This window comes from Bacillus sp. 5w2 (genome assembly GCF_054353775.1).
In genome coordinates this window covers 346029-403699 of the sequence record NZ_JBTIWT010000002.1, presented here as the reverse complement: position 1 = coordinate 403699, position 57671 = coordinate 346029, and the positions used below count along the sequence as shown (strand labels likewise).

Below are 57671 nucleotides of genomic sequence, written 5' to 3'. Positions count from 1 at the left end.
TCTGTTTCCCTTAAACTTTCTACACTCATCGCAATGACTGGGATATCATATTCTTCAGATAAACTTTGGCGCAATTGCTCTGTATCTGGATGATACGGCTGTACAGTGTTGATGATCATAATGAAAGGTTTTCCGACTTCTTTTAACTCATTTACTACGCGTTCTTCTGCCTCTATATAATCTCTTCTTGGAATTTCACCAATCGTTCCATCTGTTGTAATGACAACACCAATTGTTGAATGTTCTTGAATTACTTTACGTGTTCCGATTTCTGCAGCTTCATGGAATGGAATAGGCTCTTCATACCAAGGAGTATTAATCATGCGCGGGCCATTCTCATCTTCATAACCTTTTGCTCCTGGAACCGTATATCCGACGCAATCTACCAATCGAATATTCACTTCAAGGCCTTCATCTACTTCGATAGAAACCGCTTGGTTTGGAACAAACTTCGGTTCCGTCGTCATGATTGTACGACCAGCAGCACTTTGAGGCAGTTCATCCTGCGCCCTTTGACGGTCAGACTCATTCTCAATATTAGGAATAACTACAAGTTCCATAAATTTTTTAATGAATGTTGATTTCCCTGTTCGAACAGCTCCTACAACTCCAAAATAAATATCACCGCCTGTGCGTTCCGCAATATCTTTAAAAATATCTACCTTTTCCAAGTGATTCCCTCCCTCAATATTTTTGGGAATAATTCCACATTTATAGTCAACTAATACCTTCTCTAACGTTGCCTATAATATCTGATATAATATAATGGTATTCTAGAAGTTCGGACAATATATCATATAATTTTGTCCAATTTCATATGACTATTAAAAAATATCTTTTGTTTGCATCGTAAGTTGTGTAACATAAAAAACCTTTCTTCTAGAACTTATTCACTAAAAGAAAGGTTCATGACTTATGATTTTAAAAAAATTGGTTCTCCATTCTTTACCGTATACGGTAAAGAATACGCAGGTACAAATGGAGAGTCTTTCGAAAGTATATTCCGAATATCTTCCCCCTCCTTAAATTGCCCTTCATTTTTTTTCAACGCTTCATATAAGTCGATTCTATAATCAACATAAATTTCTCCCTTTTCATTGATTACAAAAGGAAGTCCTTTACCAGAATACGGACTTGTCACTTGTGGTACCTCTTTATATCCTAGTTTTTTGAAATCTAATTCATACACACCATCTGAAATTACCTTTTTAAAAGGCGGATATTGATGTTCATCCCGATACATCCTAAGCTTTAATGATAATTCCTGAATTTGTTCAGCCATCCTAACATCAATTAACTTTACTGTCGGGTTTGTTTCAACGTCTATTAATACGTATTGATATACCCCTCCACTTTCATACGCATTCCCTGGCGCTTCTTGTATGTAACGCGGAGCAATCTTTTGAAAATCAATTGGATACTTTTGATAAATAGGTGTACTCATATCCCGCGTCTTAATTGGCAATATCCCATCATTTTGCTCCTTAAATGTCACAACAGCTTTTTGAACAACCTGCAGCTGATCTTCATAAGGAACCGCATTTTGCTTCATATTTTCTTTCGGGTACAGACATCCTGTTAAAAAGCTCATACAACAAAATATTAAAATAATATGTACTTTTTTCACTAGCAATCACCTTTTTCATACTAATATAACTTGCTCCGTATGTTACATTTTCGAGTCCATTCCCTTTACTGCTGTACAGGTCCACTAAATACAACAAGAAAAATAACAATTCCTGACACAATCATAAGGGTGTAGGCTACTAATGCTGTAATCCCTTTCAAAAATTTATTCTTTATTTTATATCTGCTTAGTAAAATAAAACTTACTGCAAAAAACATAAATCCAATTGCACCTAAAGCAAACCACATTTTTATAAGCCCTTCCGACATATACACACCCCTTTTTATTAATCTATTTTTATACTATTTTAACAAATTAAAATCTTTAAACAAATAAAAAAGAACATTTTACTACGAATTTGCGAATATGTAACTTTAATCAACAGGATTTCCACATTTTCCATTAATGTATATAAAAATAAAAACCGAAGCGAGTGTATCCCTCGCTTCGGTTGACCAAATATGCCCAAAACAGCTCTATTCCCATACTTTCATGGCTATCATATGCAATCTACAAACTCTTTGTTTCTCATATTTTATTTTTTAAACATTTTGCTTAACGAGCCAAAATCTGCTGGCATATTATTGTTAATAATCGCTTTTACAATTTGATCCTCTTGTTCTTTCGGCACTTCACGTCCTGCCATAAGAGCCACTTGATGAATCAATTGACGAAGTACAGTTTCATCACGTAAATTCGCATTTTGTACAGATGATGCTAATTTAAAAATATCTTCTTTATTCACTTTCGCTTCTTTTTCAATGTTATTAAAAATGTTATTATCCATTCTTTTCACCCTCTCCTCAAGTTACTCTTCATCCTATGCAAAAAATAAAAAAATGGTGAAAAGACCCAAAAAAATAAAAAGCGACAGAAGTACAAATGTACTTCTGTCGCTTTTCTTTAAAGCAAGTCAGGTATAGCTTCCACTTCATGTTTTCGAACACGTCCCATTAATGAGCCTACCGCATCTTTTACGTTATTCCCATTGAACAGTACGTCATATAAAGCAGCTGTAATCGGCATTTCAACTTCCATTTTCTCTGCTAATTCATGAGCAGCTTTCGTTGTTCTTACACCTTCTACAACCATACCCATACTTTCTAACACTTCTTCTAAAGAGTGTCCTTTTCCAAGCATATTTCCAGCGCGCCAATTGCGGCTATGAACACTTGTACAAGTTACAATTAAGTCTCCCATACCAGTTAAACCAGCAAACGTTAACGGATTTCCGCCCATTTTTCTTCCTAAACGAGCAATCTCCGTTAAGCCACGTGTCATTAATGCCGCTTTCGCATTATCACCTAATCCAAGTCCATCAGTTATTCCAGCAGCTAATGCGATAATATTTTTTAACGCACCGCCAAGCTCAACCCCAACGATATCTGGATTTGTGTATACACGGAAGTAGCTATTCATAAACAAGTCTTGTACGTCCTCAGCCGCTTCCATACGCTTCGCTGCAGACGTAACAGTTGTCGCTTGACGTAAACCAACTTCTTCAGCATGACTCGGTCCAGACAGTACAACAACATCTTTAATCAAGCTCTCTGGAATTTCTTCCTCAATCACTTCCGAAATACGTTTTGACGTACCAGGTTCAATTCCTTTACTTGCATGAATCCAAGTAGTTGGACCCGCTATATATTTCTTCATATCTTGCAATACTTCTCTATACGCTTTCGTTGGTACTACAAGAAGTACTACATTTACATCTACTAATGCTTCTTCTAAAGAAGAGTAGGCTACGATTGTGCTTGGCAATGTAATTCCTGGAAGGTATCGACTATTCTCATGTTTTGTATTAATCTCATCCATAAGTTCAGAACGATTTCCCCAAATACGTACATCATGTCCATTGTCAGCTAATACCATCGCTAACGCTGTTCCCCAGCTACCTGCTCCAACTACTGTGATTTTTGTCATAAAATCACATCCTCTCCATTAGTCTCTTGCTCTAGCGATAATGTGAATCGGCGTCCCTACAAAGCCAAATGATTCACGTAAACGATTCTTTAAGAAGCGCTCATATGAGAAGTGCAATAATTCTGGATCGTTTACAAACACAACAAATGTTGGTGGTTTTACTGCAACTTGTGTTGCATAGAAAATCTTCAGGCGGCTACCGTTATGCGTTGGCGTTGGATTCATCGCTACCGCATCCATAATTACATCATTTAATACATTCGTTTGAATACGGATACTATGGCTTTCATTTACTTCATCGATAACCGGTATTAACGTTTGTGTACGTTTTCTCGTTTTCGCAGATAAGAACACAATCGGTGCATACTCTAAAAATTGGAAGTGAGCACGGATATTTTCTTCAAATGCTTTCATTGTTTTCTCATCTTTTTTCACTGCGTCCCATTTGTTTACAACGATAACAACAGCTCGCCCTGAATCATGAGCATATCCAGCGATTTTTTTATCTTGTTCAATAATTCCTTCTTCACCGTCTAAAACGACTAAAACAACGTCAGAACGTTCAATAGCTCTTAGTGCACGAAGTACACTATACTTTTCTGTACTTTCATACACTTTCCCTTTTTTACGCATACCAGCTGTATCGATAATTACATAATCTTTTCCGTCTTTGCTATATGGTGTATCGACAGCATCACGAGTTGTTCCTGCTACATTACTAACAATTACACGCTCTTGCCCAAGAAGAGCATTTACAAGTGATGATTTCCCTACATTTGGACGTCCAATTAAAGAGAAACGAATTGTATCTTCATCATATCCGTCTTCTTCAATCTTTGGAAAATGCTGTGCAGCTTCGTCTAATAAATCACCTAATCCTAATCCGTGTGTACCTGAAATTGGGAATGGCTCGCCAAATCCTAATGCATAGAAGTCATAAATGTCACTGCGCATCTCTGGATTGTCTACTTTATTTACTGCAAGTACAACTGGTTTATTTGAACGATATAAAATTTTTGCAACTTCTTCATCCGCTGCTGTTACACCGTCACGACCATTTGTCATAAAAATGATAACATCTGCTTCATCAATCGCTACTTCAGCTTGTTGACGAATTTGTGTCAAAAATGGCTCGTCTCCAATATCAATTCCACCTGTATCAATAATGTTAAATTCATGATTTAACCAATCTCCAGCGCTATAAATACGATCGCGCGTTACACCTGGAATATCTTCTACGATTGAAACTCTCTCTCCAACAATTCTATTGAAAATAGTAGATTTCCCTACGTTCGGGCGGCCTACTATTGCTATTACTGGTTTCGGCATATACTTTCATCCTTTCAACTTACATCTGTTTATTATGTAAAAAACCCTTCTTTGTGCAAGAAGGGATTTGCATTCCAGAATATTTCTCAACGTATCAAAACACCTCACATTATAACACACGTTGCTAATGTTTCACAATAATATATACATTCTCTTGTAAGCGATGCGCAATACCATCTAAAATTGCCTCTAAATTATTTGCAACAAATTCTAATTCCTCTGTCGATTCACAAGTAAACAAAGGGGCACCCCCAGCAAATTTCTCCGGGGTCGTTGTAATAACTGCAAGAATGACACTTTCTAACATCATCTCTTATCTCCCCTTCCTTTCGGGGCTTCCGATGACATATGAACAGCACTTTCTAACGTCGGCACATTCCCTATGACACCTATCGCTTTCTCTGCATCTTGATCTTGTGGCAAGACAAAAATCCCAACCCTACCATCTTCTAAATCACGCTTTGCTAACGGTACAAGCGCCGGCGTACCAGAATCTCTATAAATCCCTAAAGCAACAGACACATCATGTAAAATAGCTTGCCTTTGTCCTAAGTTTGAGATTGTCACCATCGCATCAATTGATTTCGGCCTTAAAATAAAGCCCATCCCATATTTCATAATTTCCTCTTGTCTTGCTGGCAATCCAATATTCATAATATAAATATTATCAATGTACAGCCCCGCTCCCTCAAAACGAAGTGGAACATGCTCAATATCAACAAGATCATGTAACCTCTTACCAGACATTAATTTTTTCGCGATAAAAAATGAGATTATAGCCATAATTACTCCAGCAATCCATGAACGGAACCCTATATACGCAAACGTCGTTGCAAACGACGTTAACATCGACAAATAGTTACGACTTTCAAAAACTAATGCAATTCCTTCAATGTATGTATTTCCACGCGGTACGAGCTCATATCCATCTAATTGTTGAAGTGTATTTCTTTCCATATTTCGCACATCACGAAACTGTGTTGCTGCTAACGTAAGAAACGTAATGGCAGAAAAATCTTTTTTCAAAATAGACGGAATCGCAATCGCTCCTAAAGCCGCTGCAATTAATCCCATCGCAATGTGAATAATTTTCCCGTGGAGCCTCGTTGGATATTGCCGCGTATCTGTCCGGAGCATTAGCACTCTCGTTACTGTCCCCGCTATTACGCCGCATAAAATGGCCGGTGTATATTCAGTCATGTATTACCCTCGCCTTTCTTTTACGTGTTTTCCTCTTGAACTGTTCCATGTATATTGATGCTTTTGCAATCCAAAACAAAATTGCCATGAACAATGTAGAAACGGCGACGATATCAAAAAAAGATAAACTACCGTAATCGTAAGGAAAATGTAGCTTCCGAAAAATAAGTGTCACAAACAACTCTCCCTGTAACATTCCTATATAAAGAGAACATAATCGTAATATGCGATCCTCATGTAATAACACCGATGCATACACAAGAGCACTACTTAACAAAAACAACCTGTCCACCACAATCCAAATTGGATCATATACTTCTAACAAATGAAAACTTGTATATAACATTGCAATAATAAGTGCCGAGAGTAAGCTGTATAATTTTTTCCAAATAGAATATAGTGCGATTCCTATAAAAGCAACAACAGAAAGTAAAAGTGCATTTACTGATACCGTGAATGAAGCAACCGTTACATGTAACGGAGAGCAAATAATAAAAATCAATATACAAGCGCTTATCTTCCACCGGATAGAATCCTTTTTCATAAAAAAAGTTACGACAATCCACCCTATCCAAGCTACAAAATAAAAAGTACTCCCTTCCATCATTTCACCTCCTATGTTTTCCATTATGGGAACTTTTTATGAAAGTTAATCCTCTTTCTTCGCGCATAGTTTTTTCATATAACAGCAACACTTTTAATAAGGAGGTGCTATTCATTATGGGTAAAGATCGTCAAGAACGAAAACTAAGAGAATCACGCCGCGTTGAATCTGACCGTGATCAATCACTACAATATCCGGGTGCTACTGGGCTTGATACACCAGAGCAAGCTCGCAAGCAGAATCAGCACTAATGAATACAAAAGACGGTTTCGATATTGTACGAAACCGTCTTTTACATAATTATTTTAATGATTTTTATTTATATCAAAATAATATTTTATATACGAATCTTCCGTTGATTAATTTTTCCCTCCACTTATTTTCCTTGGCAAAATTAACCCCTATCCAATAATCCAGTAGCACATTATCTACATTTTCCAGTCGCAACTTTTACAAGGTAATATTTATACATCGCAATAATTTAATTTCATTTTTATTTTGATAGAATATTAATTTCATCCCTCACTTTATAGTACTAAAAAAGAACAGCAAATAAAAAAACCAACCAAACGGTTGATTTTTTATCTTCTACTATAATGAACCGTATCAATCCCACGCTGCATTAACCAATGATACGTTTCGCCCTTTACAACAAGAGGTACAGATTGTAACTCTTCTATCGTCTTCGCCCCAAGAGCGGTCATAATAAATTTCAAATCTTTATGTAACAGATCAATTTCATCCACTAACTTCTCGATACCATCTTGCATTAAAATGCGTAAAAAATATCCAGCAAAAGCAGTTGTATTCGCCCCTAATGCGATTGCCTTCGCTACGTCAAGCGCTGTTTGTATGCCCCCAGATGCAATAAAAGAGAGGTTATTATTTGTAGAGGTTGCTTCAATAATCGAGGTAGCTGTTTGTATGCCCCAGTTATTAAAATAAGAAAGCATTCGTTGTCTTCTTTCATTTTCAACTGCAGCAAAATTCGTACCACCTTGTCCACCAATATCAATTGCCGTTACACCTATACTCACTAACCGCTGTACAGTTTCCTTGCTCATCCCAAATCCAACTTCTTTTACAATGACAGGAACTTTACTATTTAAAACAATTTTCTCAATACGCTGAAGTACACCAGTAAAGTCACGGTCTCCTTCTGGCATCGTTAACTCTTGTATGACATTCAAATGAATTTGTAGCGCATTTGCTTCAATCATATCAACCGCACGCTCTGCCTGTTCGATAGTTGCCTCACTACCTAAATTAGCAAAGAAAATACCATTTGGGTTTACCTTTCTGATAATCTTATAAGAAGCAGCCTCACTTTCATCTTTTAACGCCGCCATTTGCGAACCTACAGCCATAGCAAGATTATGATGTTTCGCTACATATGCTAATTGCTCATTAATATGTAACGTTTTCTCTCCTCCACCACCAGTCATCGCATTGATAAAAATCGGCGAACTTAGTGAAAGTTCGCCGATTTTTGTTTCACATGTTATTGTGTCATAACTTGAATTTGGCAATCCTTGATGCACAAAATCAATATCATGAAAGCCATGCGTACGAGACTGACCTGTAGAAAGAGCGTATTCAATATGATCTAATTTACGTTTTGCCCTTGCCACTTGTACCCCTCTTTATTTCTTTAATTTTTTCAGTTGTTCACCAATAATATCACTTAATTGGAAAGTAGCAGAATCAGCATTTGGTTCATACTGACTGTAATCTTCAATTACATTATTTTCCTCAAGCGCTTCTTTTATACTTAAAGAAATACGTTTCTCTGCTACATGGACTTCCAGCACTTTCACTTTTACTTCTTGTCCCATTTCCAATACTTCATTTGGATTTTTCACATGACGATTTGCAATTTGAGATACATGCACAAGACCTTCAACGCCAGGTAAAATTTCAACGAATGCACCGAATGTAACAAGACGTTTTACTACTCCCTCACGAATATCTCCAGCTTTTACTTCGCCAGCAACATTTTCCCAAGGGCCCGGTTGAGCTGCTTTAATTGATAAAGAAATACGCTGTGTATCAGCATCAACAGATAATACCTTTACCTTTACCTTTTGACCTTGCTCTAATACTTCAGAAGGTTGTTCTACACGTTCGTGTGAAATTTGTGAAATATGAACTAAACCGTCCACACCACCAACGTTAACGAAAGCACCAAAGTTCGTTAATCGTTGTACTGTTCCTTCAACAACGTCGCCTTCTTTTAATGAAGAAATTGCTTCTTTCTTCTTAGAATCTAGTTCTAATTCTACTACTGCTTTATGCGAAAGAATTACACGATTTTTTTCGCGGTCTAATTCAACAATTTTCACGGCTAATGTTTTGCCTTTATAGTCAGTAAAATCTTCTACATAATGTACTTCCACAAGTGAAGCCGGGATAAAACCACGAACACCAAGGTCCACAACTAATCCACCATTCACGATATCTTTTACAGTAACATCAAATACATGACCAGAAGTAAATTTCTCTTGTAATTCTACCCATGCTTTTTCTGCATCAACAGCACGCTTAGATAAGACAAGATCATCTTCTTCTAATTTAATAATTTTTAATTCTAGTATTTGATCTAATTCTACAACATCGCTTGCTTTTTCAATATGAACGTTAGCTAATTCACTAATTGGAATTACGCCATCTGTTTTGTATCCAACATTTACAAGCACTTGTTTCTCTTCAACTTTCGTTACAGAACCTGTAACAACGTCACCAACTTGTAATTCTTTTGAATCCATAACTTCTTCATTCATTTTCTCTACCATGGAAATACCTCCCTACAGAATTGACAAAGCATTTTTTATGTATATACGAAATGAAAACAAATGTTTTCATTTGCATGTTTAAGAATTTATCATCACATACTCAGTTTTCATACATTTCACTAGAAAATATATTAAACCTATATAAATAGTATACAGCAAAATCATCTTGAAGAAAGTATGTTTTGAAATATAATAGCGAATATATTCTGAAAGTTTTATCCTTCTTTTACTAACTTCTTACAAATCCGATCATTTGTCAAGGAAAGAGACTCACAATTCACGTATCCTTTACATTTATATATAAACAAAAAAAAGAAAGAGGTTATCCCCTTTCTTTATTTCGCAAAAACTCCTGAAACAATACTCATAATTTTTTGGACAACTTCTTCAATTGATAAAGAAGTTGTATCTAATTCCAATGCATCATCAGCTTTTTTCAGAGGAGAAACTTCGCGTTCTGAATCTAATTTATCACGCTGAGCAATTTCTTCTTTTAACTGCTCTAAATTAGAATCGAAACCTTTATTTGTATTTTCTAAATGTCTTCTTTCTGCTCTTTCTTCAACAGAAGCAAGCATAAAGATCTTCACTTCAGCATCTGGTAACACATGTGTACCAATATCACGGCCATCCATTACAACGCCGCCTTTTTCCGCTAACTCTTGTTGACGACGTACCATTTCTTCACGAACAAGGCGATGTTTCGCCACAATAGATACTCGATTCGTCACCTCAGGTGTACGAATTACTTCAGAAACATCTTGTCCATTTAAAAATACAAGTTGTGTATTTTCTCCTTGTTGAAACTCAATATTCACATTCTTTACAACTTCCATTAACTTCTCTTCATTTTCAATGTCCACTTTTTGCTCAAGGGCTGCATATGTAATCGCACGATACATTGCGCCTGTATCAATATAAACGTAAGAAAGTTTCTTTGCCACAACTTTTGCAACCGTACTTTTTCCAGCAGCTGCTGGACCATCTATAGCAATTGAAATTCGTTTATCCATTGTAACACCTCATTTTTTCACTTATAAAACAAAACGAAAAGCAGGTATTCTCCTGCTTCTTCTCATTTGCTTCACGTCATTAAATCCTCAATTATTGTAGCATAATCCTTACTAGAAGAAAATGAAAACTACCTATTCACCTGTAAGATTTCTGTTTTGTTTTTTACCATGACACCTTCATAATAAACAATTTTAGATAAATATTTCACTGATGACTTATGTATAAATAACAATTGCACAACACAAAGACAAATGAATTGTATTATTAATATACGAATAAAAATTCTCTCCATCTTTTTCAACGTAAATGCTCCCTCCTATACTATATTTACACATTTCGTTTCATGATTTTATACATCGTACATATAGCAGTTAATTTTATTGTCATTTTCGAGGCATACTTTTATACATTTCCATTGTCGAATTTACTCAAAACATGTTATGTTCTAAATGTATTTTTTTACTTGAAAGGGGTATAAGCATTGAAAAGAATCCTAGTTTTACACACAGGTGGAACAATTGCAATGGAGGAAGATAAAGAAACTGGGGTCGTACAACCAGGTGAAAAAAATCCTCTTTTAAAATTCATTCCTGATTTAGAAGGCGATGTTGATTTAATCGTTGAAGATGTGTTCCATCTACCATCTCCTCATATGACACCGAGCGAAATGTTACAATTACAAGTCATCATTGATGAAAGAGTAAAACAAGACAACATTCATGGCGTAGTCATTACGCATGGTACGGATACATTAGAAGAAACAGCCTATTTCTTAGATTTAACAGTGCAAGCAACTATTCCGATCGTTGTGACTGGCGCAATGCGTTCTAGTAATGAATTAGGTGCTGATGGTCTATATAACTTCTTATCGGCTGTAAAAGTCGCTAGCTGTAGTGAAGCTGCAGAAAAAGGTGTTCTAGTCGTATTAAACGACGAAATTCATTGCGCTACAAATGTAACGAAAACACATACAAGTAATGTAGCAACATTCCAGAGTCCACAGTATGGACCAATTGGTATGGTAACAAAGCGCGGTGTTGTATTCCATCACGCTTTAGTACATCACGAAACATATTCAGTAAATAAAATTTCTAAAAACGTAGTTGTTCTAAAAGCATACGCTGGTATGGACGATACATTGTTAGCAGCAATTGAAAACCTTCCAGTAGACGGGATTGTCATTGAAGCACTCGGGCAAGGTAATTTACCTCCAAGAACACTTCCTAGTATAGAACGATTAATAAACAAAGGAATTCCTGTCGTATTAGTTTCTCGCTGTTTCAACGGCATCGTTCAAGATGTATATTCATATGAAGGTGGCGGCAAACAATTAAAAGATATGGGTATTGTATTCACATACGGTTTAAATGCCCAAAAAGCACGTATTAAATTATTAGTTGCATTAGAGAATACAAATTCTCATGAAACAATCCAAAATATGTTTATGCACGATTAAAAAAGAAGCTGTCGAAGTTTATTTCGACAGCTTCTTTTTACATTTCTCTTGTTGCAATGGTTTGCGCAATCGCATCTCCATGAAATCGACCGTTCTCAATAAATATTTCATTTGCATTATTTCCAGCAGCAATTACACCTGCAATAAAAATATTTTCAGCGTTCGTTTCCAATGTATCCTCAGCATAAATTGGACGTCCTGTTTCTTCATCAATCCGAACACCCATTTTCGTTAAGAAACTATGATCAGGATGGTAACCAGTCATCGCAAATACAAAATCATTTTGGATTGTATATACCTCGCCATCAACTGTATACGTTAATGTATGTTCAGTAATTTCTTTCACATGAGCCTGGAAATGCATTTGAATTGTGCCGTTTCGTACTAATGCCTCAAACTCCGGCAAAATCCACGGCTTTATGCTTGGTGAATACTCACTTCCGCGATATAAAACTGTTACACGCGCACCAGCTTTAACAAGTTCTAGTGCGGCATCTACACTCGAATTTTTCCCACCTATAACGACTACATCTCGATCAAAATAAGGATGTCCCTCTTTAAAATAGTGAGCTACTTTCTTCAATTCCTCACCTGGAACATTCATATAATTCGGATTGTCATAATATCCAGTTGCTACAACAATATATTTCGCTATATATACTTCTTTACTTCCGTCACGCTTTGTCGTCTCAACCTGAAAAACTTCTCCATCTTTTTGAACTTTTTCCACTCGTTCAAAAGCATTTACACGTACAGATTTACGCTTTACTACTTCACGATAATACGCAAGCGCTTGATTTCGAACTGGCTTACGATTTTCTGTAATAAAAGCTACTTCACCAATTTCTAATTTTTCACTAGAAGAGAAAAATGTTTGATGAGTTGGATAATTATAAATCGCATTTACAATGTTTCCTTTTTCAATTACTAACGGATTTACCCCTACCTTTTGCAACGAAATCGCCGCTGCTAATCCGCATGGACCGCCTCCGATAATAATAACTGCTTCTTTTTGCATACTCTGTTCACTCCTAGTCTTCTACCTCTGCACTATTTATAAAAACAAGAAAAAACCTACTTACAGCAGTAGGCACCTATCTATATTGTATTCATTTTTCATATATTTGTCATCTAAACGAAACGTACATCCGATAGACATCTGCTAAAAACTGCTGAAATCTAATACCTTGTTTCCCTAATACATTTTCAGGATCAATCTTTCTAGCTGGATCAAGTGTTTTATGTGATACGATATCCTTTTTCGGATTCAAGCCGAAGTTTTGACACAAGTACGCATGATACCACGTAAAACGAGTATACGCTTCCCAAAAGTTAACATCACCGCCATAACAAAGTTCCACTCCAATGGCAGCCTTATTGGCATCATAACCATATAAGTCATTATCGGCCGGCACACCATATCGAACATGATAGGCAACTTCATTTATAGGAATAATTTCTAATATCGTTTTGTCATCTATAAATGTATGTGCCGAGGCTTTCGGTTGTATCTCATTAAAATAATCCCGATTGCCTATCGCATTGCTACCAGGATTCCCCGTATCATGACTTACAATAAACCTTACTTTAGAAAGAGGAATTCCCGGTCGTGAACTTCCATATCCAATATAGTTACGCTCTATAGGAAACATCGCCATTACTACCAACTCCCGCTTCAGAAGATTACTTTACTTCCTTATATATGTATTCGGTAGCAATGTCCTTATAGCATATTTCTTACGCGAAGAGAAAATCGAAAATATTTGATGTGAACACCATAAATAGTAAAATACTTACAGCAACTCCATAAAAACCGTAAAACCAAACACAATCTTCTTTCGTATCTAAACCGAAAAATTTATTTACTGATTGCAATAATGTGCCGCGCTTACTTTGTTTGTTTCTTAATACTTCCACTCGTTCTACAACATCTGCTGGCATCATAAATCTTTGGTCTACTGTCATTTTCATCATTTATCTCTCCTTAAAATCATTTCCGTTTTGTTTATCTAAGGAGAGTATAGCACGTTTGTTCGTGTAGAACAAGCGTTCTTTTTTATTTTTATTTTATTTTTCAGCCAACCAAGTAAGAATCGAGATTACGAAGGCTATAATCGGTCCTAATACAACTGCACCAAATATTAAAAACAATAGCCCTTCTCCGAACACCCGAACGCTACTTGTTTTTTGGACTTTCATCGTTCTTGCGAGTTCTCCCTCTAACCTCTTCACCTTTTCTTCTAATTGTTCTACTCGTTCCATCATTTCATTTTCCATATACAACACCTCACACTAATACTTCAACAAAAAAACGTGATTCCCTCGAAAGGAATCACGTTTTCTCACAATATAATATTATACCCAACCTCTGAAGCGACTTGCTTCAGCCATTTTACGAACACCGACCATATACGCTGCTAGGCGCATGTTCACTTTACGAACTTGTGCTGTTTCATAAATAGAATCAAATGATCTTACCATTACTTTTTCTAAACGTTGTTCTACTTCTTCTTCAGTCCAGTAGTAACCTTGGTTATTTTGTACCCACTCGAAGTAAGATACCGTTACACCACCAGCACTTGCTAATACGTCTGGAACAAGTAAAATGCCGCGATCTGTTAAAATTTTAGTTGCTTCTAATGTTGTCGGACCATTTGCAGCTTCAACAACGATTTTTGCTTTAATATTATTAGCATTTTCTTCTGTAATTTGGTTCTCAATTGCAGCTGGAACTAAAATATCGCAATCAAGTTCTAACAATTCTTTGTTTGAAATTGTATTATTAAATAGTTTTGTTACTGTACCGAAGCTATCACGACGGTCTAATAAATAATCAATATCTAATCCGTTTGGATCATGCAATGCACCGTAAGCATCTGAGATTGCAATAACTTTCGCGCCTGCATCATGCATAAATTTAGCTAAGAAGCTACCAGCATTACCGAATCCTTGAACAACAACGCGCGCACCTTTAATATCAATGTCGCGTTTTTTTGCAGCTTCGCGAATACAAATTGTTACACCTTTCGCCGTTGCTGTTTCACGTCCATGTGATCCACCTAATACAAGTGGCTTACCTGTAATAAATCCTGGTGAATTAAATTCATCAATACGGCTATATTCATCCATCATCCATGCCATAATTTGAGAGTTTGTGAATACATCTGGAGCTGGAATATCTTTCGTCGGTCCTACGATTTGGCTAATTGCTCGTACATAACCGCGGCTTAATCTTTCTAACTCACGGAATGACATTTCACGCGGGTCACAGATAATTCCACCTTTACCTCCGCCGTATGGTAAATCAACAATACCACATTTTAAACTCATCCAGATTGAAAGTGCTTTCACTTCGTTTTCTGTTACATTCGGATGGAAGCGAATTCCACCTTTCGTTGGACCAACAGCATCATTATGTTGTGCACGATATCCTGTAAATATTTTAACAGTCCCGTCATCCATACGAACTGGTATTTTCACTGTCATCATACGAATTGGTTCTTTTAATAATTCATATACTTCGTTTGGATAACCCAATTTTTCTAATGCTTCACTAATAACAATTTGTGTCGAATTCAATAGTTCAAAATGTTGTTCCCTTTGTTGTTGTGTTTTTGTTTGAGTTCCCTTTTCGGCTACCATAGTAAGTAAACCCCCTGTAATTTCACTTGTTTAGTAAACCTTCATTGCCTAGTATACACCGTTAAATTTGGAATGCAATAGAAAACGCTAACAAATATATACAAACTATTTTCTGTTGCAAGCGTTTTCACTATCATTATAGTCCTTTTATTGCTTTTAGAAAAGTAAAATACTTAAATATTTAAATATTTTTTATTTCACTTACATACAGCGCCTTGAAAAGATATATTTAAATACAATAAAGAATGCTCAAGTATTTATAATTCACTCTATACCATGAGTCGTTTTGAAATTTTCAGACCATACTTTTAGTTTTTCCAAATAAAAAAACAAAACCTTAGCCATGTTATATTAGCTAAGGTTTTGTTTTTTTACAAAGTAATGGTGTATTTGTTCAATTGCTTGAGAAGCCATTAATTCTTTACCGTACTCCATTAAACGATAAATAGTTGCTGTAGACGGATTACCATATTCCGCTAAAATAGCTATAAAATCTGCCTTCAGTAATTGAACTTGCTCCTCTTCTTCCATCCAAAGATAGAAACGCCCATCCCACGTATATAGCTTTCCGCCAGTTACATCAAGGTTATATAAACGATTCGACAGGTTAATTACGTCATCTAGTGTAGCAAACTCATAAAGTATATGCTCGCTTTCATCTAGAGTCACTTGCATTTCAATAAACTCGTCACGGAACTCATCATCTGTATCCACATCTTGATGTTCTTTCGTTACAATTACGACCATTCCTTGCGCTTGTAGAGAAAATACTTCAACTGCAATCGGACCATCCGCTTCAAATCCTAGTTCCTTATTTGCTTCTTGCATCATATCACGAAATAATTGCTGAACTTTCGGTGCATTTCTCCACAAATCTTCTTTCGTTAATCCTCGTTCAGATAAATCATCAAATGTTAAGAAAATTTTTATCTTATTGTAATTTAATCGTTCCAGCCTCATCTCATACCCTCCCTGCGCAACCAGTGAATATAATTTTTATTATATGAAATAGAAAATAGATGGTTCTTTTCGAACAACTATTCTAACATTTTTAACCAATCATCCCATTCTTCTTTCGTATCACCAATTAAGCTTGTTTGAATGTTCAACTGATCTCGAGCACCTATTTTTCCTATAAACCCAGCAGAAAGGTTCTCACTTTTTTCTTGCAACAAACTCAAGTAATTCATCGCATTCTTAAGTTCTCTTCCGTCATCAAAAGAGACTACTACATATGTAGGCTGTATTTGCTCAACAGCTAACAAAATACTATCTTCTGCTAAGTTCGACCTAATATATATCACCTCATATCCTTTTAAGCGTAAATACGTTGAGAAAACAAATCCTTTCAACATATTATTTTCTAACACAACAACTTTGTGTATAGAAGAAAACGATGATGCATTATGATACACCATTCCTAGACGAGTTTGTAAAAATGATACGACATATTGGAATTGCACCATTGTAACTTCATTATTATTTTTTAACGTTAACAATTTATTTGTCACTTGAAGAATCATACTTGCTATAACTTTTTCTGTTGCATAAATACTAAAAGCCTCGTTTAACAATGCAGAAGTTGTAATTTCATCAAATTTTAACAAAGCTTGTAGTAAATCGTCCACTAAAACAACTTCTTTATCGTAATGTATTTCTTCTTGAACATTACTCTGCAAACGATTCCCTTCTAATAATTGAACTGCTTGTCCAATCATCATACCAGAAGAAACTTTGTCCATTAACCATTTCAAAATTTGAATATGCTCTTCTGTATATAATCGATGCCCCGCATGATTCCGCTTTGGGGCAATAATTTGATATCGTCTTTCCCACGCACGAAGCGTACTCGGCTGAACTCCAATTATATTCGAAACAGCTTTTATGTTATATTTTCCGTTTAGAGTTGGCATCATTTCCCTCCGCATAACGTAATAATATGTGTTTGAGCAGGTGCTCGAAAGCGAAGTGGAATCAGCGTCGTTCCATATCCATTACTAACAAAAAGAGTCACATTGGAATGCTTATATACGCCACCTTTTAAATATTTTTTAGACGGGAATAATCGAATCTGTCCTCCATGTGTATGCCCACTTAACACAAGTGAAATTTGTTCTTTTCCAGACATTTTATTTAATATGTCAGGGTTGTGGCTAATTAATATACGAAAACCATCTTCTTTACAATCAGCCAACGCTAAATCTAAACGATCTCGTTTCAAACCAACATCATCTACACCAAGCAAACAAATTTTCTCTCCTAATTCAGACTCAAATATAACTCTTGTATTATCTAAAACTTTCACATTATTTTCTAATAACAAAGCATCTAATTCGTGATATTCAATCTCATAATCATTATTTCCCCATACAAAATATACAGGAGCTATCTCTCTTAACTTTTGTATATTTGCAGAGATTTTTGATAAAGGGACACCTCTTTCCGCTAAATCACCACCAATAATTACAAGATCTACTTTTCCTTTTACTTGTTCAATTAACGTACTTGGAATGACTCTTCTATGAATATCAGAAATAAAAAACACCTTTACTTTTTGAAAACTTTTCGGAAATTCTTCAAATATTAAAGTATGTTCTAACACAGTATTACGCATTGCTTCTGTATACATTACAAGAAGAAATATAATACCAATACATATGAGAGTACTTAATAAGATAATCCATATCATATATTTTTTACTCCCTTCCTCATAAAGATAATCCTCAGTTTTTATAACAAGTATTTTACTAGCTCTCCTGCTTTGCGGACTTATCTTTTATCGGAATTTTTATTTCTTGACCCACACTCACTTTATCTTCTTGTAAATCATTATACTTTTTAATCACTTCGATCCCAGTTTCATCTGAAAAATATTGCTTCGCTATACTTTCTAAAGTTTCTCCCTCTTTCACCGTATGCGTTACTACTTTCTCAGATGGTGACTCAGATTTAGCTGAATCAAAGAAAATGACCTCAAATGCACTTTTTCCAGCGTTATTACCATCACTTTTCACTTGAATATATTTATCTGTATACCATAAGATACTAATTGGTAGTAATATGAATAGAAATGTTAAAACTCGGACGAAAATATGATTCATTTTAAACTTTTGTTTTTTCTCTTTATTTCTATGAATTTCACTACGCGGCGGTAAACCTTCTTTTTCTTCTACTCGCTCAACTTCTAATTCCTCTTCAAAATCAGGAATTCGTTTTCTCATGTTGTTCACCACCACCTTCCATTTATTTTCTTAATTGGAGTCCCATTATAAAATCAACAAGAAAGTGTGCAAAGATTGTTATAAACAAATTTCCTGTCCATTCAAATACATAACCAAAGACAAAACTAATGAAACAGACGAAACAAAACAAAAATGGCTTTTTTATATACCGAATATGTAACACTGCAAATACTAAACTCGCTATTACAATTCCAAAGTGCGTCTGCACTACACCTCTAAATAAAAATTCTTCTGCAAAACCGATAATGAACGTAATAGCGAGTAGATGCATAACTGACATTCCTTGAAACATCCTATCGTTAATACCACCATCATCAAACCAAGACTCTGGAAATACTCGCATTGCAACATAATCTAATAACACAATACCAATTGCTAATAAGCCACCTATTATAAGTATAGACACCGGTTCCCATTTCCACAGACTATACACCGATTTTATATGTCGGAATAATATATACGCTAGTAAACAGCCGATACCGATAATAATGAACTGTGTGATATACAGATTCAGCCTTATTTCTTTCGGACTCATATCTTCAATATTATGCCTTTGAATGTTCATCATTCCCCCATCTTTTCTAGACCGAAAAGCTTTTGTAACTCTGTTTCCCAATTATAGTCGAAATCCGATTGTTGCGCTTGTCTTTTTTTATAATCTGTTTTTGTAATACTACAATAGTCACAGCAATTTTTTAACTCGTTCTCTTTTCTATAACCGAACTGTTGCAGCAAATATTCACGTCTACATCCTTTCACTTGTATCCATGATTTCATGTTTTCTAGCTCACTATATTTATTACGCAGCCTTATTTCTACTTCAGCTATTAATCTGTTCATAATTTCATCTGACAAGCTCTCTAATTTTAATTTTCGCTGTTGTATGATTCCAAGCTGTTCGAGATGATAGCGGATGAAACGCCAATATTGTTCATTAAATCTTGCTGCATTATAACAAATTTCTTCTACCTCTTCTATTGGTAATTCTTTCGTTTGAAACATTCTTTCTTGTAGTAAAGAAAATAAAAATTTTATTTGCGACTGACGTGGCAATTCATCTTCAATTATTGAAATTGGCAAATCGTGATCTAACGGACTACATAGTAAGATAGCTATACTCGGTTCACCATCTCTTCCAGCCCTTCCAATTTCTTGTAAATAAGAAGCTATATTAGTCGGATAATGGAAATGAATAATATATCTCGTATTCGACTTATTTACTCCCATACCAAAAGCACTTGTGCATATTACAAGCTGCAACTGGTCATTCATAAATTGCTGTTGAATTAACATACGCTCTTCATGTTCCATACCGCCATGATAAAAAGCGACACCTGTCACGCCTTTTCCTCTTAAATATTCCGTTAAACGTTCTGTCCACGCTCTGCTTGAACAATATACAATCCCTGGCCCTTGTAAATACATCACCTGGTCCAAAAGCGCTTCTTTCTTCTCTTCTATCGTCTCCACAAATTGTACTTCCATTGCAATATTTGGACGATCAATAGAGTATACATGCTGCGCAACATTCTTTAAACTCAAACTCTCTGCTATATCTCGAAGTACATCTTTCGTCGCTGTTGCTGTTAATGCTAGCACCGCAGGAGACCCGATATTCTCAATGACTACATTTAGTTTTTTATAGTCTGGTCTAAAATCATAACCCCATTGCGAAATACAATGAGCCTCATCCACAACAAATAATGAAATATGAACTTTCTTCAATTCTCTTATTAACAATTCCGACTGCAACATCTCTGGTGAAACAAAAATAAATTTATATGAAGCTAATTTTTTCATCGCTTCTCTTTTTTCATATACTGTCCGAAAACTATTAAATGCTATCACTCGGTTTTTCACAACATACTTTAATTGTGTAACCTGATCTTCCATCAAAGATAATAATGGTGATACAACAAGCACGGTTCCTTCTTGCATTAGCCCTGGAAGTTGATAGCACATAGACTTCCCTCTTCCAGTCGGAAGCATCGCTATAACATCTTTTCCTTCCAATAAATCTGTAATTACCCCTTTTTGACCTGGACGAAATTCAGAATATCCAAACCACCTATATAAATATTCCTCAAGTTTCATTTATACCCTCCATCCGTGCCAATACAAGACGGACCTCAAAATAGGAGATATCTTCTCCAACCGCTTGTTTCAACTCACGCAACTTACGTGTTTGTAATGCATCAATTACTTTTGTTACTTTATCTATTTTGTCTTTTTCCATAAACATCTCGATAGAAAAATCTTTCTCTCGCAATGCAATTTCAACAAAATGATCTTCTATCGTTGCAACCTTTAAATTTCTAATTGTCGCTATTTCATCTAAAGAGCGCCCTTGTCTCCAAAAATTATATGTTTTTTTCGTTGATAAACTAAATAGTTCAGCTCTCTCATTTGGATAAGAGATAATCTCAGCTAATAGCGGAAATTCATTTTCTTTATCACGAACTTCTTGTATAAGGAAGTGAATTGTACCCCAAAATAAAAAGTACACCCTGAATATATCTTGTTTCGTAATTTCCGCTAATTGCTGCAATGTATAACCGATACGTTTATATCCTGTTAATCGATATGTTACAATCGTCGCTTCTATCGCATTACCTTTTCCTAGAAGATTATGTATTTCTCCCCATAATCTTTTTGCCAATTCACTTCGCCTATACGGTATACCTGTTAAAAAGCGTTTTACCCACACCATTATTTCTGTATCTTGTTGAATAGGAATAAACTTCGTATTATTCTGTTGTAAATTAGATATAGTTTGAATAATTAATGATAATCTTTTCCAAAATGTTTCACCTAATTCACCATAGTGCAAACCATGTAAATGCGCTGGAAAAGCATACACTTCCTCCCATGTATGTAACTGCATTTTACCTTTAGATGTTAACAAATATGTATTTTCATGTATTTCTTGAATCAAATCTGCTTGCAACAACTTTGCAACTTCACGATCATATTCAGTTCTATTTAACGATTTATATATTCCAAACAAAAAAGAAATTCGGAACATATTTCCATCTTGTAACGTTTGCGAAGAACGTTTTCCCTTTAATAAATAATAAATAGAAGAAACGGTCCTTTCACCATTCAATTGTTTTAAACAATACAATAAAGTATATTGTAGTTGCATTACCGCTTCCACCTTTCAATCTAACTTAATTGCTTTTTTGTATGATTACAACGTCTACCGTTACTGATTAAACTTATCATATCGGCAATATATACTTGTATATATTCTATTGTACCAAACGAAATAACATTTACGTATTTTGAAAATCTTATGACATAATTCAAAAATTAGTTGACACTCTAATTGATAAGCATTATCATTATAATTTTATGTTGAAAAGTTTTAAAAACCGTTTTACAATAAGATTATAATTTTTATGGCGAGCTTTTCACATACATATTATCAGGAGGGAAAAAAGATGGCAAAATATACAATCGTTGATAAAGATACTTGTATCGCATGTGGTGCTTGCGGCGCTGCTGCACCAGACATTTATGATTATGATGATGAAGGTATTGCATTTGTAACGTTAGACGATAACCAAGGTATCGTTGAAATTCCAGATGTATTAGTTGAAGATATGATGGATGCATTCGAAGGTTGTCCAACTGACTCAATTAAAGTTGCTGACGAATCATTCGACGGCGATGCTTTAAAATTCGAATAGTCTTTTATTAACTTCAAAAAATACCCCTCATTAATTAGAGGGGTATTTTTTGTTTTTTTATTTTCATTCTCCTTAATAAAAAACCATTAGTAGTTCCATACTACTAATGGTTTTATTTTACCCCGCTATTTGCCAGGCCGTAAGACCCCCACCTCAAAATTCAACGAAAACAAAGAAGTTAGGTGAGGGTCGGGCTGCCCGTAAAGGCCCGATTGGTGAGGAATGATAATCAGCGGGAGAGGAACAAAACCCCCACTGATTAAAGTTTCACTTTATATTTTATGCATTTTTCATTTTTGCAAACACCCATACTTTCAGGCGTGAGAATAACGCTACAAATACAATTGTCACAACAATTCCTTTAATCAAATTAAATGGTAAGATTGCCGTTACAACCGTTGTTCTTATAGCCTCGCTAGACATAGCTGGTGAATTTAAAAACCAAGTGTAAGCTGGGAATATAATGATGTAATTTAATACACTCATAATGAGCGCCATTGTAATTGTCCCTAGCATTAATCCTGTCGTTAAGCTCTTAACAGTACGATACTTCCTAAATAAGAAAGCTGCCGGTCCAATAAATAAACATCCTGCAATAAAGTTAGCAATTTCTCCAACTGGCACTCCCGTTAAACTCCCTTGAATCCCGTAATGTAAAATATTCTTTATCGCCTCTACAATTATCCCTGCAACTGGCCCGAAAATAATCGCAGCAATTAGAGCTGGTACATCACTAAAATCAATTTTTAAAAATGGCGGAAGCCCTGGGAACGGGAAATCCAACATCATCAGTAAATATGCAATACTACTTAGCATTGCTACACTCACCATCTGCACTACACTGTTTTTTTGTTTCATCTTTCTCTCTCCTTTTCCATCGATCATCTCATGGAAAGTGGAAAGGTTCTGCTATGCCTACTTTTTCATAGAACGAAAAAACCCTTTGTGTTTTACACAAAGGGAGAATTTAAGGCACATCAAACAGACGTTCAAATTCATATCTTTTTTGAACGCTTGAACCTCCATCTTCTCCCATCCAGACTGTACTGTCGGCTTTGGAATCACACCAAATCCTGCCTTAACGGCTCGCGGGCTTAGAACAAAATCACATATAGTTCATCACCGCCGGTCGGGATTTTCACCCTGCCCCGAAGATAGACCGATATTCTATTTTCCACTTCATTATACAACAACACGATTGTATTGTGAACAAAAAAAGTGTAACTTATTAAAAATAAGTTATTAATTTTATATAATCAAAAACCAATCACTATATTTTACAATACACCCCAGTTTTTTTACAATTCGGCATTTCTCCTATGAATCCCCTAGTCATATATAATTAAAAGTGATAAGATGTTGAATTGTTAAGATAAGAACATTTTCTGGATTATGGAGGAAATGTCATGAAGAAAGAAAAGAGACACTCTATTCGAGAAACAATGAAAAAAAACTTAAGAAAAGAATACTTTTATTTGAAAAAAGAATTACTTTTCTACTGTCCAATTGATTTAGGCACATTCTCAAGAGAGACATACTATGCTGCTTTCGACGAAGATGGCATCAGTATTTATCAGTATGATAAAAAAACAGAGAGTAAATTAAAATTGTGTGAGCGTCATCCGTGGAAGAATTGGAATAAAGTGAAGGTGGATCATTATTTAACAACTTCTCAATTTATTTTTCAAGGTGAGCGGAACTGGATATTATCCCTTTTTCAAAAAGGAAAAGAAGCTCAAAAGATAATCGAAGAGCATACATCTTTACAAACTGAAGTTGTTTCCCGCTCTTTCTTAAAAAAACTTCCAGGTTTCCGTTCTAATGCACCGTTGAATAAATACATCGGCAGCATTTGCTACACTGCACTTATTGCATTTTTATTAAAATGGATGATTCCATTTCAAGCACCACAAATCGCCTTGTACTCCATTTCAATCGGCTGTATGCTTCTTGGTTTACTTTGTTTGACAATCGGTTTAATTGAACCGACTATTGTACTGTTTCGAACAAACGAAAAAACAAGAACAAAAGTATTTTACTTATATAGCTACTTAGCTATTTCTGGATTTATATGTGTCTTTATTTTTTGGTAAAAAAGAGCTAGTTAAACTAGCTCTTTTTTTCACTTTACGTATAATTGTTGATTTTGATAAATCAGCTCTTGCTGCAAGCCGTTTTTTTCTTTAATTTCCTTAACTGTCATACTAAATTTCCGGGCAATACTAACTAAAGTGTCCCCTTTTTGCACGACATATAACGATGAGGAAACGACTTCATTTCTTTGTTCATTTAAAACAAGCAATGGATTCATTGCATTCTTTTTCGCCATCGTCCATCTGCCTTGATGAACTTCTAAATGTAAGTGTGCACCTCGCGATTCTCCCGTATTTCCTACTTCTCCAATTATTTTTCCTTTTGAAATATTATCCCCTTGAACTACATATCTCTTATTTAAATGTGCATACACAGCCTCATATTCTCCATGTTTAATAAATACAACGTTTCCATAACTACTTGAATAATAAGACTTTGTTACCTTCCCCTCTTGAATAGCTGCCACAGGCGCGCCGATCGGTGCCGCTATATCTATACCGTAGTGTTTTCCATGCCTTGTCCCAAAATAATCACTTATCTGCCCTTCAACAGGCCATGTCCATCGATTTCCATCTGCGTACACATGTAATTGAGATAAAAACAGTACTGTCAATAACATGACGCCACATTTTAACACTTTCATATATATCCTCCGTTTTCTAATTAACACCATACCTTCTCTATTTTGGTATATTACAGAAAAAAGTATACAAAAAAAGAAAGTGAATCACTCCACTTCCTTTTCTTTTTTATCACGAAAAACGATTGCACTGCGATTATACTCCACATCTTTTACTTGTAATCGAGCGTTTATTACTCTAGCTACTGCAAACAAATAATCAGATAATCTATTTACATACTTTAGAACAACTTCATTTATTTCCCCTTCTTTTTGTAAAGACACGATACATCGTTCTGCCCGCCTTACAACTGTACGTGCAATATGAATAGCTGCTGCCGACTCACTTCCACCTGGTAAAATAAAGCGCTCTAACGGCGGTGCTTCTTCTATATACGAATCAATCCTTCTTTCTAAGCTTTCGACCATTTCGATCTTTACTTTATAAGAAATTTTCCCCTCTACTATCGCCAAGTCTCCCCCGCAATCAAATAGTTCGTGTTGAATATTTTCAAGTTCATTGTAAATATCTCCAAAAGACCCGCCTTGTAGCTTCGTCATCGCATATCCAATATGAGAATTCGCCTCATCTATCGTGCCATATGCTTCAACTCGGATATCATCTTTATCCACTCTGCCGCCTATTACACTTGTTATCCCTTTATCTCCTGTTTTTGTGTATAATTTCATCGCTTCACGACACCCCTCTTATTATTCTTCATTCGACTACGATAGAAAAAAAGTTCTACTATTATTTATTTACAAAAAAATAAAAAACAGTAGAACTTTATGTATTATCAACTTTAAAAACATATATCTAAATTATACGATTTGGTAAATATACAGAGAATGTAGTTCCCTCTCCAACAACACTTGAAACAGTAATTTTACCATCATGGCCTTGCACAATATTTTTTGCAATCGCAAGTCCGAGTCCTGTTCCACCTTTTTTTCCACGTGTCCTTGCTTTATCAGCTTTGTAGAAACGATCAAATAAAAATGGAATATCTTCTTCTGGAATGCCGGCACCCGAATCTTGCACTTCAAAAATAAGCCCATTATTTTTCGTATCAATTACAAGCGTTACATGTCCGCCTGCATTCGTATGACGAATTGCGTTATCAATTAAATTCGTCAATACTTGTTCCATACGATCTGCATCAAACGGGTATTGCTCAATTGGATTTTGGAAATCAACCGTTAATGCGACTTCTTTATCCTTTGCAATTCCTTGGAATTTACGACCTATTTTTTCAACGAAAGGATGAATATCAACTTCACCTATATGTAACTCTACATTACCGCTTTCCATACGTGCTAAATCTAATAATTCATTTACAAGTTTACCTAGACGAACGGATTCATCATAAATGATTTGAACAAACTCATTAATTTCTTCTTTCGTTTGCACAATATCATCTAAAATCGCTTCACTATACCCTTGAAGCATTACCATCGGTGTACGAAGTTCATGTGATACATTCGCAATAAAGTCTTGACGCATCTTCTCAAGACGACGTTCTTCCGTCATATCACGCAATACAGCTACAGCTCCACGAATTTTCGTTTGGTTGTAAAGCGGCGTCATAAGAACTACATAGTTACCTTTTTGTAAATTAATTTCAACCACTTGTTGTTGTTCGCTTTCTACAACGAGATGGAATAGTTCAACAAGTTCAGAAGGTAGTTTTTTACTCAACTCTACTTCCTTTTCTTCTTGCCAAACTTGTAAGAAATGTTCAGCCGGCGGATTGATTACAACGACTTCACCTTCTTGATTTAATGTAATAACCCCATCTGCCATACTACTTAAAATACTAGCTAACTGTTCTTTTTCTTGCTGCAGGGCATTCATATTAAACTTCAACTGTTTCCCCATTTGATTTAAGGCCGTTGCAAGCTCACCAATCTCGTCCTGAGATACCATAGGAGCCTTCGCATCAAACTTCCCACGCGCCACCTCAAAAGCAACCTCACGCATTTTACGGAGTGGTGCTGTAATTCGAGTAGACAAGAAGAATGCAAAGAAAGTTGTTAATATAATCGCAATCCCTGCTGATAAGAAAATGAAATCCGTAGTTCTCTCCATACCTTGTATCGGCACTTGTAAAGATTCATATACAAACACTGCACTTTGATTTTTTGACTGTACTGGTTTTCCGACAATCATAATATCATTTTCAGTGTTTTTATTCTTTCTACTATTAGAGGCTTTTCTAATGTTATTCTTAATTTCTTTTTTGTCTGTAAAAACAGCCGCTAATTCTTTATCTTCTTTCAAATCATTCATTGTAAGAGTGACTAACCCTTCTTGTTTCGGCGAAGAAGATATTTCTTTACCATCTTCTACGATAATGATCCTTGAAAGTGGATCAGAGAATTTGTACGCGATATTCTCAATCGTTTTTACATCGGCACCTTCTTCAATTAACTCTGAAACACTTGTTGCAACTTTTTGAAGCCTTGCTTCACTCATATCAACATAATATGTTCTAAAAAACTGTGAAAGTAAAATCGCAACAAATCCAAGCACAAACGAAACGAGAAGTAATATGGTCATCCATAACTTCCCTACTACACTTCTCCAAAGCATCAGTCGTTCACAACCTCAAACTTGTAACCTACGCCCCAAACGGTAACAATCATCTTCGCAGCATCTGGTGATTTTTTGCTTAACTTCTCACGCAAACGCTTTACATGCGTATCCACTGTACGTAAATCTCCGAAGAATTCATATTGCCATACTTCTTTTAACAATTGTTCACGATCAAATACTTTATCAGGCGCTTTCGCTAAGAATAATAGTAATTCGTACTCTTTCGGTGTTAAGTTCACTTCATTACCATCTGCTGTAACACGGTGTGCATCATTATCAATTGTTAAATGAGGGAACACAGTAACATCTTTTGTCGTTGTATCTTGTGTAAAGAATGTTGTTGGTACAGCACGACGTAATACCGCTTTCACACGAAGCACTACTTCACGCGGGCTAAATGGTTTCACAATATAATCATCCGTTCCTACCTCAAACCCTTGTACTCTATTTACTTCTTCACCTTTTGCTGTCAGCATAATAATTGGTGTTGCTTTCTTCTCACGAACCCCTTTACATACTTCGATACCGTCTTTACCAGGCATCATAAGATCCAATAGGATTAGATCATAATCATTTTGTAACGCCATTTCTAAAGCTGTATCACCATTATCCGCTTCTTCAATTGTGTATTGTTCTCTTTCTAAATACATTTTCAATAAACGGCGGATACGATCCTCATCATCTACAATTAAAATTCTTGATTCATTTTCCATTTTTACCCGCTGTGTATTTTTACCACAACGGTTCACACCTACCCTTCTATACTATTATGTTGCGCTATTCTCGTTTATTTAAGCACTTCTCTAAATGTTTCACTTTCCACATTATGCTTCACAAGAATAATAAATTTTGTTCGATTTTTTTCCAAAACTATGTATTTTTTTTGAACAGTATATAATGTCCTCGACATCATTTTACAAAATCAACTGCTACTTTGTCATGTTTTTCTCAAAAAAGAAGAAAAGTTGACAAAAATAAAATAGGAAAGTGACATTCACTCTCCTATTTTATTTCTCTATGCGTATGAATGTAAACCCGCGATAATTAAGTTTACTACAATAAAATTAAACATAATGATTGCAAAACCAATTACCGCTAACCACGCTGACTTCTCTCCGTGCCACCCTTTTGATAAGCGTAAATGTAATACCGCCGCATAAAAGAGCCAAGTAATAAGCGCCCAAACCTCTTTTGGATCCCAGCCCCAAAAACGTGTCCACGCTATTTGAGCCCAGATCATCGCAAAAATTAGTGCACCTAATGTGAACACCGGGAATCCAATTGCAATAGACCGATATCCAATTTCATCTAACAAATCACTATTCGTATTTTTCACTAACGGCTGAAGCGCCGCTGATACTCGTTTACGTAAAGTAAGCCTTAATACGATATAAAGTAACGTTCCGACTAACACAGACCAAATTACAGTATTTAATTTTTTCGCATTTACAATCGCTGGAACTTCAACTGGCGGCTCTAATTTATTTTCTGTCAATAACTTTCCTTCATGCGGTCCAACTAAAGCCGGAAGATTGTACTTCATCTCCATTTGTTGCTCATTCTTATCAATCCATTGAAACTTCGCTTCATATTTCATACTAGAAAATACCGTTGTTACTCCAATAAACCCAACTGTACAAACAAGTGTAAACACGACCGTTTCTAACCAAAATGTACGTTTAGTTCTCGTTGATTGGTCTACATTTTTCAATAAATACATAACACCCGTAATAAAACTAATTGCTAAGATTGCTTGTCCTGCTGCTGCAGTCGTCACGTGAATATGTAACCAATTACTTTTTAAAGATGGGATAAGCGGAGATATTTCCCTTGGAAACATACTTGCATAGGCAATTAATAAAAGAGCAACTGGCAATGCAAATAGTCCAATTATACTTACGCGGTACATAAAATACATGACAATAAATGCTCCGACAAGCATCATGCCGAAAAACGTACCGAATTCAAAAAAGTTACTAACTGGTGCATGACCTGATGCAATCCACCTCGTTACAAAATATACTGTTTGTGCAATAAACCCTAAAATTGTAATCGTTATTCCTACATTTGCCCATTTATGACCCTTTTCTTTAATTGCTCCCCCGAAAAATAGAGTGGCAATCAAATATAAAATAAATGCGGTAAAGAGAAAGTTACTACTTATTTGCACCATATCGTTTCCCCACCTTAACTAATTTTTTTATCGACTACTTTATCGCTCGGCTGCGGAATTGCTGTACCTTCTAGTACTCTTTCAATATCTTTCTTTAAACCGAACCAATTTTTATTTGTATGTCCTGCAATCCACCATTCATCATTAACGCGTTGTATCCAAATACGGCGATGATTCCAATACATTCCTTGAATTACACCAACCATAAATATAAATCCTCCAATACCGAGAATCCAAAGCGTTAAATCTTTCCTTACAGTAAGTGCTGTTGCATTTTGCATTTCAACACCTGCAAACGACATTTTATATTTGTTATTCCCATCTGGTTCTATATTTTGCTGAATACCAACAAAACTCACTTCACCATCTGGTGTTTCAGGCGTAAACATTTTAAACACAAATGCAGGATTATTCGGTAATTTCGTTTTTGTATTTGGTCTTCCATTCTCATCAAAATAAAAATCAGGAAAATAGCTTAATAGTTCTAAAGAATAACCATTTCCTAAATCATATTTTTCTGCAGGATTCGTTAAATCAACTTTAATCGGTCCCCACTTTTGATTATTTTCTTTTTTTTGCAAGTTAAAGGACATACTTTTAAATTCATTTTCTTTATAATCCACTTGATAAACAGCGAATTGATCAAATTTCAGCGGTTCATTCACTCGAATTTCCGCTTCTTTTACTTTTTCTAATTTCGGACTTTGCCCTGCTATATTTTCACCTACCGCTTTATACAATACAGCATTCGTTTGGAAGTTTTTCGCAATCATTTTATCGCCTACACGATCAATCGCTTCATCATAAACTTCCTTGTCCTTACTTTTATCATAAACTTCCCTGATAAACTTCTCATTTTTTAAATAGTATTGCCCATCCGTCCCTGGTATTTCTTTCGTTTCACCATCACGTAACCAAAGCGCTTCGTCTACGTACATACTCGGTAAAAAACGAAGCATTGCACCGAATAAAAAGATAATGAGACCGATATGATTCACATATGGACCCCAGCGTGAAAACCGTCCCTTTTCAGCTAAAATGTTACCGTCTTCCACCTTCACGTTATAGTTCGTTTTCTTTAAATTCATTTGGATTTTTTCCAAATCACCATCTTGTGGTGTACCAGTTCCGTATAATCGTTGTCTCTTTAAAAAGCTAGGGTGTCTTTTCACCCCTTGTTTTTTTAAAGCTTTATACAGGGGAATGACGCGATCTAAACTACATATCACAAGTGAAATACCAATTGAACCAATTAAAATCATATACCACCACGAACCGTATAAATTATTAAATCCTAATTGATAGTATAATTGTCCTAAAAATCCGTATTCTTGTTTATAATATTCAGCTGGTGCAATCCCTGGAGTTATGTACATTTCTTGCGGAAAAATAGTTCCTATCGCTGATGCAGCTAAAGTGATTACAATGAGCCATACACCCACTTTTACAGAAGAGAAAAAGGTCCAAATTTTATCGACTATCGTTTTTGTTTGCGTGAGAGATCTCCGCGCACTCCCCTCATAGCGCATATCCAATAGTTTTATATTTTCATTGCTTTCAAATGGTTTCCCGCAAGCTTCACAAAAAACGGTTCCTATTGGATTCACATGTCCACATTCACACTTAATTTCTTTCAATACTCTCACCGCCCCTGTATCTATATGTACTATTGTATATTCTAACCTAGAGTTACCGCAATACTCAGAATTTTTAAACCGAAGGCGCTATAGGTAAGCGCCTCGTATGTAAAGGCTTTCTTTATTACGGAGTAATTTTCTTTAAATACTCCTCCAATTGTTCCTTCGTTTGTTCACCTTTAATCTCTTGAATCACCTTACCATCTTTATCAATCAAGAAGCTTGTTGGTAATGGTATTACTCCATACGTTTTTATAATTTCTCCACCTTTATCGATTGCAACCGGGAACTTAAGATCGTATTGTTTCACAAAATTCTTAACAGCAATATCCGTTTCATCTGCATCTAGCGCAATGATTTCTACGCCTTTTTCTTTATACTTTGGATATAATTCGTTCATATATGGCATTTCTTTCTCGCAAGGTTTACACCAAGTGCCCCAAAAGTTTAAAAATACACCTTTTCCCTTTAAATCTTTTAATTCAATTTTCTTCCCTTCTAAATCTGTTACAACAAAGTTAGGTGCTTCTTTTCCGATTTGCATTTTCTCTTCTTCAGTGAAATATCCTTGATAAAGTGTAAATCCTACAGCACCGCATAAAATGAGCAGAATAATAACACGAAATAATAAGCGATTTTTTTTCATATTGTCTCCCCTCTCTTCGACGAGTGATGAATATATGTATTTTTTAATAAATCACCAGCGGAGCATTCCACTGGTGAAAGTTTCACAATATCGATTAGCGAGGCTTTGTAGAAGCCAATGCGCGTAATTGTTTCACCTCATGTGGTGTCAATTCTCTCGCATCACCAGGTCGCAGGCTTCCTACTTCTAAGAAAGCATAGCGTTCACGCTTTAGTTTCACTACTTTACAATCTAAAGCTTCAAACATACGACGTACTTGACGGTTACGTCCTTCATGAATTGTTAATTGTACAATCGCCATTTCTTTACGCTTGTCCCAAGAAATAATTTTCACATTTGCTGGTGCTGTTTTTCCGTCTTCTAATGTAACACCGCGTTCTAACATGCGAATTTTCTCACCTGTTAGTGGACCTTTTATTTTTGCAACATATGTTTTTTCAACTTTATATCTAGGGTGCATTAATACGTTTGCGAAGTCCCCATCGTTTGTCATTAATAATACGCCAGACGTATCATAATCTAAGCGTCCGATTGGGAATAAACGTTGTGTAATCTCCGGGAAAAAGTCTGTTACAACATTTCTTCCTTTATCATCTGATACACTTGAAATTACGCCAGTTGGTTTATATAGTAAAAAATAAACAGGTTCTTCTTTTTCAAGAGGGATGTTATTTACTTCTACTTTATCTTGAGGAGTTACTTTCGTTCCTAACTCCTTCACTATTTTTCCGTTAACTTTCACTTTTCCTTGCTGAATTAATTCCTCAGCCTTTCTTCTCGATGCAATACCTGCTTGCGCAATCACTTTTTGTAATCGTTCCATTTCTTTTTTTCACCTCGAATTTATCTTACCTTACATTAGAAAGACTTGGCAACCGCATACGCTTGACGGCTTTTCGCTTCATCTTACTTAAACAACATAGCGATGATAATAAACATATAAAGGTAAAATCATGTTTTTACCTTTTATTATTGTCCATCTTTTTCATATTTCTCACAATAAAAGTTCATCATTTTGTCAAAAATACCGCATAAAAAAACCACTATTAAGCAGCACCTTAATAGTGGTCGTATACATATTATAAGCGAAATAGCATAAAAAATGAATAGCATTACTTAAACATTAAAGAAACAAACACAATTGAGCAAATAATTCCGATTAAATCGGCAAACAGTCCAACCTTTAATGCATCTCCCATTTTCCTAATACCAACAGCTCCGAAGTATACTGTTAAAATATAAAAAGTCGTATCTGTACTACCTTGCATCGTAGAAGCTAGTCTTCCAATAAACGAATCTGGTCCATATGTAGCAATTAAATCTGTCGTGATACTTAAACCAGCAGATCCCGAAATCGGACGTATAAGTGCAAGTGGAACGATTTCTGCTGGAACATGAATCAAATCTAACATCGGCTTCATTACAGATATCATTGCATCTAACGCACCTGAAGCTCGGAATATAGAAATAGATACAAGCATTCCAACCATAAACGGTAAAATGGACACTGCAATTTGAATCCCTTCTTTTCCTCCCTCAACGAACGATTCATACGTCGGCACTTTCTTTATCGTGCCATATAAAAGGATAAAACCGATTACACAAGGGATTACCCATAATGAAATGGTATTTACAATACTCATTTTTTCCGCCCCTTTCTACTCCTTCTTCGGTAAAAATAGCGGTCAATCCAGATTGCTCCAATCATAGAGAGTACTTGTGCAATGAATGTTACCCCAACAATTTCAGTCGGATTCGCTGATTCATAAGTCATTCGAATTGAAATGACGGTCGTAGGAATTAAAGTAATAGCTGATGTATTTAATGCAAGAAACGTCACCATAGAACGACTGGCCGAATCTTTCCCTCCATTTAACTCTTTCAGTTGTTCCATCGCTTTAATACCAAGAGGGGTCGCTGCATTACCTAACCCAAAAAAGTTTGCCATCATATTCGATAAAATAAATCCCATTGACGGATGATCCTTTGGTATTTCTGGAAACAACCTTTTTACTATCGGCATAAAAAGTGACACTAACTTTTTTAACAATCCTGCTTCCTCTGCAATTTTCATTAAACCGAGCCAAAATACTAATACACTAATAAGTCCTATACAAATTGTTACTGCATCTTTTGCCCCGTCAAATACGGCTTTATTTATTGCTTCCATCGTTCCATTTATCATGGCATATACAATCCCTATGACTGCCATCGCTACCCATACGAGATTAACCATCGCTCCCAACACCTATCATATGAGAAAAAATTTCTTTCACATTATTCCAGTACATTCCCGTTGTAGCTACTAACTTTCGTTTACTATAAAATAAATTCCGTTCTCCAACTTTCTCATTGCCAACATAAATTTCTGTCTTTCCAACCTTTACGCCATCTTTAAGTTTTGCACTTTTATCGAGTTCAACTTTTAATACGACATTCTTTCTCTCCTGCTCAGTTAAAGGCACCGCAAAACTATTTTTCGTATAAACATGATTGGCATATTTCTTTTCAGTTATTTCAGCAAGAGCTCCTTGCCCTACAACGTTCGTTTGTTTGAAACGTTCAAAACCTTTATCAAATAAATTCATATGATCATCCCAATCACTAGAAGCGCTCAAAGTTACGACAATTAGCTCTAGTCCATCTTTTGATGCCGTTGTGACCAGCGTACGTCCTGCTTTCTTCGTAAAACCTGTTTTCCCTCCTGTTGCAAATTCATAATACGACGTCACAAGTTTATGTTTGTTTTTCCACGGATAATCCCATGAATCTGATTTATACGTTTTTGTCCCAAAAATCTTCTTAAAGGTTTCGTTCCCCATTGCATACTTCGTTAAAAGTGCCATATCATAAGCCGACGAATAATGGGATCCATCTCCATCCAAACCATGTGGATTAGAAAAGTGAGTATCTTTCATTCCAATTTGTTTCGCCTTTTCATTCATTAAATATACAAACCCTTCTATACTCCCTCCTACATTTTCAGCAATTACTTGTGCTGCATCATTACCAGATCTAAGCATGAGTCCGTATACTAAATCCTCTAACTTTACTTTCTGTCCAGGCTTTAAATAAATTGCTGAACCTTCTACTCTCACTGCTTCATTACTAACCGATACCATTTCTTTCATTTTTCCTGATTCAGCAGCTAACAAGGCAGTCATAATTTTCGTTATACTAGCAATCTTTTGTGGCTCATGTTCTGCTTTTCCGTATAATACACGACCTGACTGTTGCTCCATTAATACAGCATTTCGAGCACTGACATTACTATTCATCTTTGCATATGTAGGAATTGGCATAACGCTTGCGTACATAATAAGAAGCGTGATTATTACACAAATTCGTCTCATATTTCCCCCCACGTCCTTTTGGCACTTTTTGTACAAGTTTATGCTTGGCCTTTTAAAATATGAACGAAATCTCCCTCTCCTTCCAATAAAAAAGACGCAGAGAACCTGCGTCTAGTACGGTGTCCATTCAATTTGTTTTGCACTTTCAAATCTTTTTTCTACATCAGGCCAATTTACAATATTCCACCAGTTTTTAATATATTCATCTTTGCGATTTTGGTATTGTAAATAATACGCATGTTCCCACACGTCTAATACAAGGAGCGGTATCGTATCCCATTGTGTAAATAATTGATGAAGTGTACTCTGCAAAATTTCTAATCTTCCCGATCGTGGCACCCAAACGAGAATCGCCCATCCTGATCCTTCCACTTTAGAAGCTGCTTCTGTGAAATGTTTTTGAAAACGTAAAAAACTCCCAAAATCTTGTTCAATCTGTTGTGAAAGAGCACCCCTTGGACTTCCGCCACCATCTTTTTTCATGTTATTCCAAAATATCGTGTGTAAGTAATGGCCTGATCCATGAAAAGCCGCTTCTCTTTCCCAATGCTTAATTAGATCAAATTGATTTGTTTTTCTCGCCTCTTCCATCATCTTCTCTGCCTTATTTAATCCTTCCACGTAACTGCGATGATGTTTATCATGGTGTAACATCATAATTTCTCTAGAAATATACGGTTCTAACGCATTATACGGATAAGGTAATGGCGGGAGTGTATGCCCTCCAATTGGAACAGCTCGTTCACTATCCCCTCTTTCATATAGTTCATATTCCTCTTCTCCCTGCACGAATACTTCCTGCAAATGATGCTGAATATGTTCTACATCATCACTTATTTCATACATAAACTCTGCATCTGTATCATACTCATGCTCTTTCATACGGTCTAATAACGTTTGAATTTTATAAGCAAGCATATGGACATCATACACTTCCACTGCGCGGCTATCTAATACGTGAAGAACACTTTCACACCAACTTTCTACTTCATGAAAGTAATCTGTAAATACACCTTGCTGACTCATGTTACACCTCCTTAATGCTATCCCCTTAAATATATTCAAAGGAAATCTCTTATATAACTGCACAAAAGGAAAAGAAGCTAAGTCCCCTTAGCTTCTTTTTTCGCAATTAATATTTGTGTAACATCTTTGTTTGGTAATCCGTCTCATAATATTCTAGTTCTTCACGCATCAATTGAAATTTACCTTCTAAACTCTTCATCACTTGCTCTATAGATGCAGGTGGCGTTTGCTGAAAAACGATGGAATTTTTCCCTGTATAGGCAGACCGACTATTTTCATACCAATGATCACTCTTTGGTGAAAAAAACTCTGCAATTACTTGATGATAAATTTTATATAAAATTTTTTCAGCTGCTGTTTTTCGAAATGGCTGGCTATTTAACAAAACAAAACATGCATCATGCCCTTCTTCACAAAAAACGAGAAGACGTCTCATTGATGCTAATAACCCTTTATAATATTGTTCGTTCCCTGCTGGTGTCTCTTCTAATAAAGAAGGTAACGTATGATAATTTACATAATTGGTTATCAAAGTAATAACATCTTCTAAAAACATAGAAACTTGTTCTGTTTGATTTTCAACCATTAGATTAGACATTTTTCCCTCTCCTTTGCCATTTCACGCTATTTCTACTCTTTTATTTTTATGTAATTCAGCCAATATTTCTTGTACTTTCACCACTGTTCCCGCATCAAAATATTGTTGGAATTCTTCTATATTATTTAAATACAAACGTTTTTGCATGCGAAGCTCATTCTCTTTCAGTAAACAACATATCGCTACAATATCCCGTAAATATATGTCTTGTTCTTCTACTTTACATACTGGATTTCCTTCAAAAGGAGTAATTTCTTGTAAAACTTCTTCAAAATACCGAACGTATAAAACGGAAAACGTTCTCTCTTTATTATTTAATATATATGTCACTTCAGATCTATTAAAAAAATCTTCTGATGTATTAGGTTTTGCTTTCTCTAACTCGTACCCCGCATAACCTATTATAATCATCTACTTCCCCTCTCTTCCTTCTTTCAATTCATTTTAACTTAATTTTCTGACAAACGAAATACTCTTTTAAATATACCTCTTATAAAAAATAGCTTCCTTATACAGGAATTTACCTTTTTATTTTTCTTGAAGTTTGTCATAATAATATTATTGTCTCAGTTTTCTTATACAAGGAGAGTTGTATTTATGTCGTTTTCATGGAAACGTTTCTTACAAATAGGGAAATTTATCTTCCCATTTGTTGTATTAACAATTGTATTCTTTCAAGCAAAAAAAGAATTAGCAGGCATTTCTTTTTTAGAAGCAATCAATACAATTAAAAACATTCCAACCGGAGGAGTCTTTTTAGCAATTACACTTGGCGCATTTGCCGTATCAACAATGTTCTTTTATGACTATGTTATGCTTCGTTATTTAAAAGCTGATATACCAGTCCAAAAGATTTTCCGCATCTCATGGATTGCTAATACTTTAAATGGATTTATTGGCTTTGGTGGTCTCGTTGGAGCGGGTGTACGCACAATGCTTTATCGTCCATATATAAAAGAAAATGGCAAACTGATTAAAAGTATCGCCTGGATGACAACTGCTTTTATTAACGGACTCGCAATTCTTTCATTCCTCGGTCTTATTGGAATATTAGACACAAGTTTTATTTTGCATGAAAAACCGTGGCTATGGCCTGTTCTTATCTTCTTTGCTCTTTTCGTCCCTATATATATCGGCTTTTCTAAACTGAAAAATAGAAAAACAAAACAAACCGAAGGACAAGAAGAAGGAGAAGAAGAGAAAAACCCAACTGTTTTATACTCATTAGTTTCATTAGTTGAGTGGGTATCTGCTGGTATTGTTATGTACGTCATATTAATATTATTTGGCATCGATATCGAATTTCAAAAGTTTTTAGGTGTGTATGTAATTGCTGCTTTAGCTGGTGTTGTAAGTCTTGTGCCTGGTGGACTTGGTTCATTTGATCTTGTCTTTTTAACTGGACTCGGACAATATGGCATTGATACAGGCGTATTACTACCTGCAATGTTATTATATCGCCTCGTCTATTACATTTTACCTTTCTGCCTTGGTCTTATTTTTGCAGCTTTTGAAATGACAGGTGTGGCCATTAAAAAGTTTGAAGATAAACCTTTTATTGCGCCTGCATTAGAAACAACTGGTGTTATATGGACTTTGCAGCGTGACTTTCTCGGAAAGCTCGGTTCATGGGCATCTGCTGCTTTAACAGTATTTGCTGGACTAATGGTTATTTTATCGACCATTCTACCGACAAGTATAAACAGAGCACACGCCTTACATATTCTAGCTCCAAAACATCTTATTCAATTTTCTTTTAGCTTATCACTAACATTTGGTATTCTCCTCCTAATCCTTTCAAGGGGGATATATTATGGAACAAAGCGTTCTTACTATATGACGATTATTTCTTTAATCGGAGCAGCCATCTTTAATACGCTAAAAGGAATTGATATTGAAGAAACATTTATTTTATTAATCGTACTCGCTGTATTATATATGCTTCGTAAAAGATTTGTACGCGAGAAAATGGAAGTCTCACTTTCTGATATAGTAAAAGTTTTTATATTCTTACTTGTAACTTTATATTTATATAAAAACTTAGGCATTTTATTTGCAGGTGCAAAAGAAGCTTTTAAACCTGATTTTGTCGTTCGTAATATTACGCAAGTGAAACGAAGTGCATTAGCAGCTGCCTTTTTCGTTCCTACTTTTTTACTGATTGGCTCACTCATTGCCAATCGTTATCGAAATGAATTTCCCGGGCAACCAGCTAATGATAAAAGATTGCAAAACTTTTTAGAGGAACATAACGGAAATGTACTTAGTCATTTAGGATTTTTAGGTGATAAACAATTCTTCTTCAGTAGTGATGGGAAAGCGCTCCTTCTCTTCTCTATAACTGGAAAACGTCTTGTTGTACTAGGTGACCCAATTGGTGACCCTTCCTCCTACCGTACTGTGTTACAAGAGTTTTTAGCCGAAGCTGATCGATTTGGATACATTTGTGTATTCTACCAAATCGAAAGTAAATGGATGAGTTTATATCATGATTTTGGTTATAACTTCTTTAAGCTTGGTGAAGAAGCTGTCGTTGATTTGAACACATTTACAATAACAGGAAAAAAACGCGCCGGTATGCGAGCGACTTTCAACCGTTTTGAAAGAGAAGGCTATACATTCTCTATTCACCAGCCACCATTCTCAGATGAACTATATGAAGAGTTACAAAAAGTTTCAGATGCGTGGCTCGGCGGTAAAAAAGAGAAAGGTTTTTCACTCGGATACTTTGATCGTGAATATATTAGCCGAGCACCTATCGCTACATTATCTGATGCAGATGGAAAAATCATCGCATTTACAACCTTTATGCCCGTATATCAAGACGGATCATTGTCTGTTGATTTAATGCGATATTATCCAGATGCACCTAGCGGCATTATGGATGCAATTTTCATCCACCTATTCCAGTGGGCGAAAGAAAATGAATACCATTCCTTTAATATTGGTATGGCACCACTTTCAAATGTAGGTTTATCGACACAATCTTTCTGGTCTGAACGGGTTGCTGCTGCCATCTTTAATAATGTTCGTTATACGTATAGTTTCAGCGGGTTACGACATTTTAAAGAAAAATATAAACCAGCATGGAGCGGTAAATATTTAGCATTTAGAAAGAATCACTCTTTACCCATTACAATGCTCTCTGTAACGAAATTAATAGGAAAAAGAAAAAACAGCTAAACATTTAGCTGTTTTTTCTTTTTTGAACTTGTACAATAAATTCTTTTTCATATTTCTTACCGTTTATATAGAAATCTCCCCATATTTTATACGTTCCTTCTACAGGAAATGTAATGCGATATTGTAATTGCTCATCTGTATCAACAGGTATTGCATACAAAAAGTTTTCTCTCTTTTCGTCCACGATATAAAGCGCCTCCACCTCTCCTCTCTCTGCATGTAATTTCAATTTTTCACCCTTTTTCGCTTGGAATTGAAATGTTAACGTCACTGGCTCATTCGGATGCAATGCACCAAATAAAAGAGAAACTTCATACTCCCCTATTTTTTTTGTAAGTACATTATCAATTGGAAATTTTACTTTTTTCTTATTTTTCTCCTCTATCTCTTTCCCAAAATCTTTCTTCGCAAATGAGTTCACAGACTTGTTTTTGTCTTCATATAAAAATATTGTATATCCCTCATCTTTCGCTATTTTGGAAGATACCTTATATGATCCATTCCCTGCAAATGTAGGCTTCATTTGCTGTACATGTTTTAATTGTCCGTCTACAATAACTGCCCGAATTTGATCATTCACACCACGTACTTCATTATTTTTATTATTTAGTAATTGAAACGAAATATCTACTTTTTCATTTCCTTTTCCATTTGACACATCCCATTTCACTTCCTGAACATCACCTACAGTCTCTGTAGTTTCCTGATACTTCTTTATGTAAAATCCGCCTACTACAACAAATAGCAAAGCAACGAGTCCAATGACAAGATTTTTCAAAACATCACCTACCATTTTTATAGTCTCTGTTCATACAAAACTTCTTACTTATATATTCTAGATTGTGATTTATGAAATCCTCCTGTTTTGCACATATTACAAATAATAAAAAGATTTTAATTGAAAGGATTCGTAGTGTATAATGCAAATGATATTGATTTCTATCAATACATTATAAGGAGGACTTTTCATGAGTGTACATATTGAAGCAAAACAAGGCGAAATTGCTGAATCTATTCTATTACCTGGTGATCCATTACGCGCAAAATATATTGCTGAAACATTTCTAGAGGACGTTACTTGCTATAATAACGTGCGTGGTATGTTAGGTTTCACTGGAACTTATAAAGGAAAACGTGTATCTGTTCAAGGTACGGGTATGGGTGTTCCTTCTATTTCTATTTATGTAAACGAATTAATCCAAAGCTACGGAGTTAAAAATTTAATTCGCGTTGGAACTTGTGGTGCCATTCAAAAAGACGTAAAAGTACGTGACGTTATTATCGCAATGACAGCTTGTACGGACTCTAATATGAACCGTTTAACATTCCCAGGTTTTGATTTTGCACCAGCTGCAAACTTTGACCTTTTAAAGAAAGCTTACGATGCTGGAACTGAAAAAGGCTTACACGTTCGTGTTGGTAATGTTTTAACAGCAGATGTATTTTACCGCGAAAGCATGGACATGGTTAAAAAACTTGGAGAGTACGGTGTACTAGCAGTAGAAATGGAAACAACTGCTCTTTACACATTAGCAGCGAAATACGGTGTAAATGCGTTATCTGTATTAACAGTAAGCGATCACATCTTCACTGGTGAAGAAACAACATCTGAAGAGCGTCAAACTACATTTAACGAAATGATTGAAATCGCTTTAGATGCAGCAATTCAACAATAATACATTAAAGAACTCGTCATACGTCTGTCGAGTTCTTTTTATGTGACTTTTTATAAAAAACTACTTTCGAAAGAGACAGATTTTCTCCTCTATTTTTTTGTAACGTTTGTTATAATAAAGTAATCATTTTCAGTATTTCTCACAAGAGGTGACGCAGTGAAAAACAGAAGTATCGTCTTTAAACTATTTTTATTAACATCAACTTTATTTACAATCATATTCCTCCTTTTTTTCCTAGGACAATCTTTATTTTTAGAGAAATTTTATATTAATAAAAAAGTAAAAACAGTTCAAACTGCTTTTGAGAAGTTCGTAGATACTTACGAAAAAAGTGGTAAAACTTATGAGGAGATTAGAAAACTAAAACAAGAATTTCATGATAAAACAAATGCTGAAATGCAGTTTTTAAATTCTAACGGAATTATTAAAAGTGACAATAATTTCTACATTGATGTCATTAATCCTAAAAATAATAAAACATATTCCATTCCACTCAACAATCTTTTAACACCAGAAGAATATAATAAATTCGAAAACTTAGGATTGAAAAAAGATGGAGTGATAAACGTCGTCGGTTTTGTACAAGATAATATAATAACGCCACTAGAATTGACGACGAATTATAATCGATGGCAAAACGAGCATGTCAACTCAGATTTTCAATCCATTAATGGCAATCCTTCTAAAAATAGACTTACAAACCGATACAAAAATCCAACTCAAATTGATTTTACTGGTATTGTATCTAAGTTACAGCTTCCATCCAAAGCGGATGTTCGTCTTGCAAATGATCTTGAAACATTACAAGCCGTTCAATATTTTGCAGAAATTATTAGAGATGGCACTTCTAATCCGCAGCAATTAAACACTTATATACTAGATGGCGGAGAAAATATAAAGAATAGTATCTTTGTAAAACCTATTATGGAAGATGGAAAGATTAAAGAATACGCTTTTGCGATAGCATCTTTGCAACCTGTTAACGAAGCAATGCTCGTTCTAAAGGATTATTATGTCTATGCCTTAATTATCGTTTTTCTCGTAATCATTTTGTTATCCTTCTACTACTCAAAAATCATTGTGAAACCATTAATTAAAATTAATCGTGTCACAAAGAAAATGGCCAATTTTGATTTTAGCGAGAAATTACCTGTGACAGCAGACGATGAAATTGGCGGGCTTTCCGGTAGTATTAATACGTTATCTGTAAACTTAAAAGACCGAATCGATCGATTAAATGTTGCCAATACAAAATTACAACAAGATATTGAACGTGAACGTCAATTAGAGAAAACGCGAAAAGAATTCATTTCTGGTGTATCACACGAATTAAAAACACCGCTCAGTGTAATTAGAAGTTTCGCAGAAGGAATTAAAGATGGCGTTAGTAAAGATACGACGTATTATACAGATGTTATTTTAGAAGAAACTGAAAACATGAACAGACTTATTGTTGAAATGTTAGAATTAGCAAAATTAGAATCAGGTACGTACAAACTAGATATGACGACATTCTCAATCGGCGAATTAATTCAACAAGTCTATACAAAGTTATTATTTAGTATGGAGGAAAAGCATTTACAAGTGAACATAGATGTAGACTCTTCTATATTTGTTACAGCGAATCGTAGTCGTATTGAGCAAGTGGTTGTGAACTTACTTAGCAATGCAATTCGCTATACGCCAGATGGAGAAAAAATACAAGTCTCCGTTATAGCAATGGAAGATACAGTAAAAGTCGAAATTGAAAACACGGGAAATCCGATCCCAGAAGAAAGTCTTGAAAAAATTTGGGATCGTTTCTACCGTTTAGATGCATCTCGTAGCCGTCATACTGGTGGTACTGGCCTCGGATTATCTATTGTAAAAAACATTTTAGACCTCCACCATGCCGAGTACGGTGTATATAATACGACTAATAGTGTTGTATTCTACTTTAATTTACAAAAAGTAAAAGAAGTCAAATAATTTGTCTTAATTTCACTAGGAGTTCACATGAAATTCACACTCTCCCTTTATAGTAAGAAACAAGTTAATCCTTTCCTTTACACACATAAAAGAGGAGAGTGCGTGAAATGAAACAAGCAGGACAACCTATTCAAAATGAAAAACAATTAGAAACTATCAAAAATATACTTTTACAATCTTCGAAACGTGATGGCTTATTATTCGTATTAGCTGTAAATTCTGGCTTAAAAGTAAGTGAAATCTTACAATTAAAAGTTAGTGATGTAATCGATGAACATGAAAATGTTCGCCATTCCATTTTATTTTACAATGAAAAAGTAAAGAAACATAAATGGTTTGCTGTAAATGAAGACTTACAGCACGCGATCGAAGATTACATGAAAGAACGTAAAACTTGGAAACGTAATGAACCATTATTAAAGTCTCAAAAAGGAACAAAATCTATTACGAGACAACATGCATGGTATATTTTAAACAAAGCTGCAAAAGAAGTTGGATTAGAAGGGATTAGCTCACATACACTTCGAAAAACTTGGGGATATTGTGCATACAAATCAGGTGTTGACATCGCATTTTTACAACACTTCTTTGATCATAGTACTCCATCAAAAACTTTAAAGTATATCGGTATTGCTTAATAACTCTTATACATAAAAAAGGTTACCATTTATAAATGGTAACCTTTTTTATGTTTCACATTTTCTTGTCTCTCCTATATTGTAGTGGTACTCTAATAGTAAGGGGGAGAAATTATGAACACATTAACTATTGAATTACCGAAAGATACGGCTGAAAAACTTGATTTATTAAAACAAGCTTATGAAAAGAAAACAGGTGCTTCCATTTCTGAGAGTACCCTTGTTCAAACACTTATCTCAAAAGAATTTATCCAAGCGATAACTCCTTTTGATTTACAACAATTCGTCACTGGAAGAGAACAGCAATAATTGCTGTTCTTTTTTTTGATACTTTATCAGGTGTTTACTGGAAACCTACCCCTAAAAACTTTTTATTAGGAATCTCCTTAGCATTCATGCCTCATAAAAAGTTTTTTATTTATTTTTCGGAAAACTATTGACAATGATAATGATAACCATTATCATTTATTACGAAGCCAACAATTGATGAATCAACCAAACGCTCAGTAACATTGTTACCCCTCTTTTTCATATAGAAAGGCACTGTACATTCCCCCTGTTTGTACAGTGCCTTTCTTGTTTATTATCATTCAAACAAATTTAATTGCTCAGGCTTCGGCTCACCATATGTAATGTTCATCATTTTCATAAGCTGTTTCGCATTATCCGCTGCATCTCCACCCGAATTATTATTAAATAGTACGTATATGTCCTTTGTCTTCTTTTTTAATTGCTCTAATCTTTCTACCCATTCTTCCAATTCTTTATTGTTATAACGATATAAGCAACGAACCGCTCTCCAATTTTCCCCTTTATCAAGCCACCCATGAACATTCCGACCGTGAAAACGTATAAGTGCCATGTCTGAATTCGTAACCTCTAACACGAGTGGTACCGAACCTATTCCAGCCTGTGGTTCATCACAAATTGTATGAATCCATTTCCCATGTTCTAGAAACTGTAACGTCTTATCTTTCATTTCGGGATAAAACCATGTTTGATTTCGAAATTCTATGGCACACGGTAAACCTTCCATTTTTTCTTTCGTATATCGAAGGAAATCTACATTTTTCTTTTTACAATCAAACCAAGGTGGGTATTGAAATAAAATCGTTTTTAATTTATTAGCTTCTATTAAAGGAAGAATAGATTGTTTATACACATCAAACATCTCATCGAACGTAGAATAAGGAATTTCTCCTTTCATGTGTCCCGTCATTCCTTGATATGCTTTTACGACAAAGGAAAAATCTTTCGGTGTTTCCATTGCCCACTTTGTATAGTTTCGTGCAGGCTGCATCGCATAAAATGAACTATCAACTTCCACAATAGGAAAATGCTCACTATATGTTCGTAATTTATTTCTATTTTCATAGCGATCTATATATAAAGAATCATGATCTCCCCATCCTGTCACTCCAATGAAAAGCAAATGCATCCCTCCCTTGTTAACTCTATCTTCTATTCATTCTACTCACTTCTCAAATACTTCGGCTAATCCATTACATGAAGTATCTCTTTCTTTAAGAGTATCCTTATAAAAATATGATATACTAAATGGAAGAATTTTTAAATTGAGGGGTTATCTATTTATGCTTCCAAACGATGCTATTGTATCTCATGAAAAACGAATAGAAGAACTAGAAAATAAAGTACGTTTTTATGAAGAACTTGTGAATCAATTACCACATCATTTCACATACAAAAATCCACATATTGGTTTACAAATAAAGAAAACAAGAACGACTCATTCCATTCAAAACATACAAAAAGAGAATAAAGAGGCTGATTTTCAACTTACTTGTGATTCATTGTTTTTATTTGAACAACTTGAAAAATACTTTATTCATATTTTTGATGCTTTTTCACATCATGTAACCTTTGTTGATAATAAAGGGAATATTACATTATGTAATCAAGCTGCAGCAGATGATTTTGGTGTAGTACGAAATGATATAATTGGAAAGCCAATTCAACAGTTATTAAACTTGCCAGAAGAACAAATTAAAGCTCTTGAAACATTAAGAACGGGCACAGAAATATATAATGAAGAAGTGCTAGACAAAAACTATGGTATTTTAAACAATCGAATTATTCGGGATTATAACGGAGAAATTTTTAGAGTTATTAGTGTCTTCCATTATTTAAACACAGAACGTGATGCAGAAAAATTTTCATTAGCAGGACGAATCGCAGCTGGGATTGCTCATGAAGTACGTAATCCTCTGACAACAGTACGGGGTTATTTACAATTTTTACAAGAAAGTGTTTCTCCATCTAATAAAGAATTATTTAAAAACTTACTTATTCCTGAATTAGATCGTGCAAATAGTATTATTACAAAATTTTTAGCTATTTCAAAAACACGTGAATTTACAAGAGAACCTTTTCCCATTCATACATTTTTACGTGAGTATATTCAACAGTTACTAGCTAGTGAAGTCTTTTTACATAACATTTTAATTGATTATAATTTTTCTACCGAATTAGATGATGTATTAGTTCATATTGATCGTCATGAACTTGTACAAGTTTTTTTAAACCTATTTCAGAACGCTGTCGATGCTCAAGGTGAAAAACAACTTTCTATTCAAATCACTAGTTATCGCTTAGATAACTTTATTCGAATCACTTTCACTGATAACGGAATTGGTATTCCTCCAGCTATTCAAGATTATATTTTTGATCCATTCTTCTCAACAAAAGATTCAGGAACAGGACTAGGCTTGTCAGTAACGAAGAAAATTATTCAAAATCATAACGGTACATTAAAAATGACTAGTAATCAAGATGGTACAACTTTCACTATTTCAATTCCAATTTTACCCAAAATACCCCTAGAAAGATTGAATGAATACAAATGAGGTACTCTTCCACAAACTGCATGCCAATTGTTAAATACCTCCAACAATTGGCATGCAGTTTTTTATATTGAACTTTTCTTCTTTATGTCATATAAACCTTCTCTATATTTTACTTATTTTGGCTAGATGAGCCAATTTCTTATTTTTTTAGAAATAGTAGTTTGTCCATCACGAATGTAGTATAAGTTTCATTCTAATATATAGTAATTACTATTGATTCTATGAAAGAAAGGAATGAAAAGATGAACAATAAAAATAAAGGGAAAGTATTTTATGGTAATGATTGTTGCGAAGTCAGAGCCTGTAGTCATATTAACATCTCTAAGTCCGAACTTACAGAATTCGTTAGACTGCTTCAAGCCCTTGGTCAAGCTATTCAAGCTGTCTTTCAAAACCCTTCTCAAAATAATATAGATAACTTGATTGCCGCCCTAAATAACCTACAAAAATTCCTCAATTGCTTAGATTTGTCTCCAGCACAAAAACAAATTGGAAATTCTATTATTGCTAATCTATTAACTATTTTAAGAACAACACCTTTCTCATGCGGAGCATTGTACGTTGAACTACAAAGCTTGCTTAATTATTTACTGTATATCGCAAAGCTATTCAAAATAGATTGTTGTACTATTGACAAACTAGTTAAACTCATAACAGAGATCCAAACTATCTTAGTTCAATACGGATCAGGTTGCCTTGGAGGAGGAGCAACAGGGGCTACTGGACCTCAGGGACCGGCGGGTGCTCAAGGCGCTACTGGACCTCAGGGACCGGCTGGCGCTCAAGGCGCTACTGGACCTCAGGGACCGGCTGGCGCTCAAGGTGCTACTGGTGCAACAGGAGCAGCGGGTACTCCAATTCCTGTAACTATCGCAGCTATCGGAAACTCAAATCCACAAACTATATCCCCTGGAACAAACATCCAATTCAATCAAGTTTTTGAATTAACTAATATCTCTTTCAACGATACTTCAGATACTTTAACAATTTTAGAAACAGGCGTATATGATATTAGTTTCTCAGCGTCTACAACTTTCCCAGGATCTTCACCATTTGGATTCGGTATTTCATTCAATGGCCAACCACCTACTCGTAATTTCTCAACTAACGTTATCGGTAGTGCTGTTTCTTTCTCTACAATCGTTACTTTACAAGCTGGTACAACGATTGCTGTACAGCCTACAGCAAACACTATTTCTATTCCTAACACAGGCGATACAACTGCAACACTATCCGTATTCCGAATTTACTAATTTTCAATCAATAAGTATATTTATAATAATATGTATCGTTTAGCCGTGCATTAAATCTCTCTTTATATAGAAAGGAGCACTTATTTGGGAGGATAAGTGCTCCTTCTTTACGTTTCTTTACCTCAAATTTACTCTATCTTAATCCTCATTTTGTATGATAAATAGTGAAGTCAATGATATGAAAGAGGGATGAAAATGAGAGTTATGTCACTAATACGCATTTGGTTTGCTCTTATGGTATGCATTATTTTATGTGTAGGATTTTTTTTAACTCTAAAATATTCCACTATATCAAAAGCAGAGAGAAAAACTGTTCCATACAAACTTTTGTATACAAAACAAAGTAACATCCCTTATTCTAATGCCACAAATAATGAAAAAAAAGTTATAAAAGGAATGCTTATTACGACAGCTTCTAGTTCCGAAGCACTACTTCAAATTGCCGAAACGATTAAAGATCAGTATACAAATAAAGAAATTGATGAAATCATGCTTTCTATTCACAATGAAAATAATGGTAATTACGAAGAAGAATTACCTTACGAGCCTATTAGTAAAGGAAAAATAATTATCACATACGATTCTCAATCCTTTGGCAGTACGAATGTTACACTTAACGAGTAATACCATTGATCCCAATTGATATGCGCTAATAACTAGTAGGTATATAAAGTTTCACTTAATCTTTCATACGAAAAAGAGGCGAATTTCGTTATTCGCCTCTTCCTTTTACCAAAATGATGGAATCCATTCTTTCACTTTATCAAACCACTCTTGTTGCTCTTTTTTTCTTTGTTGTTCCTCTTCTTTCCTCCTCTTCTCTTCTTCTTTTCTTCGTTTTTCCTCTTCTATTGTATTCAATTGTTTTTTATATTCAGCCTCAGATATGAGTGATAACTGGAATGCTTTTTGAGCTGGATTGGCATTCGCTTTTTTCATAATATCCCTGAACATTGTCGTCGTAATTTGACTCCCCCCTGGAACATAATGATCGCTATCTGTTTTATCATATCCTACCCAAATTGCACCTACTAAATCTGGTGTGTATCCAACAAACCATGAATCCTTTGCGCCTGTGCTTGGTCCATTTACAATTTGAGTAGTTCCTGTCTTACCTGCCGTATCAACATTATTAACTTTCGCTTTTTCGCCCGTACCCTTTTCGACAACACCTTTTAATAAATATGTCATCTTTTGAGAAATTTTCTCGCTCGTCACTCGTGTCTCTTTCTTATACCACTTTCCAATCGTTTCACCTTCCGCATTTTGTATCTCCCTAATCGCATGAGCTTCCACTTGGACACCGTCATTTGCAAATGTACTGTACGCTTGGGCCATTACAAATGGGGAGGTTCCCACATGCATCCCACCTAAAGCAATTGGATACGTACGATCTTCTGGCACTAATGGAATACCAAATCGCTCTAAAGATTTCAACCCTTTATCTAATCCAATCTGCTCTAATAGCCAAACAGCTGAAACATTGTACGACTTCGCTACTGCTTCATACATCGTTACATCACCATGAAAAGTATGATCACTATTTTGCGGTTTATATTCTTTAATATTAAATGGTTCATCTTTTAATATATCGTATACTTCATACCCTTGCTCTAACGCTGGTACATATACAGCAAGAGGCTTTAACGTTGAGCCTGGTTGTCTTTTTAATTGGGTTGCATGGTTAAACTGTAAAAACTGATACGGCCCTCTTCCTCCAACTAAAGCTGGTACACCACCTGTTTTCGGATTCATAAGAACTACACCTGTTTGCATAAGTTGATCTGAGCCACTATCTTTGAAATAACTCTCATTATTCACAACGTCTTCTACAGCCTGTTGTTTTTTCGGATCAAGCTCTGTATAAATACGATAACCACCTGCTAAAATTTCATTTTGTGTTAATTCGTACTTGTCCATCGCTTCTCTAACAATATAGTCTACATATTGAGAGTATTTCCCCTTGTATTTATCATCAACACCACGTTTCAACACAAGACCACTCTCTTTTTCTTTATTATACTGTTCGTCAGAAATATACCCTTGCTCTTTCATTAAATTTAATACAACATTACGTCGTTCGATTGATTTATTAAAGTTTTTATAAGGCGAATACGCAGACGGTGCTTTAATCAAACCTGCAATCGTTGCAGCCTCTGAAATTGTTACATCTTTTACATCTTTATCAAAATAAGACTTAGCTGCCTTTTTTATACCCCAAGCACCTTCACCAAAATAAATTTGATTCATGTACATTTCGATAATTTCATCTTTCGTATACGTACGTTCTATTTTTTTTGTTAAAAAATATTCCTTTATTTTACGCGAGAACGTGCGGTCTTGTGTCAGAAATACATTTTTCGCAAGTTGTTGCGTAATTGTGCTTCCCCCTGCTACAACTTCTCCTGCTGTAATATTTTTAAAAACTGCACTTATAATTCCACTATAGTAAATACCGTGATGGTTAAAAAATTCCTTATCTTCTACTGCAACAATTGCCTGAACCATAATATCAGGAATATCTTTCCTTTTCACGCCTTCTGTTTTAGAAGAAGCTAATTTTGTCGCGACTTCATTATTTGCATCATAAATTAAGGTCGGTTGCGGAACAGCTTGCTTTAATTCAGATATGTCTTGAATAGAAATTATTATATTTATAGCAATAAATAGAGTAGCAAGTAAACTTCCTAATACAATTAATGAATTACGAAGTTTCTTCCTCTTGTTGAACCACTCCTGTATTTTTTTCAAGTGAGTGTTCTTTAATTTCATTCGTTCACTTCCTTCGTTTGTTTACACTCTTCTTTTCAAAAGGAAGAATATACCTCCTTTTGAATTTATTATAATAACGTAGTCTTTCCTGTAGTGTAAAGCTTTTCTTTCACATTCATACTTTTTGCAAGAAAAGGACATTCTACAAGTAAGATATTCAATAGTGATTATTAATATTATTAATACAACAATGAGAGTTATGTTAAGTTTTTGTAAACTTTTCGATAAAATGTTTTAAAAAACGACAGTTTTTTGTTAGAATTGATTAGCCAATATATTTTACATATATTACTTTTGTGGGGGTAACTAATAATGGTCTTTAAATCAAAAAAAGATAAATTTTCTGAAATGTTAATGAATGTTTCTGAAAATTTAAAAGAAGGCGCGCAGTTTTTCGTGGAGTATAAAATTAAAAATGCTAGCGATTTAAAAGAGTTTTCTATGCGCATGAAAGAGTATGAGTCAAAAGGTGACTCATTTATTCACGAAATCATTATGGAGCTAAACAAAGCGTTTATTACTCCTATTGAACGTGAGGACATCCTACAACTCGCAATGAGTATGGATGATGTATTAGACGGATTAGATCATAGTGCTGGTCTATTCGAAATGTATTCTATTACAGAAGCTGATGAATACATGATTAAATTCGTTGAAGCAATTAATCAATGTGCGATTGAGATTGCAAATTCTGTTGAACTACTGTCTAAGAAGAAGTTAGTCGACATTCGTACGAACGCGATTAAGATTAAGGATTACGAATCACAATGTGATGATATTCGCCGTCATGCGATTAAGCACTTATTCTCTCGTGAGAAAGATCCGATTAAGATTATTCAATACAAAGAGATTTACGAAGAGCTTGAAGAAGTAGCGGATAGCTGCCAAAGCGTTGCAAACGTATTAGAAACAATTATTATGAAGAACGCGTAAGGAGTTTGATCATGGATACACTCTTGATACTGACCGTTTTAGTAGTCATTTGCGCTTTAGCTTTTGACTTTATCAATGGATTTCACGATACAGCAAACGCTATTGCAACGGCTGTTTCAACGAAAGCTCTAAAGCCTAGACATGCAATTATTATGGCAGCTATTATGAACTTTTTAGGTGCGATGACATTTACAGGTGTAGCAAAAACAATTACTAAAGATATCGTTGATCCATTTGCCTTGCAAAATGGTTCCCTTGTAATTTTAGCTGCTTTGCTTGCGGCAATAGCATGGAATTTGATCACTTGGTACTACGGTATTCCAAGTAGTTCTTCGCATGCTATTATTGGCTCAATCGCAGGTGCAGCTATCGCTGCTGCCGGTATTAGCTCATTAAATCTTAAAGGGTTTATCAAAATTCTTGAAGCCTTAATCATTTCACCGATTATCGCTTTTGTTATTGGTTATATCGTATACAGTATTTTTAAAGTAGTCTTTAAAAACTTTAATTTAACGAAAACGAACAAAAACTTCCGTATATTCCAGATTTTCACTGCAGCATTACAAGCTTATACACATGGTACAAATGATGCGCAAAAAGCAATGGGAATCATTACGATGGCTCTTATGGCCAATAACTATCATACTTCTAGCGACATCCCGTTCTGGGTACAATTATGTTGTGCGATCGCAATGGGGCTTGGTACTTCTGTCGGTGGATGGAAAATTATTAAAACTGTCGGTGGACAAATTATGAAAATTCGTCCTGTAAATGGTGTAGCTGCCGATTTATCATCATCACTTGTTATTTTCGGTGCAACATTCATTCATTTACCAGTTAGTACGACGCACGTTATCTCTTCTTCTATTTTAGGGGTTGGTGCTTCTCATCGTGTAAAAGGTGTAAAATGGGGAACTGCAAAACGCATGTTAATTACTTGGGTTATCACACTTCCTATTTCAGCTTCTTTAGCTGCTTTATTTTACTCTTTATTACACTTAATCTTTTAATTAAAAGTCGTCTTCCTTATTTTTCTAGGAAGACGACTTTTTTGTGAACAAACCTTTTTCTCATTAAAAAGCGTGTATAATAATTGGTGGATAAGTTATATAGAGGAGTTGGCAAATTTGGAATACATCATGTTACTTTTCATCGGGCTAATCGCCGGGACAGTCGGGAGTCTAGTCGGGCTTGGTGGCGGAATTATTATTGTTCCGTTATTAATCGGATTACACAGCCTATCACCACAACTTGCAGTAGGAACTTCAATGGTAACAGTCGTTTTTACAGGACTATCTTCCACCCTTACTTATATGAAGCATAAACGAGTAGATTACAAAAGTGGACTTATTTTATTTATCGGGAGTGGCCCTGGTGGTATCATCGGCTCATGGGCAAACAAATTTTTAAACCAAGACACATTTTCTTTATATTTTGGGATTTTCCTTATCTTTGTCTCCATTCTTCTTATGTTACGAGACAAATTAAACCCCCTTTCTTTATCAAATATGACTGTAATTAAGCGTTCTTTTACAGATAACGAAGGAAACACTGTACACTATCAATTCCCACCGCTTCTCGCTATCTTTATCGCCTTTATAGTTGGTTTTATATCTGGGTTATTTGGAATTGGTGGCGGTGCCTTACTTGTTCCAGCAATGATGCTCCTTTTTGCATTCCCAGCACATATTGCTGTAGCAACTTCGATGTTTATCGTATTTCTATCAGCAATTGTAAGTTCTGCAACTCACATCTCCCTTGGAAATGTCAGCTGGATTTACGCATTAGTTCTTATTCCTGGTGCATGGATCGGTGGAAAAATCGGGGCTTATATCAATACAAAATTAAGTGGTAAAGCCGTAATTAATTTATTACGTATTACATTAATTATCCTCGGGACTAGATTAATCATTACTTCTTTTTTATAACGCGTTCTTTTTAGAATGCGTTTTTCTTATACGCATGAATATAAAAATCCTCCTAAGAGAACAAATAAAATTAAACAAACACATAATAACATATAATTGGAAATATGTAATTTCTTCAAGTTGACCACTCCTATAACTGCGACTGTTATCTTTATGATAGCGAAAATATAGTTTACTTGCAGTTACAAAGTGCTAACAATGCAAAATCATTTATTACAAATTTTATCCTTATATTTCATTTCTTTGTATATTCTATCGGTTTAATAAAAAAAGATGTCATATTGACATCTTTTTTAGTGAAGAAGTGACCATCCCATAAAATCCTCATGGACTTGGCACGCCCTCTTATCATTTCGATCATATAATTCAGCATAACTATCTGTTTCTTCATCATAAGCCATCGTATAAATAATTTGGCCGTCTACTTCAACGGATAAAACGACTCCACCTTTCATCTCTTCTACATGAATGATAGCATTCGCCGGAATTCTCATATCCGTCATTTTTATCGCATCTAACAATATACTAAACCTCCTACAGCGTATTCATTGCTAGTACTATTACACACTAAATAGTATACTACTGTAATAGCATACATTTCGTCAATGAAATTGCTGTTTAAATAGCATATTGTCTTTATACATATACACTAAAATAAAAAAAATAGAAATGTTTAAATGGGGGGCTAACATTGATTCTACACAAAGGAGATGTACTATTTCGTCAAGGCGAGGACGGTCCTTTATATTTTATAAAAGCAGGTTTATTAAAAGTAGTAAGAATAGAAGAAGATGGAACACCATTTTTATTCAACATTATCGTTCCAGGTGAAACAATACCTCACCATTCTTTAATTTCACCGAAGGAGTATCACGGTACAGCAATTGCTTTAATGAAAACAGAAGTTGAGCCTATAATTAGTAATGAATGGTACGATCAACTTCAGGCAAATCCCGCATCCTATGCAAATATCGCTATGCAATTACAATCAAAATTAAGAATGATGCAACAGCGTATCGATCAATTGACAACCGTCTCTCCGAAAGAACGTCTTCATCGTTTACAAGAATGGTTCACATTATATTTAGGTGACATTCCTATATATGAAATATTAACGCAAACTGAAATTGGTCAACTAATTGGTATACGCCGTGAAACGGTAAATCGGCTGTTACGAGAACAAATAAAAAACGAGGTAAAATAATACCTCGTTTTTTCGCTTATTCAAATCCATTCTATTGTAAGCTCGATGCTGGACCGAAAAATTCATAGTGGATATGCTCTTGTTTCACACCTAAATCAGTTAGTGCAGCATTTATATGTTTCATAAATGGTACGGGTCCACAGAAATAAAATTCTGCTTCAGTTGTCGGAATAATAGTTTGTAACCATTCACGCTCAATGAAACCTTCTTTATCAAAGTTCTTCATTTCCAAATCTTTTTCAGTTGGTGCAGAATAGCAAGTGTACGCTTTAACTTGTTCGTATTCATTATCTACTGCCTCAACGTGTTCTTTCATTGCATGTGTATTACTATTTATCGCTGCATGAACAAAACATACATTACGTTTTGAGTCTTGTTCAATTAACGTATTTAGCATACTCATCATCGGTGTAATACCTACCCCACCACTAATTAGTACAACTGGTAATGTTGCATCCATATTTAATACGAAATCTCCTGCTGGTGCACTTACTGGTAACATATCGCCTTCTTTTACATGATCGTGTAAGTAGTTAGATACTTTACCGTCCGGTGTATCTACACCTTTTTCTTTCTTTACACTAATACGATAATATTCTTTTCCAGGAGCATCTGATAAGCTATATTGACGATTATGTGTATATGTTTCACCTTCAATATTTATTTGAATCGTTACATATTGCCCTGGGATGAATGAAGAAACTTTTCCTCCATCTTCAGGTTTTAAATAAAATGATGTAATAACATCGCTTTCCTTCACTTTTTTAACAACTACAAAGTTACGGAAATCTTTCCATCCACCTTCTTTATGTGCCGCTTCTTCATACATCTCTGCTTCAATGCTAATGAATGCATCAGCAATGACACCATAAGCTTCTCCCCATGCGTTTAAAACTTCATCAGGTGCACCTGCAACCTCTTTAATTGCACGTAATAAACATGTACCTACAATCGGGTAATGTTCCGCTTTAATACCTAAACTTCTATGCTTATGACCAATTTGTTTTACAACTGGAATAATAGCTTCTAAGTTATCAATGTACGTTGCAGCTGCATAAACAGCATTCGCTAGCGCTTGTTGTTGTCTTCCCTTTTTCTGATTTGTATGGTTGAAAATATTCAATAACTCCGGATGTTCCGAAAATAAAATTTGATAAAATCTCGTAGTAATTTCAACGCCTTTTTCTTGTAATAATGGTACTGTTGACTTTACGATTTCAATTGTTTTTGCACTTAACATTGTATCCCACTCCTCTATTTCCTTAACTGTTTTTAGTTTAACTGAATTGTATAATACAGATTGTGATTTTAATCACTATTAACACGGTGTTTTTGTGAAAAATATATGAACATTGCACTTACAAAAGAAAATAAGCCAACTAGAATTCTAGCTAGCTTATTATTTGGACTGTATAGCTTGTTCAATTACCCTTATATCTTTCCCATCTCCAAACTCTGTATACCCCCAGACATTCGTTTCACCTCTATATTTATTTACGATAATATCCAAGTCATGGTATACACGATGTGCATAAATTACATACTCAATATTTTGGAGTTCCACACCTTTTTTTACAATTTCATAGCTTCTATTTACATCGCGTTTTATTTTTTCGTTCTTTATTTCTGTATGTATATTTTTTAATGACGATTCTTGTTGTTGAAACCATTGCTTAAATTGATTCCAGTCCCCGTCTGTATAATTCTCTGCTTTACCATAATTTAAAAAATTATTATAACTTTCATGTGTCATACGAATAAAATCAAGCACTTTTGTCTCTTCTTGCACATCTTCTATTTGAGCTATTGTACTTACCCCAGCGGGCTTATTCGCATAATGTAATAATACTTTCATAAGACTATAACTCGCAATTATCATCACGATAATAACACCAAACACATTTAGCAATTTCTTCATATACAGAACTCCTTTTCTACTATGAATATTACAATGTACTGTTACACTTGTAACATTCTCTCGTAGAA

Annotated in this window: 62 protein-coding genes and 1 riboswitch (1 of these 63 only partly in view); of the genes, 16 read left to right on the top strand and 46 right to left on the bottom strand. The window is 35.0% G+C overall.

The window, feature by feature from the left end; all coding sequences use genetic code 11:
• The 9 genes from spoIVA to ACXY7N_RS06355 form a co-directional block, all read right to left on the bottom strand.
• A protein-coding gene (spoIVA, locus tag ACXY7N_RS06395; protein ID WP_016082263.1) for a stage IV sporulation protein A crosses the window boundary here: on the bottom strand, positions 1–671 show its 5' portion. It extends 808 nt beyond the left edge of the window; the window shows 671 of its 1479 coding nt (coding positions 1–671); it begins with the start codon at positions 669–671; the stop codon falls past the left edge of the window.
• A 242-nt stretch (positions 672–913) separates the two neighbouring features.
• Positions 914–1627: a hypothetical protein gene (locus ACXY7N_RS06390; protein ID WP_016088644.1), complete on the bottom strand. Its 714-nt coding sequence runs from the start codon at positions 1625–1627 to the stop codon at positions 914–916.
• 65 nt (positions 1628–1692) lie between these two features.
• Complete coding sequence (locus ACXY7N_RS06385; protein ID WP_001288995.1) at positions 1693–1896, bottom strand: DUF2768 domain-containing protein; 204 nt, start codon at positions 1894–1896, stop codon at positions 1693–1695.
• A gap of 266 nt (positions 1897–2162) precedes the next feature.
• Positions 2163–2414, bottom strand: coding sequence for a stage VI sporulation protein F (locus ACXY7N_RS06380; protein ID WP_000369753.1), 252 nt, complete (start codon positions 2412–2414; stop codon positions 2163–2165).
• A gap of 116 nt (positions 2415–2530) precedes the next feature.
• A complete protein-coding gene (locus tag ACXY7N_RS06375) occupies positions 2531–3553 on the bottom strand; it encodes an NAD(P)H-dependent glycerol-3-phosphate dehydrogenase (RefSeq protein ID WP_016088645.1) in 1023 nt (340 codons plus the stop codon).
• Positions 3554–3571: 18 nt separating this feature from the next.
• Positions 3572–4882: a ribosome biogenesis GTPase Der gene (gene der / locus ACXY7N_RS06370; protein WP_001125891.1), complete on the bottom strand. Its 1311-nt coding sequence runs from the start codon at positions 4880–4882 to the stop codon at positions 3572–3574.
• Positions 4883–5006: 124 nt separating this feature from the next.
• The gene (locus ACXY7N_RS06365) at positions 5007–5192 is read right to left on the bottom strand and encodes a capping complex subunit for YIEGIA (protein ID WP_000979054.1); all 186 of its coding nucleotides are present in this window, start codon (positions 5190–5192) and stop codon (positions 5007–5009) included.
• Positions 5189–6082: a YIEGIA family protein gene (locus ACXY7N_RS06360; protein WP_016088646.1), complete on the bottom strand. Its 894-nt coding sequence runs from the start codon at positions 6080–6082 to the stop codon at positions 5189–5191. The genes ACXY7N_RS06365 and ACXY7N_RS06360 overlap by 4 nt, the downstream gene beginning before the upstream one ends.
• Positions 6075–6686 (bottom strand): YphA family membrane protein, encoded by a 612-nt coding sequence (locus ACXY7N_RS06355; RefSeq protein WP_016088647.1) that lies wholly within the window; start codon positions 6684–6686, stop codon positions 6075–6077. The genes ACXY7N_RS06360 and ACXY7N_RS06355 overlap by 8 nt, the downstream gene beginning before the upstream one ends.
• Before the next feature lie 116 nt (positions 6687–6802).
• Between ACXY7N_RS06355 and ACXY7N_RS06350 the strand changes: the two genes are divergently transcribed.
• On the top strand, positions 6803–6937 hold the full coding sequence (locus ACXY7N_RS06350) for a YpzI family protein (RefSeq protein WP_000513900.1): 135 nt from the start codon (positions 6803–6805) through the stop codon (positions 6935–6937).
• Between the two features lie 330 nt (positions 6938–7267).
• Here ACXY7N_RS06350 and ACXY7N_RS06345 read toward each other — a convergent pair whose 3' ends face one another.
• The 4 genes from ACXY7N_RS06345 to ACXY7N_RS06330 all read right to left on the bottom strand — a co-directional run bounded on the left by ACXY7N_RS06345 (position 7268) and on the right by ACXY7N_RS06330 (position 10793).
• Positions 7268–8317 carry a type 2 isopentenyl-diphosphate Delta-isomerase gene (locus tag ACXY7N_RS06345; RefSeq protein WP_016134008.1) on the bottom strand — a complete coding sequence of 350 codons (1050 nt, stop codon included), beginning with the start codon at positions 8315–8317 and terminating at the stop codon, positions 7268–7270.
• A gap of 12 nt (positions 8318–8329) precedes the next feature.
• Positions 8330–9478: a 30S ribosomal protein S1 gene (gene rpsA / locus ACXY7N_RS06340; RefSeq protein ID WP_016134007.1), complete on the bottom strand. Its 1149-nt coding sequence runs from the start codon at positions 9476–9478 to the stop codon at positions 8330–8332.
• A 335-nt stretch (positions 9479–9813) separates the two neighbouring features.
• On the bottom strand, positions 9814–10491 hold the full coding sequence (gene cmk / locus ACXY7N_RS06335) for a (d)CMP kinase (RefSeq protein WP_016088650.1): 678 nt from the start codon (positions 10489–10491) through the stop codon (positions 9814–9816).
• A gap of 128 nt (positions 10492–10619) precedes the next feature.
• Complete coding sequence (locus tag ACXY7N_RS06330) at positions 10620–10793, bottom strand: YpfB family protein (RefSeq protein ID WP_080118036.1); 174 nt, start codon at positions 10791–10793, stop codon at positions 10620–10622.
• Between the two features lie 180 nt (positions 10794–10973).
• Between ACXY7N_RS06330 and ansA the strand changes: the two genes are divergently transcribed.
• The gene (gene ansA, locus ACXY7N_RS06325) at positions 10974–11948 is read left to right on the top strand and encodes an asparaginase (RefSeq protein ID WP_080118037.1); all 975 of its coding nucleotides are present in this window, start codon (positions 10974–10976) and stop codon (positions 11946–11948) included.
• 37 nt (positions 11949–11985) lie between these two features.
• Here the strand turns inward: ansA and ACXY7N_RS06320 are convergent, their stop codons facing one another.
• The 12 genes from ACXY7N_RS06320 to ACXY7N_RS06265 all read right to left on the bottom strand — a co-directional run bounded on the left by ACXY7N_RS06320 (position 11986) and on the right by ACXY7N_RS06265 (position 21977).
• Complete coding sequence (locus ACXY7N_RS06320) at positions 11986–12966, bottom strand: YpdA family putative bacillithiol disulfide reductase (protein ID WP_088083486.1); 981 nt, start codon at positions 12964–12966, stop codon at positions 11986–11988.
• Between the two features lie 109 nt (positions 12967–13075).
• Entirely contained in the window at positions 13076–13606 is a 531-nt protein-coding gene (locus ACXY7N_RS06315; protein WP_016088653.1) for a peptidoglycan recognition protein family protein, read from the bottom strand.
• Between the two features lie 79 nt (positions 13607–13685).
• Positions 13686–13922, bottom strand: a complete 237-nt coding sequence (locus tag ACXY7N_RS06310; RefSeq protein ID WP_001983018.1) for a DUF3961 domain-containing protein — start codon at positions 13920–13922, stop codon at positions 13686–13688.
• 93 nt (positions 13923–14015) lie between these two features.
• On the bottom strand, positions 14016–14225 hold the full coding sequence (locus ACXY7N_RS06305) for a hypothetical protein (RefSeq protein WP_016134005.1): 210 nt from the start codon (positions 14223–14225) through the stop codon (positions 14016–14018).
• A gap of 78 nt (positions 14226–14303) precedes the next feature.
• Positions 14304–15590 carry an NAD-specific glutamate dehydrogenase gene (gene gudB, locus ACXY7N_RS06300; RefSeq protein WP_000225171.1) on the bottom strand — a complete coding sequence of 429 codons (1287 nt, stop codon included), beginning with the start codon at positions 15588–15590 and terminating at the stop codon, positions 14304–14306.
• 351 nt (positions 15591–15941) lie between these two features.
• On the bottom strand, positions 15942–16550 hold the full coding sequence (locus ACXY7N_RS06295) for a genetic competence negative regulator (RefSeq protein ID WP_016088655.1): 609 nt from the start codon (positions 16548–16550) through the stop codon (positions 15942–15944).
• 77 nt (positions 16551–16627) lie between these two features.
• Positions 16628–17503 (bottom strand): MerR family transcriptional regulator, encoded by an 876-nt coding sequence (locus ACXY7N_RS06290; protein ID WP_116349055.1) that lies wholly within the window; start codon positions 17501–17503, stop codon positions 16628–16630.
• Positions 17503–18279, bottom strand: a complete 777-nt coding sequence (locus ACXY7N_RS06285; protein WP_016088657.1) for a metallophosphoesterase — start codon at positions 18277–18279, stop codon at positions 17503–17505. The genes ACXY7N_RS06290 and ACXY7N_RS06285 overlap by 1 nt, the downstream gene beginning before the upstream one ends.
• A gap of 58 nt (positions 18280–18337) precedes the next feature.
• Entirely contained in the window at positions 18338–18811 is a 474-nt protein-coding gene (locus ACXY7N_RS06280) for a LysM peptidoglycan-binding domain-containing protein (protein ID WP_016088658.1), read from the bottom strand.
• A 22-nt stretch (positions 18812–18833) separates the two neighbouring features.
• Positions 18834–19397, bottom strand: a complete 564-nt coding sequence (locus ACXY7N_RS06275; protein WP_488592331.1) for a CPBP family intramembrane glutamic endopeptidase — start codon at positions 19395–19397, stop codon at positions 18834–18836.
• Complete coding sequence (locus ACXY7N_RS06270) at positions 19397–20926, bottom strand: RecQ family ATP-dependent DNA helicase (protein ID WP_098986189.1); 1530 nt, start codon at positions 20924–20926, stop codon at positions 19397–19399. The genes ACXY7N_RS06275 and ACXY7N_RS06270 overlap by 1 nt, the downstream gene beginning before the upstream one ends.
• On the bottom strand, positions 20916–21977 hold the full coding sequence (locus tag ACXY7N_RS06265) for a YpbB family protein (protein WP_016088661.1): 1062 nt from the start codon (positions 21975–21977) through the stop codon (positions 20916–20918). Before ACXY7N_RS06265 ends, ACXY7N_RS06270 begins: the two co-directional genes overlap by 11 nt.
• Positions 21978–22275: 298 nt before the next feature.
• Between ACXY7N_RS06265 and ACXY7N_RS06260 the strand changes: the two genes are divergently transcribed.
• Positions 22276–22524 (top strand): ferredoxin, encoded by a 249-nt coding sequence (locus tag ACXY7N_RS06260; protein WP_002171129.1) that lies wholly within the window; start codon positions 22276–22278, stop codon positions 22522–22524.
• A gap of 279 nt (positions 22525–22803) precedes the next feature.
• Here ACXY7N_RS06260 and ACXY7N_RS06255 read toward each other — a convergent pair whose 3' ends face one another.
• Positions 22804–23382, bottom strand: coding sequence for an ECF transporter S component (locus ACXY7N_RS06255; protein ID WP_000810851.1), 579 nt, complete (start codon positions 23380–23382; stop codon positions 22804–22806).
• Positions 23383–23544: 162 nt separating this feature from the next.
• Positions 23545–23684, bottom strand: a riboswitch (FMN riboswitch).
• Positions 23685–23930: 246 nt separating this feature from the next.
• Between ACXY7N_RS06255 and ACXY7N_RS06250 the strand changes: the two genes are divergently transcribed.
• Positions 23931–24617, top strand: a complete 687-nt coding sequence (locus ACXY7N_RS06250; RefSeq protein WP_016088662.1) for a hypothetical protein — start codon at positions 23931–23933, stop codon at positions 24615–24617.
• A gap of 29 nt (positions 24618–24646) precedes the next feature.
• Here the strand turns inward: ACXY7N_RS06250 and ACXY7N_RS06245 are convergent, their stop codons facing one another.
• The 14 genes from ACXY7N_RS06245 to ACXY7N_RS06180 form a co-directional block, all read right to left on the bottom strand.
• Entirely contained in the window at positions 24647–25261 is a 615-nt protein-coding gene (locus tag ACXY7N_RS06245; RefSeq protein WP_016088663.1) for a peptidoglycan DD-metalloendopeptidase family protein, read from the bottom strand.
• Positions 25262–25345: 84 nt separating this feature from the next.
• A complete protein-coding gene (locus tag ACXY7N_RS06240) occupies positions 25346–25927 on the bottom strand; it encodes a cob(I)yrinic acid a,c-diamide adenosyltransferase (protein WP_016088664.1) in 582 nt (193 codons plus the stop codon).
• Between the two features lie 127 nt (positions 25928–26054).
• Positions 26055–27830, bottom strand: a complete 1776-nt coding sequence (gene resE, locus ACXY7N_RS06235; RefSeq protein WP_080118039.1) for a sensor histidine kinase ResE — start codon at positions 27828–27830, stop codon at positions 26055–26057.
• Complete coding sequence (gene resD, locus ACXY7N_RS06230) at positions 27830–28546, bottom strand: DNA-binding response regulator ResD (RefSeq protein ID WP_000426861.1); 717 nt, start codon at positions 28544–28546, stop codon at positions 27830–27832. The genes resE and resD overlap by 1 nt, the downstream gene beginning before the upstream one ends.
• Before the next feature lie 302 nt (positions 28547–28848).
• The gene (resC, locus tag ACXY7N_RS06225) at positions 28849–30006 is read right to left on the bottom strand and encodes a cytochrome c biogenesis protein ResC (protein WP_016088667.1); all 1158 of its coding nucleotides are present in this window, start codon (positions 30004–30006) and stop codon (positions 28849–28851) included.
• Positions 30007–30020: 14 nt separating this feature from the next.
• A complete protein-coding gene (gene resB / locus ACXY7N_RS06220; RefSeq protein WP_016134000.1) occupies positions 30021–31643 on the bottom strand; it encodes a cytochrome c biogenesis protein ResB in 1623 nt (540 codons plus the stop codon).
• Positions 31644–31767: 124 nt separating this feature from the next.
• Positions 31768–32289 carry a thiol-disulfide oxidoreductase ResA gene (gene resA, locus ACXY7N_RS06215; RefSeq protein WP_016088669.1) on the bottom strand — a complete coding sequence of 174 codons (522 nt, stop codon included), beginning with the start codon at positions 32287–32289 and terminating at the stop codon, positions 31768–31770.
• Positions 32290–32383: 94 nt separating this feature from the next.
• On the bottom strand, positions 32384–33112 hold the full coding sequence (rluB, locus tag ACXY7N_RS06210; RefSeq protein WP_000440550.1) for a 23S rRNA pseudouridine(2605) synthase RluB: 729 nt from the start codon (positions 33110–33112) through the stop codon (positions 32384–32386).
• Between the two features lie 289 nt (positions 33113–33401).
• Entirely contained in the window at positions 33402–33932 is a 531-nt protein-coding gene (gene spmB, locus ACXY7N_RS06205) for a spore maturation protein SpmB (protein ID WP_016088671.1), read from the bottom strand.
• Positions 33929–34525 (bottom strand): spore maturation protein SpmA, encoded by a 597-nt coding sequence (gene spmA / locus ACXY7N_RS06200; RefSeq protein WP_000247806.1) that lies wholly within the window; start codon positions 34523–34525, stop codon positions 33929–33931. The genes spmB and spmA overlap by 4 nt, the downstream gene beginning before the upstream one ends.
• A complete protein-coding gene (dacB, locus tag ACXY7N_RS06195; protein ID WP_016133999.1) occupies positions 34518–35642 on the bottom strand; it encodes a D-alanyl-D-alanine carboxypeptidase DacB in 1125 nt (374 codons plus the stop codon). The genes spmA and dacB overlap by 8 nt, the downstream gene beginning before the upstream one ends.
• Before the next feature lie 111 nt (positions 35643–35753).
• Positions 35754–36668: a superoxide dismutase gene (locus ACXY7N_RS06190; protein ID WP_488592330.1), complete on the bottom strand. Its 915-nt coding sequence runs from the start codon at positions 36666–36668 to the stop codon at positions 35754–35756.
• A gap of 106 nt (positions 36669–36774) precedes the next feature.
• Positions 36775–37266 (bottom strand): YpuI family protein, encoded by a 492-nt coding sequence (locus tag ACXY7N_RS06185; protein ID WP_016133998.1) that lies wholly within the window; start codon positions 37264–37266, stop codon positions 36775–36777.
• A 21-nt stretch (positions 37267–37287) separates the two neighbouring features.
• Positions 37288–37677: a hypothetical protein gene (locus ACXY7N_RS06180; RefSeq protein WP_016133997.1), complete on the bottom strand. Its 390-nt coding sequence runs from the start codon at positions 37675–37677 to the stop codon at positions 37288–37290.
• Positions 37678–37863: 186 nt separating this feature from the next.
• Here ACXY7N_RS06180 and mprF point away from each other — a divergent pair, with 186 nt between their 5' ends.
• A complete protein-coding gene (gene mprF, locus ACXY7N_RS06175; RefSeq protein WP_016088676.1) occupies positions 37864–40449 on the top strand; it encodes a bifunctional lysylphosphatidylglycerol flippase/synthetase MprF in 2586 nt (861 codons plus the stop codon).
• Between the two features lie 4 nt (positions 40450–40453).
• On the opposite strand, the gene ACXY7N_RS06170 is transcribed toward mprF, so the two are convergent.
• Positions 40454–41242: a hypothetical protein gene (locus ACXY7N_RS06170; protein ID WP_016088677.1), complete on the bottom strand. Its 789-nt coding sequence runs from the start codon at positions 41240–41242 to the stop codon at positions 40454–40456.
• Between the two features lie 175 nt (positions 41243–41417).
• Here ACXY7N_RS06170 and deoD point away from each other — a divergent pair, with 175 nt between their 5' ends.
• The 4 genes from deoD to ACXY7N_RS06150 all read left to right on the top strand — a co-directional run bounded on the left by deoD (position 41418) and on the right by ACXY7N_RS06150 (position 45040).
• Complete coding sequence (gene deoD, locus ACXY7N_RS06165) at positions 41418–42125, top strand: purine-nucleoside phosphorylase (protein WP_000110708.1); 708 nt, start codon at positions 41418–41420, stop codon at positions 42123–42125.
• A 156-nt stretch (positions 42126–42281) separates the two neighbouring features.
• Entirely contained in the window at positions 42282–44093 is a 1812-nt protein-coding gene (locus ACXY7N_RS06160; RefSeq protein WP_016133995.1) for a sensor histidine kinase, read from the top strand.
• A 107-nt stretch (positions 44094–44200) separates the two neighbouring features.
• Positions 44201–44731: a tyrosine-type recombinase/integrase gene (locus tag ACXY7N_RS06155; RefSeq protein WP_000806231.1), complete on the top strand. Its 531-nt coding sequence runs from the start codon at positions 44201–44203 to the stop codon at positions 44729–44731.
• A gap of 114 nt (positions 44732–44845) precedes the next feature.
• Positions 44846–45040, top strand: coding sequence for a DUF3924 family protein (locus ACXY7N_RS06150; protein WP_016133994.1), 195 nt, complete (start codon positions 44846–44848; stop codon positions 45038–45040).
• A gap of 277 nt (positions 45041–45317) precedes the next feature.
• On the opposite strand, the gene ACXY7N_RS06145 is transcribed toward ACXY7N_RS06150, so the two are convergent.
• Complete coding sequence (locus ACXY7N_RS06145; protein WP_488592329.1) at positions 45318–46163, bottom strand: DUF72 domain-containing protein; 846 nt, start codon at positions 46161–46163, stop codon at positions 45318–45320.
• A gap of 160 nt (positions 46164–46323) precedes the next feature.
• On the opposite strand from ACXY7N_RS06145, the gene ACXY7N_RS06140 reads away from it, so the two are divergent.
• The 3 genes from ACXY7N_RS06140 (at position 46324) to ACXY7N_RS06130 (ending at position 49472) form a co-directional block, all read left to right on the top strand.
• Positions 46324–47595 carry an ATP-binding protein gene (locus ACXY7N_RS06140; protein ID WP_016133992.1) on the top strand — a complete coding sequence of 424 codons (1272 nt, stop codon included), beginning with the start codon at positions 46324–46326 and terminating at the stop codon, positions 47593–47595.
• A 221-nt stretch (positions 47596–47816) separates the two neighbouring features.
• Positions 47817–48848: a Gly-Xaa-Xaa repeat protein gene (locus ACXY7N_RS06135; RefSeq protein WP_488592328.1), complete on the top strand. Its 1032-nt coding sequence runs from the start codon at positions 47817–47819 to the stop codon at positions 48846–48848.
• 195 nt (positions 48849–49043) lie between these two features.
• Positions 49044–49472, top strand: coding sequence for a hypothetical protein (locus ACXY7N_RS06130; protein ID WP_088083481.1), 429 nt, complete (start codon positions 49044–49046; stop codon positions 49470–49472).
• Between the two features lie 105 nt (positions 49473–49577).
• Here ACXY7N_RS06130 and ACXY7N_RS06125 read toward each other — a convergent pair whose 3' ends face one another.
• Positions 49578–51620, bottom strand: a complete 2043-nt coding sequence (locus tag ACXY7N_RS06125) for a transglycosylase domain-containing protein (protein WP_016133989.1) — start codon at positions 51618–51620, stop codon at positions 49578–49580.
• Positions 51621–51932: 312 nt separating this feature from the next.
• Between ACXY7N_RS06125 and ACXY7N_RS06120 the strand changes: the two genes are divergently transcribed.
• The 3 genes from ACXY7N_RS06120 (at position 51933) to ACXY7N_RS06110 (ending at position 54481) form a co-directional block, all read left to right on the top strand.
• Complete coding sequence (locus ACXY7N_RS06120; protein WP_000231446.1) at positions 51933–52553, top strand: DUF47 domain-containing protein; 621 nt, start codon at positions 51933–51935, stop codon at positions 52551–52553.
• A gap of 11 nt (positions 52554–52564) precedes the next feature.
• Positions 52565–53563, top strand: coding sequence for an inorganic phosphate transporter (locus tag ACXY7N_RS06115; protein ID WP_016088685.1), 999 nt, complete (start codon positions 52565–52567; stop codon positions 53561–53563).
• 117 nt (positions 53564–53680) lie between these two features.
• Entirely contained in the window at positions 53681–54481 is an 801-nt protein-coding gene (locus ACXY7N_RS06110) for a sulfite exporter TauE/SafE family protein (protein WP_116363173.1), read from the top strand.
• Positions 54482–54774: 293 nt separating this feature from the next.
• Here the strand turns inward: ACXY7N_RS06110 and ACXY7N_RS06105 are convergent, their stop codons facing one another.
• A complete protein-coding gene (locus tag ACXY7N_RS06105) occupies positions 54775–55002 on the bottom strand; it encodes a hypothetical protein (RefSeq protein WP_000882907.1) in 228 nt (75 codons plus the stop codon).
• A gap of 170 nt (positions 55003–55172) precedes the next feature.
• Between ACXY7N_RS06105 and ACXY7N_RS06100 the strand changes: the two genes are divergently transcribed.
• Positions 55173–55685 carry a Crp/Fnr family transcriptional regulator gene (locus ACXY7N_RS06100; protein WP_016088686.1) on the top strand — a complete coding sequence of 171 codons (513 nt, stop codon included), beginning with the start codon at positions 55173–55175 and terminating at the stop codon, positions 55683–55685.
• 31 nt (positions 55686–55716) lie between these two features.
• On the opposite strand, the gene hmpA is transcribed toward ACXY7N_RS06100, so the two are convergent.
• Both hmpA and ACXY7N_RS06090 read right to left on the bottom strand, forming a co-directional pair.
• Positions 55717–56925 carry an NO-inducible flavohemoprotein gene (hmpA, locus tag ACXY7N_RS06095; RefSeq protein WP_016133987.1) on the bottom strand — a complete coding sequence of 403 codons (1209 nt, stop codon included), beginning with the start codon at positions 56923–56925 and terminating at the stop codon, positions 55717–55719.
• A 159-nt stretch (positions 56926–57084) separates the two neighbouring features.
• Positions 57085–57603 carry a hypothetical protein gene (locus ACXY7N_RS06090; protein WP_016088688.1) on the bottom strand — a complete coding sequence of 173 codons (519 nt, stop codon included), beginning with the start codon at positions 57601–57603 and terminating at the stop codon, positions 57085–57087.
• Positions 57604–57671 lie beyond the last annotated feature (68 nt).

Bases quoted from the DNA above. Each gene is read 5' to 3' on its own strand.
- ACXY7N_RS06385 (WP_001288995.1), bottom strand. From the start codon at position 1,896: ATGTCGGAAGGGCTTATAAAAATGTGGTTTGCTTTAGGTGCAATTGGA.
- ACXY7N_RS06380 (WP_000369753.1), bottom strand. From the start codon at position 2,414: ATGGATAATAACATTTTTAATAACATTGAAAAAGAAGCGAAAGTGAAT.
- ACXY7N_RS06375 (WP_016088645.1), bottom strand. From the start codon at position 3,553: ATGACAAAAATCACAGTAGTTGGAGCAGGTAGCTGGGGAACAGCGTTA.
- der (WP_001125891.1), bottom strand. From the start codon at position 4,882: ATGCCGAAACCAGTAATAGCAATAGTAGGCCGCCCGAACGTAGGGAAA.
- ACXY7N_RS06365 (WP_000979054.1), bottom strand. From the start codon at position 5,192: ATGATGTTAGAAAGTGTCATTCTTGCAGTTATTACAACGACCCCGGAG.
- ACXY7N_RS06360 (WP_016088646.1), bottom strand. From the start codon at position 6,082: ATGACTGAATATACACCGGCCATTTTATGCGGCGTAATAGCGGGGACA.
- ACXY7N_RS06355 (WP_016088647.1), bottom strand. From the start codon at position 6,686: ATGGAAGGGAGTACTTTTTATTTTGTAGCTTGGATAGGGTGGATTGTC.
- ACXY7N_RS06350 (WP_000513900.1), top strand. From the start codon at position 6,803: ATGGGTAAAGATCGTCAAGAACGAAAACTAAGAGAATCACGCCGCGTT.
- rpsA (WP_016134007.1), bottom strand. From the start codon at position 9,478: ATGGTAGAGAAAATGAATGAAGAAGTTATGGATTCAAAAGAATTACAA.
- cmk (WP_016088650.1), bottom strand. From the start codon at position 10,491: ATGGATAAACGAATTTCAATTGCTATAGATGGTCCAGCAGCTGCTGGA.
- ACXY7N_RS06320 (WP_088083486.1), bottom strand. From the start codon at position 12,966: ATGCAAAAAGAAGCAGTTATTATTATCGGAGGCGGTCCATGCGGATTA.
- ACXY7N_RS06315 (WP_016088653.1), bottom strand. From the start codon at position 13,606: ATGGCGATGTTTCCTATAGAGCGTAACTATATTGGATATGGAAGTTCA.
- ACXY7N_RS06310 (WP_001983018.1), bottom strand. From the start codon at position 13,922: ATGATGAAAATGACAGTAGACCAAAGATTTATGATGCCAGCAGATGTT.
- ACXY7N_RS06305 (WP_016134005.1), bottom strand. From the start codon at position 14,225: ATGGAAAATGAAATGATGGAACGAGTAGAACAATTAGAAGAAAAGGTG.
- gudB (WP_000225171.1), bottom strand. From the start codon at position 15,590: ATGGTAGCCGAAAAGGGAACTCAAACAAAAACACAACAACAAAGGGAA.
- ACXY7N_RS06295 (WP_016088655.1), bottom strand. From the start codon at position 16,550: ATGAGGCTGGAACGATTAAATTACAATAAGATAAAAATTTTCTTAACA.
- ACXY7N_RS06290 (WP_116349055.1), bottom strand. From the start codon at position 17,503: ATGCCAACTCTAAACGGAAAATATAACATAAAAGCTGTTTCGAATATA.
- ACXY7N_RS06285 (WP_016088657.1), bottom strand. From the start codon at position 18,279: ATGATATGGATTATCTTATTAAGTACTCTCATATGTATTGGTATTATA.
- ACXY7N_RS06280 (WP_016088658.1), bottom strand. From the start codon at position 18,811: ATGAGAAAACGAATTCCTGATTTTGAAGAGGAATTAGAAGTTGAGCGA.
- ACXY7N_RS06275 (WP_488592331.1), bottom strand. From the start codon at position 19,397: ATGAACATTCAAAGGCATAATATTGAAGATATGAGTCCGAAAGAAATA.
- ACXY7N_RS06270 (WP_098986189.1), bottom strand. From the start codon at position 20,926: ATGAAACTTGAGGAATATTTATATAGGTGGTTTGGATATTCTGAATTT.
- ACXY7N_RS06265 (WP_016088661.1), bottom strand. From the start codon at position 21,977: ATGCAACTACAATATACTTTATTGTATTGTTTAAAACAATTGAATGGT.
- ACXY7N_RS06260 (WP_002171129.1), top strand. From the start codon at position 22,276: ATGGCAAAATATACAATCGTTGATAAAGATACTTGTATCGCATGTGGT.
- ACXY7N_RS06255 (WP_000810851.1), bottom strand. From the start codon at position 23,382: ATGAAACAAAAAAACAGTGTAGTGCAGATGGTGAGTGTAGCAATGCTA.
- ACXY7N_RS06250 (WP_016088662.1), top strand. From the start codon at position 23,931: ATGAAGAAAGAAAAGAGACACTCTATTCGAGAAACAATGAAAAAAAAC.
- ACXY7N_RS06245 (WP_016088663.1), bottom strand. From the start codon at position 25,261: ATGAAAGTGTTAAAATGTGGCGTCATGTTATTGACAGTACTGTTTTTA.
- ACXY7N_RS06240 (WP_016088664.1), bottom strand. From the start codon at position 25,927: ATGAAATTATACACAAAAACAGGAGATAAAGGGATAACAAGTGTAATA.
- resE (WP_080118039.1), bottom strand. From the start codon at position 27,830: ATGCTTTGGAGAAGTGTAGTAGGGAAGTTATGGATGACCATATTACTT.
- resD (WP_000426861.1), bottom strand. From the start codon at position 28,546: ATGGAAAATGAATCAAGAATTTTAATTGTAGATGATGAGGATCGTATC.
- resC (WP_016088667.1), bottom strand. From the start codon at position 30,006: ATGGTGCAAATAAGTAGTAACTTTCTCTTTACCGCATTTATTTTATAT.
- resA (WP_016088669.1), bottom strand. From the start codon at position 32,289: ATGAAAAAAAATCGCTTATTATTTCGTGTTATTATTCTGCTCATTTTA.
- rluB (WP_000440550.1), bottom strand. From the start codon at position 33,112: ATGGAACGATTACAAAAAGTGATTGCGCAAGCAGGTATTGCATCGAGA.
- spmB (WP_016088671.1), bottom strand. From the start codon at position 33,932: ATGAGTATTGTAAATACCATTTCATTATGGGTAATCCCTTGTGTAATC.
- spmA (WP_000247806.1), bottom strand. From the start codon at position 34,525: ATGGTTAATCTCGTATGGGTAGCGATGGCAGTCATAGGGATTGTATAT.
- dacB (WP_016133999.1), bottom strand. From the start codon at position 35,642: ATGAGACGAATTTGTGTAATAATCACGCTTCTTATTATGTACGCAAGC.
- ACXY7N_RS06190 (WP_488592330.1), bottom strand. From the start codon at position 36,668: ATGAGTCAGCAAGGTGTATTTACAGATTACTTTCATGAAGTAGAAAGT.
- ACXY7N_RS06185 (WP_016133998.1), bottom strand. From the start codon at position 37,266: ATGTCTAATCTAATGGTTGAAAATCAAACAGAACAAGTTTCTATGTTT.
- ACXY7N_RS06180 (WP_016133997.1), bottom strand. From the start codon at position 37,677: ATGATTATAATAGGTTATGCGGGGTACGAGTTAGAGAAAGCAAAACCT.
- mprF (WP_016088676.1), top strand. From the start codon at position 37,864: ATGTCGTTTTCATGGAAACGTTTCTTACAAATAGGGAAATTTATCTTC.
- ACXY7N_RS06170 (WP_016088677.1), bottom strand. From the start codon at position 41,242: ATGGTAGGTGATGTTTTGAAAAATCTTGTCATTGGACTCGTTGCTTTG.
- deoD (WP_000110708.1), top strand. From the start codon at position 41,418: ATGAGTGTACATATTGAAGCAAAACAAGGCGAAATTGCTGAATCTATT.
- ACXY7N_RS06155 (WP_000806231.1), top strand. From the start codon at position 44,201: ATGAAACAAGCAGGACAACCTATTCAAAATGAAAAACAATTAGAAACT.
- ACXY7N_RS06150 (WP_016133994.1), top strand. From the start codon at position 44,846: ATGAACACATTAACTATTGAATTACCGAAAGATACGGCTGAAAAACTT.
- ACXY7N_RS06140 (WP_016133992.1), top strand. From the start codon at position 46,324: ATGCTTCCAAACGATGCTATTGTATCTCATGAAAAACGAATAGAAGAA.
- ACXY7N_RS06135 (WP_488592328.1), top strand. From the start codon at position 47,817: ATGAAAGAAAGGAATGAAAAGATGAACAATAAAAATAAAGGGAAAGTA.
- ACXY7N_RS06130 (WP_088083481.1), top strand. From the start codon at position 49,044: ATGAGAGTTATGTCACTAATACGCATTTGGTTTGCTCTTATGGTATGC.
- ACXY7N_RS06125 (WP_016133989.1), bottom strand. From the start codon at position 51,620: ATGAAATTAAAGAACACTCACTTGAAAAAAATACAGGAGTGGTTCAAC.
- ACXY7N_RS06120 (WP_000231446.1), top strand. From the start codon at position 51,933: ATGGTCTTTAAATCAAAAAAAGATAAATTTTCTGAAATGTTAATGAAT.
- ACXY7N_RS06115 (WP_016088685.1), top strand. From the start codon at position 52,565: ATGGATACACTCTTGATACTGACCGTTTTAGTAGTCATTTGCGCTTTA.
- hmpA (WP_016133987.1), bottom strand. From the start codon at position 56,925: ATGTTAAGTGCAAAAACAATTGAAATCGTAAAGTCAACAGTACCATTA.
- ACXY7N_RS06090 (WP_016088688.1), bottom strand. From the start codon at position 57,603: ATGAAGAAATTGCTAAATGTGTTTGGTGTTATTATCGTGATGATAATT.